Genomic DNA, 57,671 nt, shown 5'->3' with positions numbered 1-57,671 from the left:
GAATGTAAAATCAGCAAGAATCATTACTACAGCCGGGGATGTTTCCCTGAAATTGTATGAAGAAGAATATCAGTCAAGTGGTCTTATTCAGTTACAAAAAGGCATTTTAGAATATTGTGGCGTCTCTTCCATTGAAAATCATTTCATAGGACCTCTTTATGAGCTTGATGTGAATGACCTGAAAAGATGGTTGAACACCATGAAAGAAATAGCTATTGCAGACTCTGTTCTACAGGAAACGATTTCTAATTGAAATACAGCCCTATATTTAAAAGGAGGTCACTAAGACCTCCTTTATTTTTATAATTATTTGATTTTAATTAAGCTCAATAAAAAGTTCTTCGTTCGACCTTCTTACTTTTTTCAGTTTTCCCCACCAGTCAGTGTCTTCATCTTTATATCCCAATACCATCATTACGGAACTCTTTAAGCCCTGTTCCGGCAGATTAAGCAATTCATCTACAGCGTCATTATCAAAACCTTCAATTGGGGTAGCATCAATTTTAAGATCTGCAGCTGCCAGCAAACCGAATCCCAATGCAATATAAGTCTGTTGTGATGAGTTCAGAAAATGATCTGATTTTGTTTTCCTGCTTAGCATATCCAATAAATTCAGACGATAATCATCTGTAGCCGCAGAAGGTAAATTTCTTTCTTTGTTACTGAATTCAAAGAAGGAATCTACTCTTTCCGGAGTATATTCGTCCCATGCCGCAAAAACCAGAATATGAGAAGCCTGAACAATCTGCTGTTGTTGACAGGAAATCGGTTGTAGTTTTTCTCTAAGTTCTTTATTGGTAATCACAAATACTTTAAAAGGCTGTAAACCTGAGCTTGACGGAGCTAAGCGGATGGCATTCAACACTTGTTCTATTTTATCCTTCTCAATAGTCTTTCCGTTGTAACTTTTTGTAGCAGACCGCCAATGTAATGCTTCCTGTAATGACATAATTTTAAATTTTACTTATTGTATTCTGAAAGACGATCATTATTTCCCAGACCCTCTTCCCTATTTCTACAATGCAAAGTTAGCTGGTTTTCAGTTGCAATAAGATACCTGTTACCTTTTAGTAACCAGTTACCCAGAAGTAACCAAGTAGCTTTTTGGGGTATTCTGTCAAATCAAATTTGTAATTTTGAAATATAATTCTCAAAACATGAAAAAAGAAAAGATAGAGCTGGATCCTGAATGTAAAAACCACATCCGTGGCGTAAGAGATACCATCTATTTACTTGATGGAAAATGGAAAACCATTATCATCAGTCATCTGTATTATACGGGAAGAATGCGCTTTATGGATTTGAAAAGACAAGTTGATGGTATTGCTGCCAAAACTCTTTCAAAAGAATTAAAAGTTCTGGAAATGAACAACCTGGTAAAGCGTACTCAAAATAACACAATGCCTGTAACCGTTGATTATGAGCTCACGGAATTTGGGAAAAGTCTGCAAGGTATCATTGATACTATGGGAGAATGGGGAATAAAATATAGAAAAGAGTTGTTACAGAATGAATAATATTTTATGTAAACATTTTTCTTACTCAAAAACCACATAGTTTACCTTATCTACACCTGTATTTCCTGTTTTTGCATGATAGGCATACAAGGTAAGTTCATAATTTCCAGCTGTATTAATCATATCACTTCCTTCAAATAGATTGGTGGAAACCCATGACAGATCAATATTCTTAATAAACTTTCCGTCTTTCTTCAAAATCCCTTTTACTTCAATTTCATCAGAATTCCAGATGCCGCCTTTTTCGATCACACAACCGCACATCATCACAATATTTGCCTGAAACAGAAAAGGTTTGTTTTTAATCGTATTCAATCCGATATATTGATGAGTTCTGGGCTTCAGAATATCAATAATGTATCCAGGGATTTCAAGAATAATTCCTTCTCCTAAGATATTTTTTCCGGGGATCAGCCACATTTCAGTGCTTACAGCAGCCTGCGCTTGTCTGTTACTTAATGGGGAAATCACCTCGATGGTTACAAATGTAGGTTCATCAATGTCTACGGTTGCCAAAAAGCCTCCCGTTTGTTCATCTGCAATTGAATTTCCTCTTACCTTAGGTGTTTTCATGATCAAATCTGTGTTTCCTGTACTTCCGGAAGTATTTCCTTCTGCCAGAATACGTTGATTCAACTTATTTCGAATGATGATATGAGCGCCTCCTAAAGAACTTCCAATAAACTTAGCATCCTTTGCTTTTGCTCTGATCATCACCTTCGTCTCTGTAGCAGAAACCATAAGACTGGAAAACAATAATGCAGTAGCGAGAAAAAGTGTTTTCATGATTATATTGATTTTAAATATTCATTTTTAAAACGATGGTGGAAAGATTCATTTTTCAGCTCCTGATCTATAGCATCGAGGTAAGAAAAAACAGACAAGTCCTCTGTTAATAATTTTAAAATAGCTTTTTCACAACTATCCCAGATCTTTTCCAGCTGAGGAAGCATTTCTATAGCTTTGGGAGAAAGTGAAATCATCTGCTTTCGTTTATCTGTCTTATCTTTTGTGATCATGAGATAGCCTTTCTCTGTCATTTTCTTTACAATAACAACTACAGACGGATGAGAATATCCCAGTGGTTCTGCAATATCTGTAATGGAGATCTCCCCTCTTTTTTGCAGTAACATAAAAACGAGATACCAGTTCGGTTCTACATCTACTCCAAACTCCTTATAGAATTTCCTTACATCGTGTGACATTCTATCGCTGATTCTTTTTAGTCTGCTATCCAATGCTTTGTATCCTAATTCTTTAATAAAGTCAAAATCCATCTTAAAAATATTTAATGTAAATATATAAAAAATACATAGTCAACTATATAGTTAATTATATTATTTAACATTAAGTTTAAAATCATAAAAATCAACAGCTTATAAAATCAAAAAAAAATAGCCCTTACGACTACTCTTTTATTTATTTCTCTTTCTGAATTCTCCGGGCGTAATCCCTCTGTATTTCTTAAAAAGCTTGGAAAGATGGCTTTCATCACTGAACTGGAGTTCATAAGCAATCTCACTAAGCCGAATACTGCTGTATTTCAAATATGTTTCTACCAGCTTCAGCCTATAATCCAATAGGTAATCCTGATAGGAAACTCCTGTTTGCTGCTTAAAATATTCCCCGAAATAATTCCCTGAAATTCCAAAATGATCTGCAATAGACTGAATACCCGTCTTTTCTCTGTCTTTTATATTTTGCTGAATATAAGTGATGATCTTCATGATGGAGAAAGCCTTTCTATTCTCCTGTAAATCTGAAGTTTCGCTTTGAATGATATTACGTGCGATAAGGTTAAGAAGAATGGAAATACAATTTCGAATAATAAGATAATCCTCTGCTCTATTTTTAAATTCTCTGGCAATCTGAAGAATGAGTGTCTCTGCAAAAGCTTCATCATTCTTATTTCTGAAAATACATCCTGCACGAGCGTGGTAATTATTGCTGATATACTGTAGTTTGTACAGATTTTCACAACTTTCAATACGGTCTGCTTCCAAACGTATCTTATCAATAAACTCAATAGGACATTCAATGCTGATCAAAACGGCATCTTCACTTTCAAAACAATAAGACTGCTGCTGCGGAATAATAAAAAGCTTTCTTTCTGTAAACTCAATATTGCGTTCGTCATACAACAATTCACCTTTGCCTTTAACAATATAGACAAATGAAAGAAATGATTTTGTATTGAAAATAATTTTTTCTCCTGCAAGCTCTATTTCCTTCACTTTGATCCCTTCAAGATGCAATCCTTTCATATCAGCACTATATTTTCCTCCAAAAGTACAATTTTAGCAGAATATCCAGAGGTTAATTTTGCATAAAAAAATTATGAACACTTATCCAAAGCGATGGCAGGCGCTCAATTTCTTAATTGCCGGAGCTTTTCTTTCACCATTGGATTATTTTATTGTGAATATGGCACTCCCTTCTATCAAGAATGCTTTCAAAGCAAATGATCATCAGTTGCAAATGGTAGTTGCTATCTATGGGCTTACTTATGCTGCTCTTGTGGTATGTGGCGGAAGACTTGGTGATCTTTACGGACGGAAAAAGATTTTCACATTGGGACTTTACACTTTCTTATTTTCCTCTCTTGCATGTGCTTTCTCTCCTACTGTTACATGGCTTATCATAGCGAGAATGTTTCAGGGAATCGGAGCTTCATTACTTGCCCCTCAGGTTTTGTCATCTATAAAGGTTCTTTTCAATAGTCAGGAACAGCCTAAAGCAGTAAGTCTTTTCAGTTCTGTATTCGGACTTGCTTCTGTGGTCGGACAACTGCTTGGTGGGTTACTTCTCAGTATGCATTGGGGAAATTTTTCCTGGGAAATGGTGTTCCTTGTCAATGTACCTATTACGATTCTTTGCATCACGGGAATTCACTTCACTATGGATAACAATCATAAGGAAAGGAATTCAGGAATTGATCTTAAAGGCTCTTTACTACTAATTATTTCATTATTAATGCTGATATTCCCACTTATTTTCGGACAGAAATACCATTGGGCATTATGGTTATTTGGTATTATCCTGATGGGTGCATTTTTATTGACTATATTTTTAAGATATGAAATGAATCTGTTGAAAAATAATAAACCGATACTCGTGGATCCTACATTATTACAACACAAGCCCTTTGCATTATGTCTTTTAATCCTCTTTTTTTACAATTTTACGGCAGGTTTGTTTATTTGTTATCCTTATTATTTACAACAGTTTTTACATCAAACCTCTATACAGACAGGACTTGCTATTATTCCTTACGGTCTTGCCTTTTTTCTGGGACCGTTGATTGTCTCTAAAGTAAAAATTTCCCCTCATAAGCTGATCTATATTGGTCTTTTACTTTTAATGGGAGGTTTTATTTTTACTGCACTGAACTTTCACTTTCAAGGAAAACCGTCTTTCATAAGTCATCTTACTTTATTCATGGCAGGATTAGGACATGGAACCATTATGCCGGTCATGATGCGTACAGCGATTACTTTTACCACAAAAGAAAAGGCAGGACAGGCATCTGGTCTGGTAAGCATCGGAATGCAGATAGGAAGTGTAACGGGGGGCGTTGTTGTAGGAACCTTATTCTTCAATCTGATCGATACCTTTGGTTTTCCGGAGGCTTTTGCATTCGCTATTGGACTCATCGGAGCCATTCAAATTGTTGGAATATGGGGAAACAGCAAACTGGGAAAATATATTAACGGCTAATCATTACAAACAATAAAAAATACCATAATTTTTAAATCTATGAACAACACAGAAAAAATAACTAAAGAATTAAATGAATTTTGTGAGAATATTGAAAAATGGTTTCGCGGTAACGAAAAGGATCAGGAAGCTTTATTAAAAAAAATTCTTTCAGGATTCTCTCCTGATTTCAAAATGATTAATGGAGATGGAAATACCGCTACTTTATCAATGTTTTCAGAATGGCTTCCCTCTGTATTCGGAAAGTTCCCTGAACGAAGTGTACAAATTGAAAATATTCAGATTCATCACTCTGAGCATCATGGATTGGCAACCTATACTGAAATTCAGACTACAGAAGGTATAACAAACAAGCGAAAGTCTTCAGCAATTTTTGTTTTAAATGCAGAAAAAGCATTGTGGTTCCACCTTGTAGAAGACTGGATATAATACAATAAGGACTGTTTTCGGAACATTGAAATTCTAAAAACAGTCCGTTTATTAATATTTAATTATTTATTCCTAAAGACCTGCATCTTACCAGCCATAAGGGTCAATAATATTCCAAAACAGGCAAAAATTCCATAAGAATATCTAAGATCAAAAGCTTCCGCGATATATCCGATCAGCGGAGGACCAATCAAAAAGCCTAAGAATGAAATACTGGATACAAATGATAAAGCAATACTCGGTGCAACTGTATTTACTTTTCCGATAGTACTGTAAACCGACGGAACACTTAAAGATCCTCCCAGCCCGACAATCATAAATGCAATGACACAAATCCATAGTTGAGGAAAGAAAATACTCAGGAAAAGTCCTGCGCTCATCATCATACCACAACACTGTAAAACCGTTCTTTTTCCATACTTTTCAATAATACGGTTTCCAACGAATCTACCTAAAGTCATCATTAAAATAAAACTCGTATATCCCAATATGACAAGATTTTCAGGAGCTTTCACTATCGTTTGAAAATAGACACCACTCCAGTCAAACATAGCGCCTTCAATCGCCATACTCAAAAACCCAATGATTCCCAATCCCACCAATGTAGGGTTTACCGATTTAAAAATAGATCGCGTATTCGGCTCAGTTTTATGAATAACATTCGTCAGATGATTTCTACTGTATAACCAGATCAGCGTAACAAGGATAAAAATAAATACAAAATGAGGAAATGTTTCCATTTTTAAGTTGATAACAAGCAAACCTACAACCGCACCAATCAATCCAGCGAAACACCAGGCACCATGATAAGATGAAAGCAATGTCCTTTTAGTTATTGATTCTATTTCGATTGCCTGTGTATTGACCGCAATATTGCAAAGATTTCCAAAAACACCGAAGAAGAACAGAACAACGCCCAAAATCCAGTAAGAAGGAGCAAGTCCAATCAATAAAAGAAAAGCAGGATACAGTAAAAAACAATACTTAATAATTCTACTGCTTCCATATTTACTGATCATTTTTCCTGACAAAACCATTGTGGACAACTGCCCAATAGGCATCAGAAGAAGAAGTGTTCCTAACTCTGCTTCATTGATGGAAAGAGCATTTTTAATGATGGGAATACGGCTCGCCCAGGAAGAAAAAACAAGTCCGTGAGCGAAAAAAAGTAAGAAACAAGCGGTAGGCATTTTGGCATTAAATGATTCTTTATCGTGCATGACAACAGTATATGATTAAAATTTCCGCTGCGAAGTTAGGCACACTCTTCCAATAAAAGATATTCCATTTTTGCTATTTTATATTCCATTTTAAACAACGCTTTTAAAAAGAAAAATTAACTGCTTACATTTGTCCAGAAGTTGATGAGGAAATATTATTATCAAACTTTAAACGTACACCAAGAAGCCATCCACCTGTGAAATGATAGATATTAAACCAAAATTTGAAGGATTATATATTGAAAAATATAAAGCTGATGGGATTGCAGAATTTCAGAAAAGAAGCACTAAACTTAATAAATTGTTACTTTGTTTTGTATCAGCCGGCAAACTGAATCTGCACATCAACGGACTTCCTTTTAATATAGATGATCATTCTGTGATCATGCTTCTCCCCGATACAGATCTGGCAAACGTCTCCTGTAGTGACGATCTGGAGCTTTCAGTTTTCTATATTTCTCTGGACTTTATCAGCACCTACAGTTTTCTAACAGTCCTTTTGGCAAGTGACGAAATTAAATTCAACCCAGCAATACAGGTAGAAAATTCTGCCAAAAGGCTTATCTGGTCTACCGTAAAACTTATACAGGATTACAACTCAAGAATTAAGGAAGAAAGCACTCCGGAATCTGTTCAATATCTTCTTTATGCTCTTCTTGAACTTGTTTCAAAACTTTATCTCCCGGTTATTAAGAACAATAGTCTTTTACAAACCAGAAGTCAGGATATTATTGAACGTTTTTTTGAATTACTCAATGAACATGGTCATCTTCAGAGAAGCGTATTATTCTATTCTGACCAGTTACATCTTTCACCGCAATATTTAAGCAGTCTTATCAAAAAAGAAACCGGAAAACCGATCAAGCAATGGATCAGCTATATCGTTATAAAGCATGCCAAGGAACTTCTCAAAACAACCTCGCTTTCTATCAAGGAAGTCAGTAATCAGTTGCAGTTTGTAGATTCATCCCTTTTTTGCCGTTATTTCAGACGTTGTACAGGAATCACTGCCAATACATACAGAGAAAATTATAAAATCAAAAAATAAGCAGAAGACAATAGGTTAAAGATAGAGTCTTAGTGAGTTTTTTGTAATTTAGACCTCAGAAAAAGAAACTATTTATGCCAAGGAAAACACTGTTATTGTCTACTATTTGCTTATTATTTTTACATTGCAAAAAAGAAGAAACACTACAACAAAACATCATTCAAGATACTATAAAACAACAAAATACGAACCTTTCTCATCAAGAAACACAAGATAATTCCCAAATTAAAACAGTAAAATCATTTTTGAAATGGTATAGAGATAACGAAGAAAAACTCTATAATTTCAATACTATAAAAGGTGGAATTCTGGAACAAAATGAAACTCCGGCAAATTATTATGTAGATTTTGACGCGGTAGAAAAAGAAATCAAATTTATGGAAAGCAGTAATTTGTTTTCGCAAAAATTCCTGTCAAATTACAAACAAAATTATGTAAAAGGTGATGAGCATTTCAAAAAAGACCCTGCTAACGACGGACCACCATTCGGCTTTGATTATGATTATTTCTTTAAAACTCAGGAAGATTACCAATCTGATCTGAAAAATATTGAAAATATAACATTTACTGTAAAAAAGATCAATGATCAGCAATATTTCGTAGAATTCCATTTGAAAAACTGTGGTATGACCTACCAATATACTCTGAGCAAAAAAGACCAATGGCAGATTGATTCCATTGAAAACATAAGCTAAATGGCTTAATATTTTAAAATCATTTTTATTCAATCAACTATAAAAAACTAAACCTATGAAGGAGAAATGGATACCATACCCAACCATTCTGGAAGGAACAACCATTGAATTGATTCCTCTTGAAAAAGAACATCTTGAAGAATTATATACAGCCGCTGCAGATAAAGAACTTTGGGCAAATATCCCTTCCGACTGCTCAGATAAAGAACTTTTTTATAAAAACTATGAGTTTGCCTTGTCCGAAAGAGAAAACGGAAATCAATATCCTTTTGTCATAAGAAATAAACAAACGAAAAGACTGATAGGTTCAACAAGGTTTTTTGAGATATATCCTTCTGATAGAAAACTTGAAATCGGATGGACTTGGATTACAAAAGAGTTTTGGGGAACCAGCGTCAATCTTGAATCTAAATTACTACTGCTTACTTATTGCTTTGAAACACTAAAAACCAATCGTGTTCAGCTAAAAACCAAAGACAATAATTTCAGATCAAGAAAAGCAATTGAAAAAATTGGTGGAGTGTTTGAAGGTATTTTACGCAAAGATAAAATTCAACAGGACGGAAGCACGAGAAATGCCGCTTATTACAGCATTCTGGATAATGAGTGGAATACTGCAAAAGTAAAAATTGAAACTCAGATCAAAGAAAAGCAAAATATTCATCACCAGCAATCATAAAAAAATCAGGCGCAGAAGTGAAACAACTTTACGTCTGATCATAACATTCACACATATTTCATGAAAAAGCACTACAGAAACATCATTTTTCCATTTCTGTATAAACCACCTATTTTTTTATAATTTTCTTTGAAACAAAAGTTCCATCTTTCAATTCTCCCTGAAGCAGATATACTCCTTTCGGCAACTTTGAAATATCAATATTTCTGGAATTCTCTGTGGTTAAAACGGTTTTCCCTTCCAAGGTAGTAATCAAAACCTTTTTAAAAGCCTCTTTTGACGATAAAGCGACAATATCCGAGCTAGGATTCGGATACAGTGAAATCGCCGATTTTTGATTACTCAAATCAACTGTTGACAGTACATCTGCATCAAGGTAAGACACCGTTTTGGCAATATTTGTAGTTCCCTGAAGAACAAATGTGTTAATAGCAAAGCTAAATACAGTACCTGCCGACTGACTTACCCATTGATAAGATTCATTCGTATAAGTTGCTGTCATAGGCGTAGGAGTACTGAAGATCGTCTGTGTTGCCGTTCTCATTCTTTTTATCCTCAAAACATTGGGATACGTTCCTTTAGGCGTTATTACAGTTCCATAGCCATCCACGGTATAGCTTACCTGACCTGTTTCATTCGTGTTTCCTATTGCTGTTGAGACACTGTTAAATTCATACGCATCATCAAACTGCTGTAAATAAGTAATCGGAAACTTATATTCAATCAAAGGATTCACATAAGTAACGGTCACATCTCCCAAAGCCGGTCCGGAATAAGAACCTATCATTGTAGCTTCAGTATCCGTCATAATATTAAAATCATGCGTATCCATAGAATTTGGTTTTGTAATCCTGTTCGCTCCGGGAAACCTGAAACAATTCGTTTGTCCCGGGCATGTATTGGTTACAAAATCCATAGCATTAGTTCCTGCATACACAGAGAAATCCCAGGTAACATTTGCCCCGGAAGGACCTGCAGTGATGGAAGTTCCGGTTACATCTTCAGATTTTAATGAAATCGTAGTGTTAATATGATCTACACCAGATCTTGGTATCGAGGGCTGTGCATAAGCCATTATTCCGATCATCAGGAATACAATAAAGTTTAACTTTTTCATACTATTTTGGTTTAAGGTTTGGTTCAGATTCTCAAATTAAAATTAAGAATTCTCCATGAAAGGAAATATTTTTCATCTACCGAATACACGCTTCATTCTACAAACTGCTTTACAATAAAAACCCACTCATCATTCGCTTGTTTTTTGTAATTTTGTCTTTATCAATTTTTATGGCAGAATACATCCTTGAAAACATTAATATCAGCACCCTTTCCGTATATGATCTGTTGAAGCATACTACAGAAAGCTCATTTGTTAGTATCAAGGACTTTCGTGAGATCTATCCGGTTAATATTGAAATCAATACAGGAATATTTACCAAAAACTCTTTGCAGGAATTTCCGATGGTCACCATAAGCCGTATAGGCAGTTCACTACTCTGCTCATGCACCTGTAACCATCCTAAAGACAAACTTTGCTCGCATCAGGCGGAAATCATCCATTGTATTCTTGAGGATAAAAATTACCTGATCTTCTTTGATGATACGTTTCGCAGAAAAACATTAATTCCTAAGGCAAAAGCTTATGGTTTGGAAAACGAACCAGACCTGGATACCTATTTTCAGCTTGAATGGATAAACGAAAAGCTTGAAATCTCATCGAAAATCAAAGAAATGCTGCCTCTGGATGATCTTATGTTTAAAAGAGATCTTCTTCCTCAGTTACCTTCTAAACTGGATAAGCTTGCTGCTCTTGAAACAGGAAAAAAACAGATATTGGTCATCGGAACACACCGCTATTACAATCATCTCGTATTTTCCCTCATGGAAGCGGAAATCACTCAATCCGGTAAGATTAAAAATCCGGTAAACGCTGTAGATGCCATGCAACTGATCTGGAGAGCAGAAAAACCTCAGGAAATAAAATTCTATACAGCCATTACTGCTTTTCAGAACAACTATAATGAAGAATATAATGCTGCAGAACTGGAAGCATTAAAACTTATTGTAAAAAATCCTTTGGGACTGGACGTCTACTATCACGATCGGGATATTGCAGAAACTGTCTCTTCCAAGTCATTACTTCCTATTACACTTAACACTTTAGATGCAGAAGTTCAACTATCTGTATTTAAGAAAGATCCTTTTTATGAAATAACAGGAGAATTACAATTCAATGACACGTCTATTCCTTTTAAAAATGTGATTCTCAGAAATGAATATTTTATATATAACTCAAACACTTTCAACTTCGTAGACCACCCAGACCTGCTTAGAATAATCAAATTCTTTAAGTCAAATAATGAAATCTTATTGGTTCATTCGTCCAAATATGAAGATTTCATGACCAATATTTTAGCTAATATTGAAGATCATATCCATATAAATTACAGCTACATACAACCTGCAACGAAAGCACAACTTAAAGATAAGGATTTTCATATTGAAAATGTGATTTACCTTCGTCAGCAGGAAAATTATATTGGCATCACACCCGTCATGAAATACGGAGAAGTTGAAGTCCCCGTATATTCCAGAAAGCAAATTTTTGATACAGACCAAAACGGAAATGTATTCAAAATAGAAAGAAATGATGCAGCAGAAGCACGCTTCACTTCTCTGGTAATGAAACAACATCAGGACTTTGAAGAACAAATGGACGGATACCAATATTTTTATCTTCACAGAGATAAGTTTCTGGATAATAATTGGTTTCTTGAAGCATTTGAAACATGGAGAAACGAAGGAATTGCCATTCTCGGGTTTAACGAACTGAAAAATAATAAACTAAACTCACACCGCGCTAAAATCAACATTCAGATTACAAGCGGATTGGATTGGTTTAATGCTAAATTAAAAGTAAGTTTCGGACAAAAAGATGCTACTCTTAAACAACTGCATAGAACAATTCGAAATAAGAGTAAGTTCATACAATTGGATGACGGAACCCTTGGAATTTTGCCTGAAGAATGGCTCGATAAGATTGCCACTTACTTCCAGGCTGGAGAAATAGATGAAGAACTATTAAAAATTCCAAAGATCAATTTTACTGAAGTTTCTTCGCTTTTCGAAAAAGAAGTATTAAGCACTGAAGTACAGAATGAAATCTCAACGTATTCTTCAGCCTTTTCAACAGGCAAAAAGATCCCTGAAGTAAATATTCCGGCTGAATTACGTGCAGAATTAAGAGATTATCAACATGAAGGGCTCAATTGGCTGAATTTTCTTGATCGTTATAACTTCGGTGGCTGTCTTGCCGATGATATGGGATTGGGAAAAACACTTCAGATCATTGCTTTTATACTTTCTCAGAGGGAAAAACGTGGGCATACAACCAGCCTTATTGTAGTTCCTACGTCCCTTCTTTTCAACTGGCAGGATGAGATCAGCAGATTTGCTCCTTCCATCAAAGTATTATTGCATTATGGTTCAGATCGTCCGAAATCGGCATCTCACTTTTCAGATTACGAGGTTGTTTTAACCAGTTATGGGATGCTTCTTTCGGATATTAAGTTTCTGAAAACGTTCAATTTCAATTATGTTTTCCTTGATGAATCTCAAACCATTAAAAATCAAAATTCTGAAAGATATAAAGCAGCACGTCTTCTTCAATCCAGAAACAGGTTTGTATTAACAGGAACGCCTATAGAAAACAGCACATTTGACCTCTATAGCCAGCTTTCATTTGCCTGTCCCGGGTTATTAGGAAGCAAACAGTCTTTTAAAGATATTTATGCCATTCCTATTGATAAGTTTGAATACAGCAAACGCGCGCTGGAGCTTCAGCAAAAGATAAAACCATTTATCCTTCGAAGAACCAAAAAGCAGGTTGCCAAAGAACTTCCGGAAAAAACGGAAACTGTTATTTACTGTGAAATGAATTCTGAACAGCGTAAAATATACGACGCTTATGAAAAGGAACTTCGTGAATTCATAGCTGCTAATGATGACGATGATCTTAACAAAAACAGTATGCACGTTCTTACAGGGCTTACAAGACTCAGACAGATCTGCAACTCCCCTGTGCTTATTAAAGAGGGATATTCAGGCGAAAACGCTGTAAAAATTGAAATTCTGATGGAACAGATCCTTGGAAAATCCAAAGATCATAAAATTCTGGTATTCTCACAGTTTGTGGGTATGCTTGATTTGTTGAAACCGGAACTTGAGCGCCACGGAATTCCTTTTGAATATCTCACAGGACAAACTAAAGACAGAGGTGAAAAGGTTGCTAATTTTCAGAACAATGAAAATATCCGTGTGTTTTTAATAAGCTTAAAAGCCGGAGGTGTGGGCCTTAATCTTACGCAGGCAGATTATATTTACCTTATAGATCCATGGTGGAATCCTGCCACAGAAAACCAAGCTATTGACCGTAGCTACCGTATCGGACAAACTAAAAACGTGATTGCAGTCCGCATGATCTGTTCTAATACAGTGGAAGAAAAAATTCTTACATTACAGAAAAAGAAAACCCAACTGGCTCAAAATCTTCTTAAAACGGATGGTGGTAAATTTCAGGGATTATCTAAGCAAGATCTTCTGAATATCCTTGAACCGAATTAATATTCAACATTTTACAAAACAAAACCGACAGATAAAATCTGCCGGTCAAAAAAACAAAAATTGATATGGATATGATTAGATATGTGTTTTACTTTTTGATCACTTTTTCAGTGGTCAGTTTCTTATCTTTTGTAAGAATCTTTATCAGATAAGTTCCAGGAACAAAATTGTTCATATTTACAGTTTCAGAATTCCCCTCCGAAAGCTTTTGTCCTGAGATATTATAGATTTCGTACTTCTCCAGTCCTTCTTTCATTTTGATGGTTACAGCTCCTGTAGTAGGATTTGGATATACCTTTACTTTCACTGAAGAATCTTTAGCCACCTCTGATGTTGAAAGACTTTCCGGCTGAATATTGATTGTATAATCTTCTGCCTGTCCAATAAACCAACCGGAAGGACATGGAAGATTTTCCAAAGTTCCCATCCAGGAATTTGATTCATAAGCTTTTACTATTCTTAAACGGGTATTTCCTAATAAAGAATTGGCAGGAATTGTAATCATTCCGGAAGTAATCCCGGATTGATGTCCTGAAACCGGATCTGAATTATCCAGATATCCCAGATTGAATTTTTCATCAGCATCAAACTGATTATTATGGTTAAAATCAATATAAGCATATGCAGAAACCGTGGTCTGCCCATGAGTTCCTCCCGTTACCGAAATAGGATAAGTATTTCCTCTGTTTGCGTTAAAAACGGTACCTGTAAAGTCTTCAATAGTCTCTGAACTTCCATCAATAGAGCTGTCATTACTTAACCCATTAAAATCTACACGGGTTATTTCACTTACTGTAAGGCTTGTTACATTTTCAGCTCCGCAATAAGGGGATGGGAAACCAACTGTATTTCCAGTGATATTCACGGTATAATCTTCGGTCTGCCCTGTTCTTAAATTATCACATGCTGTATTGATTGAACTTGGCGCATTAGGATCTGAATACGCAGCCAGATTACTGTTTTTAAGAACTCTCATTCTTGTAGTACCTGAAGAAGCATTGGCAGGCACATTAATTGTTCCGTCTATGGTAAAAGCATTCGCCGGAGTTGCCGAATTCAGTTTTCCTATGTAAAAACTCTCTCCAGCATCATCAAAGTTTCCGTTTCTGTTGAAGTCTATGAAAACCACAACATCGCTTGGAAACGAACTGGATGGTCCTTTTACAGAGATCTGGTAACTATTCCCAGCCAATAGATCTGTAGACATCGAAGTAAAATCTTCGTAATCGGGAGTTATCCCGGATTGAAACGGGGATGTATTGTTTATATTTCCAAAAGTGACATTGGTAATCATGTTGCTGTCAGCTCCGTATTGAAAAGTTGGGGTACAATATTGTGCCTCCATCAATGAGCAGAGAATGACAGCAGAAAAGGTAGTTAGTTTTTTCATTGAGTTCTTAATTTGATTGAGGCAAATTTATATTTATTTAGAATCAATAAAAATAAGAAAGCAATGATTTTTGTCAGTTTAATAAAATTTAAATGGAAATACTATTTAGGAAAGTGAAAGAAGCATTTATAAATCAATAAATACCAATACTTTAATTAAATTAATATTCAGTAATAAAAATTTTCATTAAAAACATAATCAAAACTATCATTCAGGAGCTTTCATGAACGAATTTTATGAATAGTCATAACAATAAGTATTTAATATAATACAATCAAAAATCTTATATACAATAACTTAAAGCAAACAATCTAATTAATTACTTTAAATAAAATCAAAAAAAGATAAAGTGAAAATAAAATAATAAACAAAGTATCAATACTCAATTATTCCCTACTCAGCTGATCAAGCTTTTTAAGTAAAGTAGGAATTCTAAAAGGTCCATGCATCTTTTCAACATTAAGACTAGCATGATCTACATTCATTCCTTTGGCTGTAACAAATAATGGCGTTTTACTTTCCCCACGCAGTACATTTCTCCTTTCTGAATCAGGAGAAGTAAATTCATTCTTAGCAATTCCAACTACAGGATACTTTCCTTGCAAGGCTTCATAAAGATATCCTCCTAGACCTATTTTGCCCTCGTTATTAAGAGTGACATAGCCATCCACAATGATAATATCGTCTTCTTTTAATACAATTTTTTGCAATAAACTTAGAATACAAGGTAATTCTCTTTTATAAAAAGCACCACTTTCGTATTCTGAGCTTACAGGGATTTGTTCAGTAAAAGTTTCTATTTCATGAGTAGAAGTCCAGTCTTCAAATGCAATACACACAGTATTCGCATAGTCTTCGTAATAGTAACTATCAAATGCGTAGATCATCTCTGATTAATTTAAATTGCTAAAGTAAAGATAAGGCTGGAGCATGTAAACTCCTAAGATTAATTATATAATGCCACAAATACACTATAAATAACTCGTGCATCCGTGGCATTAAGCATCACTCTAACACTGACTTAAAAGACTGTGTAGATAATTCTGGATTTATTTTCTATCCACTACAATTCTTTCTTCTCTGTTGGCAATATCCCATGCTGTAGTAAAAATCAGCTGGGTTCTTTTTTCCAACAAGTTATAATCAATCTTTTCAGGATCATCTGTTGGCTTGTGATAATCTTCGTGAATTCCATCAAAGAAAAATGCTACAGGAACATTATTTTTAGCAAAATTATAGTGATCTGAACGGTAATATAGTTGCTCAGGATCATTAAGGTCATCGTATTTATAATTCAGTTCAAGATTATTAGTCCTTTTATTTGCAGCTTCATTGATCACTTTAAGCTGAGTGCTTAGCATATCCGAACCAATCACATAAACATATTGTTTCCCTCTGTTTGCCGGATCATCACGTCCAATCATATCAATATTAAGGTCTACAACTGTATTTGCCAATGGAAAAACAGGATTATCTGTATAATATTCAGATCCAAATAGACCATGCTCTTCACCGGTTACATGAAGGAACAAAACAGATCTTTTAGGACCTTTTCCTTTATTTTTCGCTTCCTGGAACGCCTTTGCCATTTCCATTACAGCTACAGTTCCGCTTCCGTCATCATCAGCACCGTTATATACTACTCCACCTCTGGTTCCCACGTGATCATAGTGTGCAGAAACAACAACGATTTCTTCCGGTTTTTCGCTTCCTTCAATAAAAGCAAGAATATTTTCAGAATCCGGAAGATTTCCGCCACCTCTTTTCTTCATAAAATCAGCCGGAACTTTCTGATAATAAGAACCTAATGTTTTCGGATATGAAACTCCTAAGTTTTTATAATAGTTAACAATATATTCCCCTGCTTTTTTCTGCCCTTTACTTCCCGTATCTCTACCTTCCATCTCATCAGAAGCGATTACATATAGATTTTTCTTTAAATCTTCTGCTTTAATCATTTTGTAGGCATGCGTAAAGCCTTTGTCATGTTTAGTAGAAATAGGATGAGAGGCTCCGTCAGAAACCTGAGCTGTACTACAGCTTGTCATCAGAGCTATAGAAAATAACGGAATAAGTAGTTTTTTCATAAAGAATAAATTTCTTAAAAATAACAAATTTTATTGACTCCTGAGATTTAAAATAAAAATCTTACAGAATAGCGATTGCTTATCCATCATGGTTTTAAAATAAATAAAAACTTCATCATCTCCACATTGTATGATCACTGAAAAGTAAACACGAAAACTGAATTTCACTAAAGAAAATAAACAATTCATCAACACTTCAGAATAAATCCATCAAATCGTTATTGATTTTTTATTACATTTGAAAAAAATGCAAAATTGATGAAAAAAATTCATGAATTTACTCACTATTCATTTTTCACAGAGATGTCTGAGCTGGCGGTAAAGAATGGAAGCTTTGATCTCTCTCTGGGACTTCCTGATTTTGAAATTGATGAACGGTTAAAAGCTTTCTTAAAAGAGTCGGCAGATCTTGATACGCATCATTACGAACCTCTTGCCGGTAATCCTTTATTAATCAACAACATCATTAATTTTAATGCAAAACGAAAAAATAGTATTTCTGTAAAGGCAAATGAAGTAACCATTGTTCCCTGTGCTACTTTTGCTTTATATACTGCCCTTAAATCGATTCTAAATCAGGATGATGAAGTGATTGTGATCCACCCTTCATACTATACTTATGCACCTGCCGTGGTCATGAACGGAGGAAAACCTGTTTATTATGATCTGGAAGTTGATTTTACGATCAATTGGGACTTGTTTAAACAATGTATTTCTGATAAAACAAAGGCTATCATTATTAATTCACCACAAAATCCTACCGGAAAAATATGGAAACAGGAGGACTGGAATCAATTGTACGAGCTTATCAAAAACCGTCATATTTACTTAATTTCAGAAGAGATCTATGACACTTATTGCTATGACGGAACGGAACATTACAGCTCGTTTATTCATCCTGAACTGAAAAACAGAACTTTCTGTATTTTTTCTTTTGGCAAAATGTTTCATACCTCAGGATGGAAAGTTAGTTATATGATTGCTTCCGAAGAATTAACAGCTCTATTCAGATGTCATCAGCAATATATTTCCTACAGTGCTAATGCTCCGGCTCAATATGCTCTGGCAAAGTATCTTGAGATATTTGATCCTGGTGTAAATCAAAAAACAATGCAACGGAAAAGAGATATCTTTAATGAATTACTGAAAGACACTCCATTACAAATCGAACAACCGGCAGAAGGAAGTGTTTTCCAGGTGGTAAATTTCAGAAATGTATCTAAATCGATGACGGATATTGAGTTTTCAAAATGGCTGACAATTGATAAGAAAGTGGCTTGTCTTCCGTTGTCTGCATTTTATAATTCCAGACAAAACTCTGATTATATTCGGTTCAGCTTTGCTAAAAAGGATGAATTGATTATTCAGGCATTGGAACATTTGAGAAAGAATTTATAATGAAAACAAGTTCTTTTTTAGGTTGGAAATCGCAAAGTTTTTTAAAACCATAATTACAATATCTTAAATTTCTTAGTGTCTTTATTCTCCCCGACAATATATACAGAAAAAGCACCGCCAATGCGATGCTTTAGTATTATTTATTAAAGAGCCAGAACTCTTACATCAATTCTTCGGTTTTTAGCCTTACATTCATCCGTATCGTTAGCTTCACAAATCGGATGTTGCGAACCGTATCCCTCTGCTTCTACTCTATCTGCGGCTATTCCAAGCTCCAATAATTTAAGTTTTGCAGTTTGTGCTCTTAAATTGGATAATTGTTGATTTCCTTCTTCATTACCACTATTATCGGTATAGCCACCTAGTTTTATTTTAAGATCCGGATAGGCATTTAAAATTTCGGCAAGATTATTCAGCTGCATCTCATAGCCTGCTTTTAGATCACTTGATCCGGTTTCAAAATAAAGATTCTCAATGGTATACCATTTATTGGCATCCAAAATAGATTTATCTTTTTTATCTACAGCATTATAAAGTTGGTATAATTGACTTGTCTCTCCTAATTCTATTGTTTTTCCACCTTTTAACTTTACTTTTCTAAGATTTCCTGTTTCATACACAAAATCTCCGCTTTCGTTAAGATGTCCTTTTATTTCTCCCGGAATAGCTGGAGCTATAAGAGTAGTTGATCCCGAGGAAGTTCCTGTACTGGTAACACCCGTTAAACTCTCTATTTTAGCTTGCCTGTTGGCTTCAATTTTATCTTTATGTAAAACAGCTAATGTCGGAGCAATAACCAATGAAACAATAGACATCAGCTTGATCAGAATATTCATAGAGGGTCCGGATGTGTCTTTAAATGGATCTCCAACTGTATCTCCTGTTACTGAAGCCTTATGAGGTTCTGAACCTTTATAATATGTTTGTCCGTTGATATCTACGCCTTTTTCAAACGATTTTTTGGCATTATCCCAAGCACCCCCTGCATTATTTTGGAACATTCCCATTAATACACCGCATACTGTAGCTCCGGCAAGAAATCCCCCAAGTACTTCCGGACCAAAAATAAATCCGATTAATAATGGTGAAATAATCGCAATAGCTCCCGGCATCATCATTTTTCGGATCGATGCATCTGTAGAAATGGCTACACATTTTTCATATTCCGGCGTGGCTTTACCTTCTAATATACCAGGAATTTCACGGAACTGTCTTCTTACTTCCTCTACCATTGCCATGGCTGCCTGTCCAACTGCTGTAATAGCTAATGAAGAGAATATAAACGGAATCATTCCTCCTACAAATAATCCAGCCAATACATCAGCTCTGTAAATATCGATACCGTCAATTCCTGCAATTCCTACGAAAGCAGCAAATAGAGCAAGCGCCGTTAACGCTGCGGAAGCAATCGCAAATCCTTTTCCTGTAGCAGCTGTGGTATTTCCTACCGCGTCCAGAATATCTGTTTTTTCACGAACTTCTTTTGGTAATTCACTCATTTCGGCAATACCTCCTGCATTATCTGCAATAGGTCCGAAAGCGTCAATAGCAAGCTGCATCGCTGTAGTTGCCATCATTCCGGCTGCGGCAATAGCAACACCGTATAATCCGGCACATAAATAGGATCCATAAATACCTCCAGCCAATACAATGATCGGCAGTAAAGTGGACTCCATCCCAACGGAAAGTCCTCCAATAATATTTGTTGCATGCCCGGTTGAAGACTGTCTCACAATACTTGAAACCGGTCTTTTCCCCATTGCTGTATAATATTCTGTAATAATACTCATTAAAGTACCTACCACCAATCCTACCATGATCGCCCCGAAAACTCCCATTTTGGTAAATTCATGTCCTCTGAGAATCATTTTATCAGGAAGAATGTAAGTTACCAGGAAATAAGAAGCTATTGCTGTAATCACAATACTTCCCCAGTTTCCAAGATTAAGAGCGTTTTGTACGCTGGATGTGGAAGAACCTTCATTATCATTAATCTTTACAAATAAAGTCCCTATCATTGAAAAAATAATTCCAGTTCCAGCAATCAGCATTGGTAAAAGAATAGGTGCAAAACCTCCGAATGAATCATCCGAAATAGTTTCTCTTCCCAAAACCATGGTTGCCAAAACCGTTGCAACATACGACCCGAAAAGATCGGCGCCCATTCCGGCAACGTCACCAACGTTATCACCTACATTATCAGCGATTGTAGCAGGGTTTCTTGGATCATCCTCAGGAATCCCGGCTTCTACTTTCCCTACAAGATCAGCACCTACGTCTGCAGCTTTGGTATAAATTCCGCCTCCTACTCTTGCAAAAAGGGCAATGGATTCAGCTCCCAGAGAAAAACCTGTAAGAATTTCGATAGTTTTTTCCATTTCATGGGAATCTACGGTAGCATCAGGTGCAAAGATCTGTTTAATAATAATAAAAAGTGCTCCTAAGCCTAAAACAGCTAATCCAGCAACCCCCATACCCATCACAGAACCTCCGGTAAAGGAAACTTTAAGTGCTTTTGACAGTGAAGTTCTAGCAGCTTCTGCTGTTCTTACATTCGCTTTAGTTGCTATTTTCATTCCAATAAAACCTGCTGAAGCGGAAAATATAGCTCCCATTACAAAGGCAATTCCTATACTCCAGTGTGAATTGGCATTAGTAGTTCCCATCACAGCCAATAGAATGGCTACCACTACTACAAAGTAGGTTAAGATTTTATACTCAGCTTTTAAAAAAGCCATCGCCCCATCAGCGATATACCCACTGATAGTCTTCATCTTTTCATTCCCGGCATTTTGTTTATTGACCCAACGGCTTTGAAGAAATGTATAAAGCAAAGCTACGACACCAAAAATTGGCACTAACACAAATAGATCCATAGTTTAATATTTTTTTGGTAATAGAAAATTAAATATAATAAATAATTACCATGAAAGCATTAAAAAAACAACAGACTTGCTATTGAAAACCCAAATAATATTAAATATGAAAGACTATTTTCAGGAAATCCGACGGCTTTAAAATCAATAAGAAAGCTTATGGAATGAAGGCTTGAAAGATTTTTTTTAAATTTTAAATCATTAAGATTTATAAAGATAAACTTTACTTGGTGAAAGCACGGTTTATTTTAAATTTATTACAAAAAAAGGATAAACAGTTTCCTATTTATCCTTTTTATATGATTATTCAGAGAATATTATCCTCCGAAATTTTCAGCGTAGTCTGCTTGAGAAGCTTTGATAACTTTTCTTGCGTGTTCTGCTCCGTATACTTCCTGAATTCTACATTTTGCAGGTTCATCCGGTAAGTTTTTATACGTTAAAAAGTAGTGCATCAATCTTTTTACTTCTGCTTCAGGTAGTTCAGAAACATCTCTGAAATGTCCAAACGCGTGGTCATTGATCATTACAGCAATAATTTTATCATCAGCTTCACCACCGTCGATCATTTTGAAACCACCGATTGGAATAGCCTCCATCAATAAGCCTCCAGCATGAATGTTGTGAGAGCTTAAAACACAAATATCAAGTGGATCATGATCTCCCATCGTCACATCATCTGCCCCTGCTTCTATAGCAAGTTTCATTACTTCCTTGTCACAATATGTTTTTGGAACAAATCCATATAAAGCTGGAATAATGTTAGAGAATTTCTGTGGTCTGTCTACTTTTAAATATCCTGTTTCTTTATCTACTTCATATTTAATAGTATCTGAAGGAACAATTTCCACAAATACGTTTACAACATTTGGCGCATCTTCTCCTGCAGAAATTCCGTGCCATGGATGTGCTTTAAAATTTGGAATCATTATTTTATCTCTTATTTTTTAAGTTATTATTAAAATTTCTTTTCTTAAATCTTCTATAGTTTCAGCAATATAATCGTTGCTTTCCATATAATTCATGATGAAGATAGTCTTGAACTCATCAAGCTGTACTTCTCCTTTCAAACCGTCATATGTTTTGTGAAGCAATTCAATAATTGCATTTTTTGAATCTACGATATTCTTCCATGAATTCTTCGTTACATAAAGCTGTTGTGAGGAATTATATTCAAATTCTTCGTTGATCGCTTTCTCTGTAAGGAAAATAAATTCATGAACGGCAAGTCCTCTGTCAAATCTCTGAATAAGATTGGATGGTTTTATTCTGTCAAGAAACAGGGTCATCCTTTCGTAGGAATGTGCTTTATTCTCTGAATTTGATTTCACAGTAAGCAGTTTGATTTCCTGATTTTTAAGGGTAATATACGAGTGTACAAATTGTCTCAGCAAAACCAAAAAAGGAATTGCAATGATTAATGCAAATGCATACGGTAGGTATCCTGAAAAACTCGTCATAATTTTAGGATGCAAAATTACTAATATTTTCTGATATTACAGTTCAAATAGCGCAGGTCTTTGCGTAACTTCATGATAGCAAACGCTGTTTTCATCAAAAAAGTGATATACCAGGCTTTTTCGGGTTCTGTTTTTATCTGTGTGAGGCTCTCCTCCATGAAGAATATTGGCATGCCAGATCAGCATATCTCCTTTTTTTGCTCTGAAAATTTCTTTTTTCAAACCTAGTTCCTGTACTTTATTTTCAAGAAATTCTTCATAAGCCTTATAACTTTTCTTTCCGATTTTAAGAGGTGTACCTTCATTATCATAATCAGAATTAAGGAAATAAGGCAGCTTATGACTTCCTGGAATATAATGTAAAGCTCCGTTATTTTCATCTACATCTTCTAAAGCAATCCATACTCCTAAAAGTCCGCCTAAAGGATAAGTCGTCATATGAATACTGTCTGAATGGGTCTTCTGCTGGCTTCCGTTAATAAAGTTTATACTCTGAAATAACTTCGCGTTACCATCTAATAAAACGGACAAAAAATCCAGTAATTTCTTATCATTTCCAATATTTCGGAGTATTTCTGAATGATGAATAGCAAAGACTAATTTTCCTCCGTAACGAAATTTTAATGTTCCGTCATTGACAAGTTTATCAATCTCCACATTGATTTTGTCAGCAGTATCAGGGCTTATAAAATTTCTTAGGATCATATAGCCATTATCGTCATAATGAAGAGCACTTTTTTTATTTTCTTCTGATAAGCTATTAAAAAAATCTGTTGAAGAAAGTTTATCCTGAGCAATACTTCTTTGCGTCTGTGGAAGATGGGCAAAATCTTTACTCGAGATACTTGAAAAGTAATTTTTGTTGATTCCGTATTTTTTATATAATGGAATATTATGCTTTAATTTGTTCTTTTTGAAAAAGTTATAAAGCATATATGATAATTTATAGCGACGAATTTGCTCTAACATAACGGTTATTATAAGTGTTTATAAAGGTACGGAATAATACTTAATTAGAACCAATCTAAACAATAGTTTTCATGGTTTAAAAAAACTTACCTCTCGCTAAAAGAATTCCCAATTTCCTAAAGAGTTCTTTCTTTGATCTTTCAATAATTCCATAGGGTTTCAGTTCGGGACGGAATCCTCTGAAAAATTCTTCGATATTGGGAATATCTCCTCCTTCGAAATCAAAACTATTGTTTGCAATAGTTTCTTTAATTTTCGTATCAATCAATACTGATGCTCCTGATAATTTCACATATTCTTTATCACTAAAAGTTCCTAAAAGGGCAACTGTATTACAATCTGAATAGGTTGCAATCGCATTTATTATTTTTCCATGATAATAGAATGCATGAAATTTAAGATAATTCTTATGGTAAGAAATTTCAAAAATCTGTAAAAAGCTGGATAAATCAGTCTCTTTCCCTAAGCCAATAATATTGGATTCTATAAATAGCTTGACTTCTTCATAGGAAACTTCTTTAATTTCCGAATGGTCTAAAACCTCCTGATCCAATCGTAATTTTCTTTTTCTCTTCGGAGAATACCTTGCATATACCTTTTCGTAAGATTCAGGATAAATCAAAAAATTTTTCTTTGTTCTAAAGCCTTCGCTTAGTTTATTCCCATCATTAAATGAGTAAATTCTTATCAGGTAATGATCTTCCAGATAGTTTAAAAACTGTATATTAAGCTGTAAATCATCTTTTTTTGAGAAAACACCTAATTGCTGACAAAGTTTAGGATTATGAACAATTTTAACTCCATATTTTCTTACAAAGGGTATAGGCATTACTGCTTCATAGTCTTTATACACTAATATTTCCCACTGATCTCTTGCTGTAATATCTAAAAAGTCTCTGGTTGCAGAGTATTTTCTCTGTTCGGAATTTTCCAGACATTGAGTATATTTTTCAAAATCAATTTCATTGTATTTCAATCTTCTAATCATAATAATCCTGCGTCAGAAAAGCTAAAATATGAGTTTTGTGTAATAATAATATGATCGAGAAGCTGGATGCTTAATACATTCCCCGCTTCTTTTATTTTTTGGGTGATATTAATATCTTCTTTGCTGGGTTTAAGACTTCCTGAAGGGTGATTATGGGCAATAATGATTCCCGTTGAAAAATGTTCCAGAGCGGTTTTAAACAAAACTCTTACATCTACAATGGATTGACTTATCCCTCCTTGCGTCAGCTGTGAAATGTGGATGACTTTATTGCTGTTATTAAGAAAAATTGCCCAGAATTCTTCAGTTCTTAAATCTGACAATTGATTTTTAAGTATAGCATATGCATCGTGGCTATTACCTATTGTTGGTTTTTCAGGAATTTCCTGCCCGGCTCTTCTACGTCCAATTTCCAGTGCCGTAATAATTGAAATTGCTTTAGCCTCACCTATTCCTTTGAATTTCATTAAATCCTTTACGGAAAGAAGACTTAGTTGATGCCAGTTATTATTTACAGAAGCTAAAATTTTTCTTGCTAATTCTACTACGCTTTCTTCCCTGCTTCCACTTCCCATAATAATGGCAAGAAGCTCAGAATCGGAAAGAGCATTCTTTCCTTTCTGCAAGAATTTTTCACGCGGTCTGTCGTCTTCGGCAAGAAATTTTATTGACATTGAATGTATTTAAATGATTAAAACCCGTCTATTTTGGGTGTAATGGTAAAAGTAGCCTTTCCTCCTCCAATCTGTACAGGCATATTTCTTTCCGCAGAAACTAAAGTTTTTGTTTTACTGTCAAAAATATACTTTCCCTCAATATCGGAGTCTTTCATCATACCACCTCCGCTCAGTTTTGAGTTGACTGTAATTTCAATTTTATTATCTTTTATTCCTTTATAAGTATAATTATTGGAAATAGACATCGCCTTTACGATGGGATTCGGGGTAGTATCCTGCCACTTAAAACCGCTTTCTACTGTCTCTTTAGGAAAAACCACTGGGATAATATTATATTGATCTAAATGTAAATCATTGGGAACCTCTTTAGTAAACTTTTGTTTCTCAAGAATTTTACCATATTTATCTATCTTAAATGTAAAAGGATTGTTGAGCATTGGTTTAAATTCCTCCCCCATTCCATCATCTGAATTAGAGCTTTCTCTGGAATCATAGTGAATTTCTTCCCCAAACATTTTTTGATTGTAAGTCATTCTTACAATTTCTCCTGTCATATAATAATTTGAATCTCTATCTACAGAATCTATAGTATATTTAACTTCCGTAGCATCATTCATTCCTCCATTTCCGTTTCCTTCAGTAGAGGTAGAATAAATTAATGTCTGCTCAAAACCTTTTTGAAGATTAAGTGATAAATTTTCTTTTTGAGCATCTTTTTTCCCACATGATACAATCATCATCAGAGAAATAGAAAGGATAGATATTTTTTTCATCGTTATTAGTTTCTAATAAAATGCATATAGAATAATCGGTTGCTGTGATCTATCAATATGCTTTGCTGATTCCTTAAAAGCATTTATTGAAAGCATCGGACAGCCTAAACTCAGACATGCCGGATTTTGGGATTCCACATCGGGAACACAATGTAATGAATGAAGAACAATAGCTCTCTGCATTGCATTGCTATTGGTTGTATCCAAGCCTTTTAAACGATAGGATTTACCGAATTGTCCAATATAGCTTTTCCCAATTGCATATTTTCCCAAAGAAGATTGGTATGAGCCTTCAACATTACTAAATTTTAAAGCATTTGATCCCGAAACTACTGAACCTGAACCGTGAGATACAACAGCTTTATATTGTATTTTTTCATTTTTCAGATCATAAATAAAGTACCGATATTTTCCAGATGGAATCTTAAAATTGATAAAAATAGCCACATTCTGATTGTATCCTTTATCTTTAATATAGTTTTTAATTTCTGTAATTCTTGTAGAAGGTATATTCTCAACACTTCCTTGCTGAGACTCCGCTTTTGAACAGGAAATTAAAAGTATAAAAAGGAAAATAAAGTGTTTCATCATCTGCTTAATTGCTGCTATTCTACAATCATTCCGTCTTTCATAACAAGTTTACGGTCTGTAATTTCAGCAAGATTAGGATTATGCGTTACAATTACAAATGTTTGGTTGTACTTATCTCTCAAGTCAAAAAATAATCTGTGAAGGTCATCCGCATTTTTTGAATCCAGGTTTCCTGTAGGCTCATCAGCAAAGATAATTTTTGGAGAATTGATTAAAGCTCTTGCTACAGCTACCCTTTGCGCTTCTCCGCCGGAAAGTTGATTCGGCTTATGATTCAGTCTCTGCTCGATTTTCAAATCTTCAAATAAAGCATATGCTTTTTCAATAGCTTCTCTTTCATTGGCGCCGGCAATTCTTGTAGGAAGTAATACATTTTCCAAAGCAGTAAACTCAGGAAGAAGTTGATGAAACTGAAATACAAACCCAATATTTTGATTTCTAAATTTGGATAACTGTTTATCATTCATATTAATAAATGATTCTCCGGCAATTTCAATTTCAGTATCATATTTTCCAGATTGGGTAGGATGGTCCAAAGTTCCTAAAATCTGCAGCAATGTTGATTTACCTGCTCCTGATTCTCCTACAATAGAAACTACCTCTCCTACTTTGATGTGAATATCAACTCCTTTCAGTACTTCTAAATTCCCATAAGATTTATGGATATTTCTTGCTTTAATCATGATTCAAAAATAGTAACATATTGTCGATTTTACAACAAATTGTAATAACATTATTTGTATTAAAACAAAAAACCTCCCAATTTGGGAGGTTTTATTATTTTCATTCTAGAAATTACAGTAACAATGTTAATGGATTTTCCAGATATGTTCTTAAGGTTTGTAAGAACTGAGCACCTGTAGCACCATCTACTACTCTGTGGTCACAAGCTAATGAAAGTTTCATTGTGTTTCCTACTACGATTTGGCCATTCTTAACGATTGGTTTCTCAATAATAGCTCCTACTGAAAGGATTGCAGAGTTTGGTTGGTTGATGATACTTGTAAATGTTTCAATTCCGAACATTCCAAGGTTAGAAATAGAGAATGTAGATCCTTCCATTTCGTTAGCCTTAAGACCTTTGTTCTTAGCTCTTGAAGCCATATCTTTTACAGCTGCAGAAATCTGAGTGTAAGACATTTGGTCTGTATTTTTCAATACAGGAACTACTAATCCGTCAGGAATAGCTACTGCCACACCAACGTTGATATTTCCTCTGTGAATGATCTTATCTCCAGCCCAGCTTGAATTTACCTGCGGGTGCTTTCTTAAAGCAATTGCTGTTGCTTTAATGATCATATCGTTGAATGAAATTTTTGTATCTGGAATAGAATTGATCTCTTTTCTAGCTTCAATTGCTTTATCCATATTGATTTCAACCATCAGATAGTAGTGAGGAGCAGAGAATTTACTTTCAGAAAGACGTTTCGCGATAACGTTTCTTACTTGTGAATTTGGAGTCTCTGTATCTTCTCCTTGTACGAAGCTTACAGTAACTTGAGCAGCAGCATTTGCAGCCGGAGCTGAAACAGCTGGTTTCGCCTGAGATGGCTGATAGTTTTCAATATCTTTTTTAACGATTCTTCCGTTTTCACCAGAACCTTGAACAGCATTAATGTCAACTCCTTTATCCTGAGCCATTTTCTTAGCTAATGGAGAGATTGCCACTCTGTCAGAAGATGAAGTATTTGCAACCGGAGCAGCTTTTTCTTCAGCTTTAGCTTCTGTTTTTTGTTCAGCTGGTTTTTCAGTTGACTGAACAGCAGCTTTCGGAGCTCCTACCGCTGAAACGTCAGTTCCTGCAGGACCAATGATTGCTAATACTGAATCAACCGGAGCAGCACCACCTTCTTCTACACCTTGCTTCAATAGTATACCATTGAATTCAGATTCGAAGTCTTGTACCGCTTTATCTGTTTCGATCTCAGCAAGAAGATCACCTTCTTTTACTGTATCGCCTACATTCTTGTGCCATTTCGCCACTTTACCTTCTGTCATTGTATCAGAAAGTCTTGGCATTGTGATTACTTCTACTCCTGCCGGAACTTCTGCTGAAGCAGTTTCCACAGTTTCTGTTTTAGGCTGTTCTTCTGATTTTTTTTCTTCAGAACCTGCACTGGGAGCAGCAGCTCCACCTGTTAATCCTGAAATATCTTCTCCTTCATTACCGATAATTGCTAAAACTGAATCCACAGCAGCAGCAGCACCTTCTTCTACACCTACGTATAAAAGGGTACCTTCTACTTCAGATTCGAAATCCTGAACAGCTTTGTCAGTTTCAATTTCAGCTAAAATATCTCCTTCCTTTACTTTATCTCCTACTTTTTTATGCCATTTCGCCACCTTACCTTCCGTCATAGTATCGGAAAGGCGGGGCATCGTAATTACTTCTGCCATAATCTATATTGATTTGAGATTTGAGATTCGAGATTTGAGAATTCGGAAATTTCAAATTTCAAATTTCAAATTAATTTTATTTATTAATTTTCTAATTTGTCTAAGAATGGATAATTCTCCTGAGCATATACATACTCATAGATTTTCTCTGCATCTGGATATGGAGAGTTTTCCATAAATTCGATACACTCTTCAACAAAATCTCTGGATTTGTTATCCATAGCTTCCAATTCCTGTTCAGTAGCCCATCCGTTTTCAAGGATTCTGTGTTTTACCAACTCGATTGGATCATCATTTTTGTGAACAGCTACTTCTTCTTTAGATCTGTAAGGCTCAGCATCAGACATAGAGTGTCCTCTGTAACGATAAGTTCTTGCTTCGATGAACGTTGGTCCATCCCCTCTTCTAGCTCTTTCAATAGCTTCGTAAGCAGCTTCAGCTACTTTTACAGGGTCCATTGCATCTACAGCAAGACAAGGCATTTCATATCCTAATCCTAATTTATAGATATCTTCGTGGTTTGCAGTTCTTTTTACAGAAGTTCCCATTGCATATTGGTTGTTTTCTACAACAAATACTACAGGAAGTTTCCAGTTCATTGCCATGTTGAAAGTTTCGTGTAATGAACCTTGTCTTGCAGCTCCGTCTCCGAAGAAACAGATGTTTACAGCTTTTCTGTCAAAATATTTATCTGCAAAAGCAATACCTGCTCCCAAAGGAATTTGTCCTCCAACAATACCATGACCTCCGTAGAAACGGTGCTCTTTGCTGAAAATGTGCATAGATCCACCCATACCTCCAGAAGTTCCGGTAGCTTTACCGCAAAGTTCTGCCATGATTCTCTTAGGATCTACTCCCATCGCCATTGGATGGATGTGACATCTGTAAGCAGTAATCATACTATCCTTTGTAAGATCCATTGCATGTGTAAACCCGGCAGGGATAGCTTCCTGTCCGTTATACAAATGTAAAAATCCTCTGATCTTTTGTTTTAGGTAAAGAGAACGGCATTTGTCTTCAAACCTTCTCCACATTGTCATATCTTCATACCACTTCAGGTATACCTCTTTAGAAAATTCTTTCATGTGTTAGCTCTTGCTTTTTTATGATGAAATAGTTGAGCAAAATTATGAAAAAAACTTTGTTTTTATTCTATACATAGATAACTTTTCGTTTTTTCTGTAAAATCTATTTGCAAGCGGAATGGATTATTCTTAATTTTCGACCCTTAGAAATACTCATACCGCAGTATTCCATTTGCTATTTTCTTATTACAATTTCTAAGCAACCAGCCTATATCTAAGGCTTTATCTATATAAAAAATGAAATGGCACATTAAAAAAAATATCACATTTTATTCTATGATTTTTTTAATCTTTAATTATTGTTAACATATCTTTTGGGCATTTCTACAACCTCTTTTCGTGTGAAAATTCCGCAAATCTTTAATTTTCGTGTTCTATATTTCCATAAAAAACCTCAATAACATTCTCATTTGAATCTTAATCTCAGATCTTTCTTTATTGCAATAAAAGCCCAACCCTTATTTATTATTATCACATATTGAGCATCTGCAGGTGTTCATTTGTTTTTTGAGCTTATAATCTTATATTTGACATTTAAACTTTTTATATGGAAGAAAAACAGACTTCACTTCTCCACAAAGTCTCCAAGGTTATCTCTGACTTCTTCAATCCCTTGGTGTCATTGATTATCTTTTTTGTGTACATGAGTATCAAACAGTATACTACTAAAGAATCTTTCCTTTATTTTCTTCCTTTATTATTAATGATTATTGTCCCTATCATTATTTGGCTGGTATGGAATGTAAAAACAGGAAGGTATACCAATATGGATGTTTCCAACAGGGTTCAGAGAAAAACTTTATATATTTTCATTGCTGCCTGTGTCATCACTTACCTTATCTTTAATTATATCAGAAACGGATATCTTGATCTGGTTATGCTGTTTATTTTAATATTACTTTTTGCGCTACAGATCAGCAATTTTTTTATTAAAAGCTCTATGCATACTGCCTTTAATATATTTGTAGCAGCATTGTTTTTCACACTGGACTGGAAAATGGGAATTGTCTGGCTGGGAATTGCTATTTTAGTGGGAGTTACCAGAGTTATCTTAAAAAGACATACCGTAAAAGAAGTATTTATGGGTGCAGGAATAGCTTTTATGGTATCTTTTATCTATCTTTATTGCAATATACAATTTCAACATTAGAAGAATACATGAAAATTAATCATCTTACTGCCGCAGAAGAAAACTTTATGAAGCTGTTTTGGAAAATGGAATCTTTCTATCTGAAGGACGTTATGGAGCAGCATCCGGAACCGAAACCACATCAAAATACTGTTTCCACATACTTGAAAATATTGGTTGAAAAGGGATATTTATCTACTGTAAAAGAAGGGAGAATCTTCAAGTACACAGTACTTGTTCCGTTTGAAGAATATAAAAGGTTCTTATTAAAAGAACTTTCACACAACTTTTTTAATGATTCTGGAAAGGAAATTCTTGAGTTTTTATTTAAAGAAAATTTAATCTCACAGGACGATCTTAAAGGCTATTTTGATCTTAAGATTGAAATCAAACCTACAAAAGTAAAAGTGGTAGAGCCGAAGTTTGAAGTTGCTGAAGAGATATTAAATCCGAAGAAAGAGAAAAAGGTAAAAATCAGCAAAGAAAAAGAGAAAAAGAAGAAGAAAAAGAAACCATAAAAAAAGCGGCTTAAAGCCGCTTTATATTTTTTACCAACGATTTCCGCCGCCGTTACCACCACGGTTACCACCGCCGTAGCCACCGCCACCATTTCCACGGTTGTTACCACCGTAACCTCCGCCTCTGTTGTTATCGAAGCTTCTTCTTGGCTTCTCTTCTCTTGGTTTAGCTTCAGATACGTTTAATGTTTTTCCGTTGAATTCCTTCTGGTTAAGAGCTTCAATAGCTTGCTTACCCTCTTCATCACCCATTTCTACAAAACCGAAACCTCTTGATCTTCCAGTTTCTCTGTCTGTAACGATTTTAGCTGATGATACGTCACCAAATTCTGCAAATAGATCGTGCAACTCATACTCTTTAGTTGCGTAATTGATGTTTGAAACAAAAATGTTCATTTTGAATAAATTAAAAAATTAATAAAAATTTGGTATATAAAAGAAAAACAACATAAATTAATGAACAAATATTGATTCCAAATATAAACGTATGCAAGATACAATTAAAAATGTCAAATCAAAGCTTTTTTTTAGATGTTTCTCACATTAGTTTGAATTTGCCATTACAACAACCTGAATAAACCAGTTCAACCAACTGAAAAACAATATTTTAAACCACAAAAAAGTCGAAAAGTTAAAATTAGTTAACATAATAAATTTATATTAACAATATATCTAAAATTACCCAAAAACCGTCAATCAGAAGATATTTGAAAGTAGTAAGAATAGTATTACATTTAAATTTTGTCCTCAAAACCGTCATTCACTATGAAACAACACACCACCAATTATATTAATACACTTATTCAAACCGCAGAAGACTGTCCCGTTTCCCAGGCACAAATCCCGCCTGAAAAGAAAGAGAAAACTCTCGCCAATCTTCAATACGAACAAATCAGTAAGAATCCTTACAAATACTCTTCCGATGACATTATTTTCGAATGCTATGCTTTTAAAAATGATATTTCGGAAAGTGAAAAACAAGAGAAAAGAAATATATTTTTTTCCAAAGGACAAGCCTGCCTTAGATCCTCACCTCTTGCAAAAAGATATGGCTTCGGCATCCATCATAATAAAGAAGGTAAAGTTGCAATATATCCTGTAGAAAGTGAAGAATACCAAAAGTTATCCAACGATCCTTCCGTTACAAAAACAAAAGCAATGCGCTCCAAAAGAAAATGATTGAGAAAATGAATAGTTTTATTTTGATCAATAAATAGTATTCTTTTGTCATGAACGGCTTTAAACACTAAATTTGTACTGCAAATTATTAAGAACATGAACTATCATACAAGAAAATGGGTAAAACCCGAAGACCTAAATCCTAATCACTCTCTTTTTGGAGGAAGATTGTTACAATGGATTGATGAAGAGGCTGCATTATATGCCATTATTCAACTGGAAAATACAAAAGTGGTCACAAAATTCATTTCAGAAATCAATTTTGTAAGCTCGGCAAAACAAGGAGACATTATAGAGATAGGAATTGAGGCAATCCATTTTGGATCATCTTCTATTACACTAAGATGTGATGTACGAAACAAAATGACGCATCAAACTATTATTACGGTTGATAAAATAGTAATGGTAAACCTGGACAGTGACGGAAACCCTGCACCACACGGCAAAACACAAATAGAGTTTGTAAAAGACAGGCTAAACAGTGAATTATGAAGATCTTCATAAAGAATATGGTCTGTAGCAGATGCATTGCTGCTGTGGAAACGATCTTCGATAATGCCAATGTAAAAACAAGTTCCGTCATTCTCGGAGAAGTTGAGACAGAATCAGCAGTTCCCGTAATGATCATGCAGTCTATTGAAGAAAAACTCCTGCAAACCGGTTTTGAAAGAATCATGGATTCTGCTCATCAGCTTGTAGAAAAAATTAAAAAGCTGATCATTGTAAAAGTGAGTGAACTTGATATTGATGAAGATTTCATTCTTTCTGAGTTTTTAAGTTCAAAGCTTCATAAAGACTACAGTTCCCTTTCAAAAACTTTTTCACAGAACGAGAATATTACTCTGGAACAGTTTTTCATTCTTCAAAAAATAGAAAAGGTAAAAGAGCTTCTATTATATAATGAATTCAATCTTACTGAAATTGCTGGAAAACTGGGCTATAAAAGTGTACAACATCTTTCTACCCAATTCCGTAACGTAACAGGATTTACGCCTACTGAGTTCAAAAAATTAAAAGTTCACCACAGAAAACCTTTGGACAATCTTTAATTGAGTTTGAGGGTATTAGAATTGAGGATTTGACAGATTAATAAATAATCCATTATACCGCAGCTCTAATACTCTCAAGCCTTCACTCTTCTACTCCAAAAACTCCCCCACCTAAATTCTATAACTATTATCCTTAAATTTATAACAGCCTTAGATTTTCATTTTGGAAATTTGTACTATAAATTTAAGAATCATGGAACAACAGTATAAAATACTCGGAATGACGTGTTCCGGTTGCCAGAAAAAGATATCCAACCAACTGAACAGCATTGAAGGAGTTACAGCTGATGTAAATCTGGAAAACAATACCGCAACGATCACTTCTCATCACGAAGTTACACTTGCCACATTAAATGATGCATTAGCAGAAATAGGAAAATACAGACTTGAAGACCCTAATAATCCTGAAAAAGCTTTTATTAAACCCCAGGATCGTGTATCCCCATCTTCTGTATATTATTGTCCAATGGAATGTGAAGGAGAAAAAGTATATTTCAAGCAAGGGGAAAGATGTCCGGTTTGTAATATGTATTTGGTTCCTATTGAAGAAAAACTAGCTAAAGACCCCAATCATAAGCCTGCTTATTCAGCAACCAATCTTCCCACTAATTTCAAAGACAATATTGGAAAACATTATTGTCCAATGTTCTGCGAGGGAGACAAAACTTATGATGAAAAAGGAAATTGTCCTGTCTGCCATATGCATTTGGAAGAAATCACAGAAGATCTTGCTAAAAACTCAGAATCACACCATCATTCTCATTCCCACGTACACAACCATCATCATGAAGCCCCTAAAGTTACAGATGAAATGGCTGGCAGATATTATTGCCCGATGTATTGCGAAGGAGACAAAACATACGATTCAAATGTAGGATGCCCAGTTTGCGGAATGGATCTTGTAAAATATCCCGAAAAGAAAACAGCAAAATATACATGTCCAATGCATCCGGAAATTATCAGTGATGAGCCCGGAAGCTGTTCAATCTGCGGAATGGATCTCGTAAGGATGCCTGATAGCGGAGACGATGAAGAAGATGAAACCTATAACATCCTAAAAAAGAAATTTATCACTTCGTTAGTATTCACCGTTCCTGTTTTCATACTTTCCATGGGCGGAATGTTTATTAACTTTCCTTTCTCCCATAAAATCCAAGGGTTTATTGAACTTGCGCTTACTCTTCCGGTCATGTTTTATTCCGGATGGTTTCTATTAAAAAGAGGTTGGGTTTCATTCAAAACCTGGAATCTGAATATGTTCAGCCTTATTGCCCTTGGAGTAGCTGCAGCATTTATATTCAGTATTGTTGCATTGATTTTCCCTGACATCATCCCGCATGAAATCCGTGGACATAATCATGAAATCCCGTTATATTTTGAGGCAGTCTGTGTAATTCTGACACTTGTTATTTTAGGACAGTTAATGGAAGCTGCAGCTCACAAAAAAACAGGAAATGCCATCAAAGAACTTATGAATCTCTCTCCTGATGAAGCCAATCTTATGATCAATGGAGAAGAAAAAAAGGTTTTGCTTTCTCAGGTGAAAATTGGAGATTTATTAAAAGTAAAACCAGGTGAAAAAATTCCTGTTGACGGAAAAATTATAGAAGGAAATTCTATAGTTGACGAAAGCATGATCACAGGAGAACCTATTCCTGTTGAAAAAAACATAGACGATAAAGTTTCTTCTGGAACCATCAATGGAAATCAGGTATTCATTATGAAAGCTGAAAAAGTAGGTGATGAAACCTTACTTTCTCAAATCATTAAAATGGTAAACGAAGCAAGCCGAAGCAGAGCTCCTATTCAAAAGCTTACAGATAAAGTTTCCAAGGTATTTGTTCCTGTAGTAATCCTTATCGCCGCTCTTACCTTTGTTTCATGGCAATTTTTTGGTCCTGAAGGAAAAAGAAGCTTATTTGCTTTCGTAAATGCTGTCGCAGTTTTAATCGTAGCATGTCCGTGTGCTCTTGGGTTAGCCACTCCAATGTCATTAATGGTAGGAATTGGAAAAGGAGCCAAAAACGGTATTTTGATCAAAAACGCAGAAGCCCTTGAACAAATGAACAAAGTGAATGTTTTAATCACAGATAAAACAGGAACTTTAACGGAAGGAAAACCCTCTGTAGAATATATAGAAACAGTAAACAACGAGGATAAAAATCAAATTTTAAAGCTTGCATTTTCATTGAATCAAAACTCAGAGCATCCGCTTTCCAATGCTGTGATCAAAAAGGCAAAAGATCAGAATATTTCCGCTGAAAAAGTCGATCAATTTGAAAATATCTCAGGAAAAGGTGTAAAAGGAAATATCAATGGAAAAATAACATATCTGGGAAATGAAGGTATCTTAACCACTCATCTGATCCAGATTCCGGATGCATTAAAACAGAAAGCCATAGAAGTACAATCTAAAGCACATACCATTTCTTATATTGCACAGGATCAAAACGTACTGGGATTCATAAGTTTTACAGATAAAATCAAATCAAGTTCCAAAAAAGCTGTTGAAAGATTAATGAGTGAAGGCGTTGATATTATTATGATGACCGGAGATAACGAACATACAGCGAAAGCCGTTGCAGGCGAACTAGGAATCAAGCATTTTAAAGCCAACTGTCTTCCTGAAGACAAACTTAATGAGGTTAAAAAACTACAGCAACAAGGTAAAATTGTAGCCATGACCGGTGACGGAATTAACGATTCCCCTGCCCTTGCCCAATCAGACATAGGAATAGCCATGGGAACCGGTACAGATGTTGCCATTGAAAGCGCAGAAATCACTTTATTAAAAGGAGATATTCTAGGCGTAGCAAAAGCCAAACTTTTAAGTGAAAAACTTCTTAAAAATATTAAGGAAAACTTATTCTTTGCATTCATCTACAACGTATTAGGAATTCCTGTTGCTGCAGGATTACTCTATCCTTTCTTTGGAATTCTATTATCACCAATGATTGCAGCTGCAGCCATGAGCGTCAGTTCATTATCTGTCATACTAAATTCATTGAGGTTAAACTCAGTAGATCTGGATATAAAATAGTATTAAAACAATAAATACAAGAAGACCCTTTTCATTATTTTGGAAAGGGTTTTCTTTTTTCTTACAGTTAATTTTTACCTTAAAAATTCAATTGAGTTTTTTGTAACGAAGATTTCTCTATTGAAAAGAATAATTAATACTTATTAAAAATTCATAATTAAAATTAATTCTCCAATACTTGAAGAATATTAAAAACCCAACATAAATAGAAAATAACTATTGTTTTAATATTTATAAATGTTAAGATTTAACAATAACCAAAACATTACCTTTCAATCAAATATTTAACGAAAACTCCCTTTAAAATAAACTTCTTAAAATAACCTTAAAAAGACAATTAACAGCAATTAATGGCATATAATTTGTTAACATTTACAAGTTATTTTTAACGATTTTTAACATTTTAAATTCCATTATCTTTATGAGAAAAATTTTTGCGGGAAAGTCAAAAAATACGACTTTTCTCGGGATGGTTGTATTGATGAGTGCAACTTCAGTTTTATTGAACAGCTGTAATTTCAAGAATGAAGTGAATGACCAGGTCAATTCACAGGAACATCCTGCCGCAGAAAACGTCGTCACAACAGACGACGAAAGCGTAGATCCGGATAAAAGAGTGATCTATTTAACCTTCGATGATGGTCCCAACCAGGGCACTGAAAACCTTTTAAAAATCCTTGATAAAAGGAATGTTTGCGCCACTGCATTTCTTGTGGGAAAACATGCTTATGGGAGCAACAGACAAAAAAAAGATTTTGAACTTTTAAAACAAAGTCCACTGATTGAACTTGCGAATCACAGTTTCACGCATGCTCATAATAAATATACAGATTTCTATAAAAACGCGACTTCTGTTGTAAGGGATTTTGATATCGCAAAAGACAGCCTTAAGCTTAGTGATATGATCGCAAGAACTCCGGGAAGAAATATCTGGAGACTTAACAATATTAATGTAACTGATATTAAAAGTTCTACTGCAGCAGCAGACGGTCTGAAAAAAGCAGGCTATAAAGTAATCGGCTGGGATCTTGAATGGAGACCTTCCCAAAAAATGACTTTAAAAGGAAGCCATGAAGCGATGCTGAAAAAAGTAGACAGCATTTTCCTGAATGATCTTGAGAAAACGTCAAGACATCTTGTGTTTTTAACTCACGACCAATATCTTAGAGATACAGATTCTATTAATGAGCTGGATCTTTTTATTGAAAAACTACAAAAAAGCAACAAGTTTGTTTTCAGAAAGATTTCTCAGTATCCGAAGATCAATGAAGTTCTGAATTAATATTTTCTGTAAAAAGCAATCATGACTGGGAACTGTCGTGGAATTTTCGGAAATTTGCATTTATGAGTATTAAGGAAAATTATAAAGCTATAAAGGATCAGCTTTCCTCAGGTGTACAACTGGTTGCCGTTTCAAAAACGCATCCGGTTGCTTCTATTCAGGAGGTTTATGATCTTGGACAAAGAGTTTTTGGAGAAAATAAGGTTCAGGAACTGATGGAGAAATCCCCACTCCTACCGGATGATATTCAATGGCATTTGATTGGGCACTTACAAACCAATAAGGTAAAGTATATTGCACCATTTATAGACACTATACAAAGTGTAGATTCCGGAAAACTTTTAGCTGAAATTAATAAAGAAGCAGACAAGAACAACAGAAGAATCAAGGTTTTGCTTCAGGTAAAAATTGCTGCAGAAGACACAAAGTTCGGACTTGAAATTACAGAAGCGAAAGATCTGTTCGAACAATACATTAATGGCAATTTCCCACATATTGAAATTACAGGTTTGATGGGGATGGCAACTTTTACAGATGACGAGCAACAAGTCAGAAAAGAGTTTTTAACCCTAAAAGGTCTTTTTGATGAATTAAATCAATTAAAAACATTAAAAACCTTATCAATGGGAATGAGTGATGATTTCCCTGTGGCTATTGAGTGTGGAGCTAACTCAGTGAGGGTCGGATCTGCAATTTTCGGGAGAAGAGACTACTCTCAATAGAATTTTTAGGTACGGTTTTTGCTAATAATTGAAACAAAAAATTTAAATTTGCGACTATGCAAAAAATCCTTATAGTAGAAGACGAAAAAGCAATCTCGGGAGTACTTCACAGTATTCTGTCTGATGAACTTACAGATTATGAATTTGTTATCGCCGAAGACGGCCTTGAAGGTTACAAACAGGTAGAAAAAGAAGATTTCGCACTGGTGATTTCTGATATTAAGATGCCTAAACTTTCAGGAACTGAGCTTTTAAAACAAAGTCTTGTCTTAAAGCCTGAAACAACTTTCATCATGATCTCAGGTCACGCAGACATTGATTCTGCCGTTTCCTGCTTGAAAGAGGGTGCATACGACTTTATCTCCAAGCCAATTGACATCAACAGACTGATCACCAGTGTGAAAAATGCTTTGGTTAAAGAAACTCTGAAGAAAGAAAACAAAAATCTTCAGACTGAAAATAAGACGCTAAAGAAAAAAGTAAACAAAAAATACCAAATGATCGGTGAATCTGCAGGCTTACAAAAGATTCAGGATATGATCGAAAAGGTAGCTGTTTCTGATGCAAGAGTTTTGATTACAGGACCCAATGGTGCCGGAAAAGAATTGGTAGCGCATGCCATTCACAACCAAAGTGATCGTGCAAGAGGTCCGATGGTAGAAGTAAACTGTGCTGCTATTCCGTCTGAACTTATTGAATCTGAGCTTTTCGGACACGTAAAAGGATCTTTCACAGGGGCAATCAAGGATAAGCAGGGAAAATTTGAACAGGCTAATGGAGGAACTATTTTCCTTGACGAGATTGGTGATATGAGTCTTATCGCTCAGGCTAAAGTATTAAGAGCTCTTCAGGAAAGCAAAGTTTCTCCTGTAGGAAGTGATAAAGAAATAAAAGTTGATGTGAGAGTAATCGCAGCAACGAACAAAAATATGCAGAAAGAGATTGAGGAAGGGAAATTCAGAGAAGACCTTTACCACAGACTTTCTGTAATTGAAATCTATGTTCCACCATTGGATGAAAGAAAAGATGATATTAAATTACTAGTTGAGCATTTCTCCGGTATGATTGCTGATGAGCATGGTACTGCTATGAAAAAGTTTGATGATAAGGCTATTGATGCTTTAAAAGCTCTTTCATGGACTGGAAATATCAGAGAACTAAGGAATGTTGTTGAGAGATTAATTATTCTTGGTGGAAATACTGTTTCTGCAGATGACGTTGCAAGTTTTGTAAGGAAATAATAAACCTATTATTTACAATATATAAGATTTGCAGTAACTACACTGCAAATCTTTTTTTTTGACCTATTTTGAATTATAAACTATATGAATCTTAAAATATTATGAACTTTTTAAACAAAAACTACACAAAAGAATGCCTGACTTTGGCTCTGCCTGTGATGCTCACCCAGGTAGGGCAAGTTTCAGTAAATTTATTTGACAATATTATTGTTGGAAAACTTTTAGGTGCTGACGCGTTAGCATCTGTCTCATTGGGGAATGCTGTATTCTTCTCCATTTTCGTACTTGCACTTGGATTTTCATTTGCAATACCTCCATTGGTTTCAGAGGCACATTCAAAACAGGATCATGATACTATCAATTCCGTATTCAGCCATGGTTTTGTGATCAATATGCTGGTAGGGGTGATTCTTATGGTAGTCTTATTTCTAGGGATGCCACTACTCTATCATTCCGGACAACCTGATAAGATTATTCCTGATACGGTAGACTTTTTAAGTATAATGGTGGTCAGTATGATTCCAATTATGGCTTTCCAGACACTCCGTGAAGTTTCAGAAGGATTATCTTACACGATCGGGGTTACCAAGGCTACTATTATTGCGAATGTCATCAATATCGTTTTAAACTATGTTTTCATAAAAGGACTTTGGGGAATTCCGCCAATGGGCGTAAAAGGGTCTGCATTAGCAACTCTGATTTCCAGAATTTTCATGGTGGTTTTCCTTTATTTTGTATTGCTTAAGGAAGAAAGAACAAGACGTTATATCAAGGATTTCTCATTGAAAGTTCAAAACTTTTCAAAAGCAATGTTTGATAAAATGGTAAAATTAGGATTACCTACAGCTTTACAAATGTTCTTTGAGGTAACTGCTTTTGCCGGAGCTGCATTTATCTGCGGATTGATTTCTGCACATGATATTGCCTCTCACCAGATCGCATTGAGTATGGCTTCCTTCACCTTCAACCTTTGCGTTGGGTTCAGTGTAGCTTCTACAGTAATGATCGGAAGAAAACTGGGTGAACAAAACTTTGTTGAATTGAGAAAAGTCGGGATCAATAATTTGAAGATAGCCTTTATATTTATGTGTATCTGTGGATTGATCTTTATTCTTGGAAGAAATATACTTCCTACATTCTTCACGAAAAAAGAAGAAGTGGAAGTCATTGCTCTTGCTTCAAAACTGATGATTATTGCTGCTTTATTCCAGCTTTCTGATGGAATCCAGGTAACAGCTTTAGGAATGCTGAGAGGTTTACAGGATGTGAAAATACCATCTATTTATACCTTTATTGCGTATTGGGTTATAACCATTCCTTTAGGATATTTCTTCTGTGTAACATTGGAAATGGGAGCTTTCGGAATGTGGATTGCCCTTGGCTTAGGACTTACGGTATCTGCCGTTTTCCTAGTCAAACGATTCTTAAATATGTCTGCGAAACGAATTAAGCAGAATATAGAAATAAAAGCATAGTATTGATCTCTACGTTTATTGTCATCCCTCACCGATATAACAAAAGCAGTCTGATTTAGACTGCTTTTTTATTTTAATCAATTCTCTTTCCTAATATTATTAAACTTCTTTCAATTCCATCTAAAACAGCAACATTCGGGAGGTTTCCCCAGTCCTCAAAACCAAAATGTCTGAATAGTTTCAAACTCGGTTCATTATGGAGGAAAATAAGAGCTACAAGATTCTTTACGCCAAATCTTCCGGCATTATCAATACAATACTGAAGAATAACTTTCCCATACCCTTTTCCTCTACAAATTTCATCCAGATAAATGCTTACTTCTACAGTCCCATTATAAGCAGGTCTTTCATGGAATGAACTAAAACTCACCCATCCAATAATTTGATTTTCGTGATCTTCAACAATCCAAAGTGGTCTTGTTTGTGAGTTATGCTCATGAAACCACTTCTCCTTGCTTCCTACAGAAACTTCTTCCACATCTGCCGTCACCATTCTTGAAGCGATGGTTGAGTTATAAATGGCTACAATTTTATTTAAATCGGATAATACAGCATTTCTGAATTTTAAATTTCCCATGGATATTATATTCAATATTTATTAGACAAAAATAATAAATTTTCAAAACACCCCTATTTATTTTATACAAATTATATTATTTTTAAAATAAAAACCAAATACACCCCAATAAAAAATACCAAAAATCAATAAAATAATTTAAATACATTCATTCATGCTGGAATACGCAAAGGCTAAATTTTATTTTAGGAGTGAGTATTTTTAAGGCGCAAATATTTTATCTCTGATAAAACGTTTTATAATTCTTTTCGCTTTAGCGTTTTCCAACAACATTTATTGTAGATCCTTCAGGATTCTATTTAAACTTCTTACTGCAATTCCGAGATAAGCAGCCATATCTTCTTTTGAAATCTGAATATTCTGTTTAGACTGCATTTTAAGCAACTGCGTAAGTGTATGTTCTACCGTATACAACTGTTGATAGGAAGCCCTGCTTGAAGTATTGATAATACGTTCTGCAAAGGAGTTTAACAATAAGTTATTGAGGATAAGATCCTGGCGAATCAATTCATTAAAATATGACAGGCTTATGGTGTATACAACAACTTCCGTTAATGCTTCAATTCCACAAAGGCAAGGGATATTTTTAATCAGTTCCACTTCACCTAGAATTTCACCACTACCTAGAAATTCAACAATATATTCTTTTCCGTTTTCTTCTTCAAAGTAACATTTTGTAATTCCTTCTTTTATCAACATCACTTTAGATAAAGAATGATCCTGAATCAATAGTTTCTGCTCTTTAGAAAATGATTCCAGAATAATATTTTCTCCACTCTGCTTCTCATAAAGCTCTTCAAGATAGCTTAAAAATGATTGATTGGTCCTTAACATATGTATTCGGGACAATTGTCCTTTTCTGTTTTATTTATTATGTTGAAATTTGAATCAGAAATTTACAAAACTAAAATGAATAATCATATTACTACTATTGCCTTTGATGCGGATGATACACTTTGGATTAACGAGCCATATTTTCAGGAAGCCGAAAAAGAATTCTGCAAGCTTCTTGAAGACTACCTTCCACAGCATTCCGTGTCTCAGGAATTGTTTAAAACAGAAATGCAGAACCTTCATTTATATGGTTATGGTGTAAAAGGATTCATGCTTTGTATGATTGAAACCATAAGCAGAGTTACCAACAATACTGCGTCTTTACAACTGGTGAATAAGGCTATTGAATTAGGACAGGAACTTCTTCAGAAGCCTATTGAATTACTGGATGGAGTTACTGAAACACTAGAAAGCTTAAAAGGAAAATACAGGCTGGTTGTGGCTACAAAAGGTGACTTGCTGGATCAGGAACGTAAGCTGAAGAATTCTGGTTTGCAGGAGTATTTCCATCATATTGAAATCATGAGCGACAAAAAGGAAAATGATTACAAAAAGCTATTGAAACATCTTGATTGCCAGCCGGAAAATTTCCTGATGCTTGGAAACTCTATTAAATCAGATATTTTACCCGTATTAGAAATCGGAGGATCAGCCGCTCATATTCCCTACCATGTTACCTGGAGCCATGAACAGCATGATGTAAATCTGGAGCATGAAAATTTTATGGAACTGAAAAGTATTGATGAGATTTTAAAATTTCTTTAATCATTCAAGTTGGATCAAATCTCAACACTAATTATATAAAAAAGGCTGCCTCAAATGTGAGACAGCCTTTCAAATTTATTTCTTTAAACATTTTTCAAGGAACTGATCCTGCTCCCATAAAACGTGGAAAATATTCTCTTTAGCCTGATATCCGTGTGATTCTTTTGGAAGAAGAACCATTCTTACAGGTGCACCAAGGTTTTTCAAAGCCTGGAAATATCTCTCAGTCTGTAGGGTGAAAGTTCCCGGATTGTTATCTGCATCACCATGAATCAGAAGCAATGGAGTTTTCATTTTGTCCGCATTCATAAACGGAGACATTGTATTATAGATCTCCGGCACGTCCCAATAGTTTCTTTGCTCGGTCTGGAATCCAAATGGCGTCAAAGTTCTGTTATAAGCACCACTTCTGGCAATACCACACGCAAAAAGGTTGGAGTGTGTCAAAAGATTAGCGGTCATAAATGCTCCGTAAGAGTGCCCTCCTACAGCCACTTTCTTTTTATTGATATATCCTAACTGATCTACTGCATTGATCGCTGCATCTGCATTGGCAACCAATTGAGTAATGAACGTATCATTCGGCTCTGTTTTACCTTCACCAATAATAGGGAATGCGGCATGATCTAATACAGCATATCCTTTAGTTGTCCAGTATACAAAAGATCCATAAGACGGGAAAGTAAAGTCGTTATCATTCTGTGTATTCTGTCCCGCTGTATTTTTATCTTTATATTCTCTAGGGTAAGCCCAGATAAGAAGCGGAAGCTTTTCACTCTTTGCTTTTCTGTCATACCCGGCAGGTAAATAAAGTGTTCCGGAAAGAGTAACACCATCATTTCTTTTATAAGTAATTACTTCTTTATAAACATCTTTGATACTTTCGAAAGGATTGGCAAAATGAGTTACCGCTTCAGCTTTATTAGATTTTATATTCTTTTTATAGAAGTTCGGATATTGGCTTGAAGATTCTTGTGTTGTCAAAACCTCTCCTTTTGCAGGATTTAAAATATCTACGATACTTTCTTTAGCCCCTTTAAGATTGGAAGTATACAGTCTTTTTTTCTTTAAAGATTTAATATCCATTTCATCAATAAACGGATGCTGACCATCTTTTGTAAATCCATCTCCTATCAGATAGGCTTTCCCTCCCTTTAAGTCGATAACGGATTTTCCGTATTGGTTTTTCACTTTATTAAAATTTCCTGGATCGCTATAAACATCCTGAGAATTTCTGTCATCAATTACCTTTGACTCTCCGTTATTAAGGTCAATCAGGAATGATTTTGTATTTCTTGTGTCATACCATTCTTCGGAAACTATAGCATAGTGATCATTAGACCAATTTACATCATCAAATCTTTGTTTTGTTTTGAAGAAAGATTTTGGTGCAGCAGTAAACGGTGCATCCCAAGTGAAAATTTCATCTCTGTATTCTGCAGGCTTATACTGATCTCCACCATCAAGAGCTTCTGTGTATACCAAGGTGGATGGTGCATCACTTCTCCAGCTCATATCTCTTTTTCCTGTTCTTACTGAAGAGAAACCTTTAGGCATAATCTCCGTTAAAGGAACTTCATTTACAACCTTTACAGCATTTCCTTTTGTATCATAAACCGTTGTTGTTATAGGAAAACGGTTTAATGGAACGATATATGAAAATGGTTTTTTGATCACAGAAGCCATTAGATAATTTCCATCCGGAGAGAAGCTTAAACCCGCATACATATCCTGATTCATTACTTTTTTAAGATCTCCATTTAAATCTACATTATAAACTTCAGACGTAATTAAAGTTTCGAAATTCTTTTCATCCTGTGGATTCTTTAAAAGATCCTGATAAGTTCGGTTCTGAGAAACTTTTCCATCTGCCGTAGAGACAATAGGTCCTGTCGGAAGATCTTTGCTGGAATCTATTAATGCTGGTCTGTTTTTTGGAAGAGTCCTGATCAATAGACTCTGTGAATCATTATACCAGATATATGGAGTTCCCATGTTAGCATTCAGGAAATCTTCTGTAATTTTTTTTGCCGTAGCTGTTTGCATATCTACAATCCACAGCTCTACACCTTTATGGGTAGTATTGGTAAAGGCAAGTTTCTTTTCATCTGGTGAAAACTGAAGCTGTGCAATTTTAGCATTTGAAGGTAAATTTTTAACCTGAACTTCATTCTTATCAGAAATCTTTCTTACTTTAAGATTATTAAAATAAATGGTCGTACTGGCTATATTGGTTACCGGATTAATCCTTAATCCTCCAAGTTTCATTTCTTGCTGGTTAAGATCATCCAATGTTTTATAGGTTGGTCGGTATGTGAAAACCACCCAATCTTTTTTACTGTTCATCAAAACAGATGGTGGTCTTTCATAATCTGCCAATTTCAGGATTTCCGCAGAAGGTTTTTGATAATTAATATTTTCCTGTGCATCATAAAAATTGAGAAAAGCCAAAAGGCAAATTGTCAGTTTTATCTTCATATAAATTCATTTTCTACGAAAGTAGTGAATTTTAAAAGATTTATAAAATTAAAAAAATAAGACACTTTTTAGTGTCATATTATGTTTTTTTATTACTTTTATCTTACAAATTAAAAATAATATGAAAAATTTAAGAAAATTATCAAAAAACAACATGAAAACGATTAACGGAGGAAGTGCTCCGCTGTGTGAATCAGGATACATGGCTTGCAGAGTAGGAAAAGACCAAAACGGCTCTCCAATCTGGGAATGTTTACCTCATTGTAATTATTAATAACAGAAAACGACACCATTGAGGTGTCGTTCCATTTTTTTATCTGTTTATATTTTACCAGTCTGAAGCTCTTTTCCTTCTCTCAATCATATGATCTACAGAAATCTTACCAGCCCCCATCACCATGAGAAGAAGATATACGGCAAGATAGATAAGACTCATTTCTCTTTTTTCAAAAGGATCTGCGCCATGAACTACAAATCCGGCAATGACCATTGTAAAGATCAGAAAACCTAAGGAAACCCTTGTAAAAAGCCCTAATATCAGTAAGATTGAACAAACAAATTCAGCAAGTACCGTAAGAATAAGAGTAATCTGAGGTCCCATTCCTAAAAAATCGAAAAACTCGATTTTTCCGCCAGCCAATAACATCTGAAGCTTTGGATAACCATGAGATAGCATTGCAAAACCTACAAATACTCTCACTGCTAATAAAATAATATCTTTAGGTATTGAGCTTGAATTTGAATTATTATAGTTCATCTACTAAAAAATTTAGACTAAGGTAATAAAAATCTTTTAATACAACGGGATTCCAGCCTTTTTAGTTTATCTGTACCCGAAATTTTTCAGGTCTCTGTCATTCTTTCTCCAATCCTTTTTCACCTTTACAAATAAATTAAGGTGAATCTTCTTTGAAAAGAACTTCTCAAGATCTAATCTTGCATCTGTTCCTACCTTTTTGATAGCCTCTCCTTTATGTCCGATAATAATCCCCTTCTGAGTATCTCTTTCTACATAAATAATAGAATCGATGAAAATAATTCCTTCTTTTTCTTTAAACTGCTCGGTCACCACTTCTACAGAATATGGAATTTCCTTATCATAATTTAAAAGGATTTTCTCACGGATTGCCTCATTTACAAAGAATCTTTCAGGTTTATCTGTAAATTGATCCTTATCATAATAAGGTGGGTTTTCAGGTAGTAACGATTTTATTTTAGGTAAAATAATCTCTGTATTGAAGGCATTCAGAGCAGAAATAGGAAGGATTTCCGCTTTTGGAATCCTATTATGCCACGTTTCTACTAATGCTTCAAGACCTGCCTGATCTGTCTGATCTACTTTATTTAGTAACAACAATACAGGAACAGGGATTTTATTTAATTTATCAATTAGGAATTCTGATGGCTCAGCTTTATCCGTTACATCTACAATAAACAGGAAAACATCAGCATCCTGTAGAGAATCCTTTACAAAATCCATCATTTTTTCCTGCAATCCGTACTTTGGGTCTAATACTCCCGGAGTATCAGAAAATACGATCTGAAGGTCTTCTTCATTATAAATACCAAAAATTCTGTGACGGGTTGTCTGAGCTTTCTGCGTTACAATCGCCAACTTCTCACCCATCAATTGGTTAAGAAGTGTTGATTTTCCGGCATTGGGCTTTCCAACTATATTTACAAATCCAGCTTTGTGCATAAAAATAATATTACGAACTGCAAAGTTAGTAAAACAAAATTGGTCTTTACAGTTAATCTCAATATTTAAAAGAAAAAAGAGAGTTATTTTGTCTTTATAAAACATTTCAGAGGAAGTTTTAACAGGTTTCGTCATTAAATTTTTACACTCATATACTTGAAGCACAATATCAAAAAAGTTTTAACATCTTAGTTCTCTTCAGTGCCTTACTCAAAAAACTACAAATAATTTTGTATTGCATTACTTAAAACTAATATTTTTGAATCTTAGAATTCATCTTTTATGAATATAGACCAGATTCTTGACCACATTTACATTCTTCCAGAAGCCTCTAAAAATAGCTTAAAAGCGCATATTACAGAGGTTTCTCATCCTAAAGGCTATTGTCTTATGGAAGCAGAGAAAGTTGTTCCTTATGTTTATTTTATCCGTAAGGGAATTGCACGTGCCTATTCTTCTACTTCAGATAATGACATTACATTCTGGTTCGGAAGCGAAGGGCAATGTGTACTTTCTATGAAAAGTTACGTGGAGGATAAACCGGGCTATGAAAGCATAGAACTCCTTGAAGATTGCGAATTGTACAGACTGGAAACCGTAAATCTCAAAAAGCTCTTTAATGAAGACATCCATATTGCCAATTGGGGAAGGAAGCTTGCTGAAGCGGAGATGATAAAGTCTGAGGAGCTTATTATTTCAAGACAATTCAAAACCTCTCTGGAACGATATAAAGACATTATACAATTTCAGCCGGATTTACTTAAAAGAGTTCAGCTGGGGCATATTGCCTCTTACCTTGGAATTACTCAGGTGAGCTTGAGCAGAATACGTGCTGAAATAAAATAATGGAGGATGAAAGTACTTTTATCCCTAATACTAAACTTCAATATCTATATCATGTTTATATTGATGATAGCTTCTTGAAAGAAAAGTAAATAGACAACAGCTTCCAGTCTAAAATATTCATTGATAAAACAACAAAAAACATTGTTCGGACTGCTACCACTTCCCTCTTCCAGCCTCCAGCTTCCTTACTAAAATATCATTTTTTAACAATTGTAAAATTTTTTCTCTTTCAAAATGCTGAAATTTGCAGTAGAAAAATTTAAAAATGAATTGGATCATATTAGTTATCGCAGGATTATTTGAGGTTGCCTTCGCATCATGCTTAGGAAAGGCAAAAGAAACGTCAGGAACTGAAATGTACTTATGGTATACAGGTTTCCTGATCACCATGACTATCAGTATGCTTCTTCTGATAAAAGCAACACAAACATTACCCATTGGTACTGCTTATGCTGTGTGGACAGGAATCGGAGCTGTAGGAACTGCTTTAATGGGAATTATCTTTTTTAAAGATCCTGTAAGCTTCTGGAGAGTATTCTTTATTGTAACTCTTATTGGATCTGTTGTAGGACTAAAAGCGGTGTCTTCATCACACTAACAAGCGCATAAACATCTATCTATATTTAGAAAATGAAACCGCCTTCGTAATGAAGACGGTTTTGTTTTTTATATTTTAAGCTCTATTGGCTTATTATTTCTTAAAAACTAAAGGTAAGATTTCGTTACTTCTTAACCCATACTTTTTGATATCTTCTTCTGAAAACTTCTGTGAATAGAAATTCACGTCAGTTTCAAAACCTGCTTTTTTCAAACGGTCAAAATAATCCATTCCGTACCAACGAACATGGTCGTATTGTCCGAAATGTTTCTGACGCTCTTTTGGATCTTTGATGGTAAAGTCTTCGTAGGTTTTTTCTAATGAATTTTTCATCGGAACCTGAAGAATCCCCCATCCGCCGGGCTTCATTACTCGAAACAGCTCACTCATTGCTTTTGCATCATCTTCAATATGTTCCAAAACATGGTTACAAAAGACAATATCAAAGCTTTCATCTTCAAAAGGTAAATCAAGAATATCAGCTTTAACATCAACAATGGGAGAATAAAGATCTGCCGAAATATAATTCAGGTTGCTCATTCTCTTGAATTTCCTTAAAAATTCCTGTTCAGGAGCAATATGCAGTACTTTATAATTTTTAATAAAAAAATCAGTTTCATTTTGAAGATACAGCCACATCTGACGGTGTCTTTCCAGACTTAAAGTTCCTGGAGAAAGGGCATTTTCCCTTTGTTTTCCATACCCATAAGGCAGGAATTTCCTGTATGATCTTCCATCAATCGGGTCAAAGAACTGATCTCCTTTAAAAAACTGATAAATAAGGGGTCTCGCCCAGATACTCATCTTGATAAGCATTGGACGTGGAATTTTATTCAGTAAAAGCTTTGTTAACTTCTTCATTAAAAGTCCAGTTGGAAAGCTTTTTCTTCATCACTTACGATTCCTAGAGCTTCGTAAACATAGTCAAATGTTGAAAGCAATACCGGTTTTCCATTGATTACGGCTACATCATGTTCAAAGTGAGCAGATGGAAGGTTATCCAGCGTAGTTACCGTCCAACCATCGTTATGGAATTTTACTTTTTCAGTACCAAGGTTGATCATCGGCTCAATAGCAATTGCTAAACCGTCTTTGATCACTTTTCCGCTTCCTTGTCTTCCGTAGTTTGGTACTTGTGGATCTTCGTGCATCTGTCTTCCCAAACCATGTCCTACAAGCTCTCTTACTACTCCATATCCTTCTTTTTCACAATGCGCTTGGATAGCATGGGAAATATCTCCGATTCTTTTTCCTCTGATACATTGCTCGATACCTTTGTAAAGAGATTCTTTAGCAACCTTTAATAATTTTTTCACCTCAGGTTTTACTTCTCCGATCTCGAAAGTATAGGCATGATCTCCTACAAATCCGTTAAGAATAACACCACAGTCAACAGAAAGAACGTCTCCTTCTTTTACTACTTCATTATTCGGGAAACCATGAACTACTTGCTCATTTGGAGAAATACATAAAGAGTTTGGAAAACCTCCATATCCTAAGAATGCAGGCTCAGCCCCATGATCTTTAATGAAATCATGCGCTAATTTATCCAGATATATAGTAGTAATTCCCGGTTTTATTTCTTTTGCCAACATTCCCAATGTTTTAGAAACCAATCGGGCACTCTCCTTCATCAGACGCAGTTCGTCTATTGTTTTTAATTGAATCATTGTATTAATTTACCAATGTATTAATGTATCAGTGTAACAATATAGATTGATAAATTGGTACACTGTTAAATTGTTATATTTTTATTCTACCAGAAAAGTCCTTTTTTCTTTTCTTTTTTCAGTTTTGAATAAGGCAGAACTTCTTTTCCTTCTACACGGAATTCTATTCTTTCCTGAATGATATTATAGATTTCACCCCATCCTGGGAATCCGCCTATATTTCTGTCATCGATGAACCAGTCTGCATCCAGTTTTCTTGATTGAGTTTGAGAATCAAAAACTTCTCCCTCAAAACTTGAGTTTACAGCATAAAATTCAATGCCGTTCTTTTTACAGAATTCTACAGCTTCATCTAACGTTTTTCCGTGTCTGTATGTCCAAAGAATAAGCCTGTAACCTTCTGCCTGTAACCTCTTCAAGGTCTCGAAAGCGAAGATCTTTGGCTTACCTATTCCCGGATAAGCATCATCCACAACAGTTCCGTCAAAGTCAACAGCAATCTTTTTATTATTTAACATTTTGTTCTTTTTTTAGCTTTGCAAAGATAAGAAATAAAAAAGAGTGCCAAAAAGAAAGGCACTCAATACTTTTATAATTTAAAATAATAATATGGGCTACTAGCTCTTAACCCAGTTAAACTGGAACTGAAGATCCGGAGTAGAAACTCTGTCTGTAATCTTCTGTAGTCTTGCAGGAAGCTTCATCAGATATTCCTGAGCTTTTTCTGCTTTTTCTGTAAGACCTTTTACGTGCTCAATCTTCCATTCATCCAACAGATCTTTCATAATATTGATATAATCCTGACCTGTGTACACCATACATCTTTGCGCTGCATCTGAAAAATGTCCCCAAAGTTCTCCTGCTTTCTGACCTGACTGTCTCATCAGGTGAGCCGGCATTACGATCTTCTTACGCATCATATCTTCGAATGCAAGAATCATTTCTGATGGGTCTATTTCAAGGATTTTAGCTACGAAATGCTTATAAGCTTTTGCGTGTCTTGCCTCATCAGCTGCAATTACACCACACATTTTAGCTAATTTTCCGTTTCCTGATTGTTTTGCCAATGTTCCTACTCTTCTGTGAGAGATATTGGTAGCCGTTTCCTGGAAACTTGTATAGATAAAGTTTCTGTAAGGATCCATACTTGTTCCAAGATCAAAACCGTCATTGATCAGATATTGAGTCGTGATTTCCACTTCTCTCATATTTACTCTACCACACAGATAAAGATATTTGTTTAATAAATCTCCGTGTCTGTTTTCTTCTGCTGTCCAGGCTCTCACCCAGTTTGCCCAACCTACTTTTTCCTCCTGGTTGATTCCGTCAACTCCCATTAACCAAGACTCATATGAAGGAAGTGCTTCTTCCGTGATACAGTCTCCGATCAATGTTACAAACAGATCATAAGGCATTTCACGGGCAAAAGTCTGAATTTCTTCTAAATCATGTTTAAATTCTTCGCTTGAAGGATCTGGTAGATAATCTGAAGGCTGCCAAATTTTTTCAATTGGCGTTAAAAATTTATCAAGAAAAGAACCTACTTCCTTTTCCAATATTCCCATTACTTCTTTCCTAACAAGCTTTTGATACATTTTTATATTCAGTTTTTAATTAGCAAAGATATGATTTATTTATTATTTAACGCATAATAAAGTATGCAACTCATACCTTATCTGACATAAATCATAAAAAAATGCCGATATATAACTATAACGGCATTTTTTTAACAATATTATTGAATTTTAGTTAACTAAAATATCTCCTGTCATTGCATTTGGTATTTCAACGCCCATTACACTAAGGATGGTAGGGGCTACATCGCCCAGTTTTCCTGGTTTTAAGTTCCATGTATGGTCTTTATCCATTACGATGAAAGGAACTAAATTTGTTGAATGCTGCGTATTGGGTGTTCCATCAGGATTCAGCATGACATCAGAGTTTCCGTGGTCAGCAAGAATGAATACGGCATATCCGTTTTCATAGGCTGCTGAAGCTATTTTTTCAATACATGCATCTACAGTTTCTGCTGCTTTTACAGCGGCTTCAAACACTCCTGTGTGTCCTACCATATCTGTATTGGCAAAGTTCAGACAAACAAAATCAGCTGTTCCCTGCTCTAATTCTGGTACAATGGCATTGGTGATATCGTATGCTGACATTTCAGGCTTTAAATCATAAGTAGGAACATCTTTTGGACTTGGGCATAAAAGCCTTTTCTCTCCATTGAATTCTTCCTCTCTACCTCCTGAAAAGAAGAAAGTAACATGGGGATATTTTTCTGTTTCAGCGATTCTGATCTGAGTTTTACCATTCTTTTCAAGAACTTCCCCCATTGTTTCTGTTAAAACATTTTCGTCAAAAACAACCTGAACATTCTGGAATGTCTTGTCATAATTGGTTAATGTAATATAGTTAAGGTTCAGTTTCTTCATAGAATACTCAGGAAAATCTTTCTGAGAAAGAACTTCTGTAATTTCTCTACCTCTGTCTGTACGGAAATTGAAACAGATCACCACATCATTGTCAATGATTTTTGCTACTGGTACAACATTCCCTGTAGCCGTGGTATTCACTAAAATGATTGGTTTAAGGAATTCATCCGTTACATTATTATCATATGAATCTTTAATGGCAGCTAAAGCATCTGTGGTTTCAAGCCCTACTCCTTCTACAAGGGCATCATAAGCTAGTTTTACACGTTCCCATCTTTTATCTCTGTCCATTGCGTAATATCTACCTACAACAGTCGCAAGTTTTCCGGTAGTCGCTTCCATATGATTCTGAAGCTCCTCAATGAAACCTAATCCTGAATGTGGATCACAGTCTCTTCCGTCTGTAAACGCGTGTACAAAAACGTTTTCGTCTAGACCGAATTCTTTAGCAGCGGTTAATAAACCTTTTAAGTGATTGATATGTGAGTGAACTCCTCCATTGGAAACCAATCCAATGAAGTGTATTTTTTTATTTTCTCTTTTAGCGTATTCAAAAGCGTCCTGAATTACTCTTTCCTGTCCCAGAGTTCCGTTTTCAACTGCCATATTCAGCTTTACCAGGTTTTGGTAAACTACTCTTCCAGCTCCAAGGTTCATGTGTCCTACTTCAGAGTTCCCCATCTGCCCTGCCGGAAGACCTACAGCTAAACCGCTTGCTTCAAGGGTAGTGTGTGGAAATTTTTGATAACAGCTATCTATAAATGGTGTATTGGCTTTGTCTATTGCAGAAACGTCAGGGTTTGTTCCCAGTCCCCATCCGTCAAGGATTGCTAATATTGCTTTTTTTGACATTTTGTAAAACTTTAGTATACAAATTTATCGAATTTCCGATGAATAGACGAATTTGAAGTTCTGATTTTTATGTATTCAGAATAAAATGAAAAAATCTGCGTCATCTGCAAGATCTGTAAGTTATATTCCTCCCATAGATCTTGCTGATTTCGCAGACTTATAAATTATTTAAAAGACTATTCTATCCTTTAAAAAAGTCGTCAAATTTCATATTATTTTTCTTTGTGTATTCTTTTATATAGGTATCTAAGAAACCACTTTCTTTTAAGAATAATAAAGGATCGGTAATATTTAAAATATCGTGGATGGCTTTATGTTTATCTGTTTGTTTATTGAAGTAGGCTTCTGTAATTTTATATCCCATCCAATATCCTAAGTCATTGGGGCGGTCATCTTTTTTACTGGTCCCGTAAAGCCAGTCTACAGAGTCAGCCGTTTTCAATGCGGTTACGAATTCTCTGTATAATTTATCAGAATGAGCTGCACCATATTGGTAGTATGGTGTACTTGTATTTGTAGTATCTCCTGAAATCAATTCACTGATAAAATCGGCACTTCCTTCTTTCAAAACATACTTTATCAGAATATCTTTTCCTACATTTTCTTGCTGGAAATGAATCAGTTCATGGGCAATAAGGGGTACAATCCCATCAAGATTTGCCAGTTTTTCTGTTCCGATAATAATACCGTCTTTAGAAATGGTTCCACCTGAATTAAATCTTCCGTATACAAAATATACAGGCGGAAATTTAGCTTCAGGATACCAATATTTTAAAGCTGTGTAACTTGCTCTTGTTCTTTTTTCTTTTTGATTGATTCCAGCCAATACATTACGGCTTTTAAGGTAATCTTCTTTTCTTCTTTTTACTACTGAATATAATGAATCGGCATTGATGATTCTGTTTTTCATAAACCCCTGAACTCCTGCAGTTCCATCTTTCACATAATCTGCAAAAGGGTTTTGCTTTGAAGTTTCCATTTTATCGAATGCTTTCCAGAAGCTGTCTGAGTCTTTTGTTTCAAAGACTGCATCAAGCGGATCTCCTGAAAAACCTGTTTGAGCATTTGTAATTCCGAAAGCCATAAATAAGGCTGGTAGAATAATTTTGGTTTTCATATCAGTTTTAAAAATTAGCGAGCTAAAATATGAAAAACAGGGATATAATTTAAGTTTTAAAAAAATATTTTTAACCAAAGAAAAGAAAAGTCTGTTATACAATAAGTAAATGAAAGGGTTACATAATTTTGAAAGTATTTCTTCTATAATTACATAATTCTTTTTTAATTTTGCGGTATGGACTTACGTGATCAATTGAAGAATCTTTTTCCTGAACATGAAGAGCAGGATTTTGAAATGCCTGAAGAAGAATTCAAGCAAAAAGAGCCACTGGTATGCAAATTTGAGAAGAAAGGAAGAAATGGTAAACCTGTAACCATTGTTGAAGGTTGGGAAGGCAGCGAGGAAGATCTTAAAAAAATCTCAAAGAAAATAAAAACCACCTTAGGGATAGGCGGTTCTGAGAAGGATGGAACGATTATCATTCAGGGGGATAACCGTGATAAAATAATGACTATCCTTAAAGATATGGGTTATAAAACCAAACGTGTTGGCGGATAGGACTAGAAATAGACCCGGGTTTCCGGCAACAAGGTTTTTAATTTTTCAATTTTAGATTTTTCTATAGGATTTCCTGTAAGAATCAAAGTTTTCAGATTTTTTAACTGACTGATTTCTACAGGAATATCTTTCAGGTTATTATTAGCAAGATTCATGCTGACTACATTTTTCAATCCTTTTATTCCGGATGAAATTTCTGTAATATTGTTATCACTTACATTAAGGAATTCAAGCTGCTGAGCTTTGAAAAGGTTTTCAGGGAGCTTTGCAATGGCATTCTGTTGTAATTCAAGATATTTTAAATTCTTAGGAAAAGAAAGCTCTCCCATGTCATTGATCTGATTATTGGAAAGGTTTAGAAATTTCAGATTTTTGATCTTATCTATTCGGTCTGCAATGAAACTGATCTGGTTACCCTGCAAATTGATTTCTTCTAGTGCAGGAATTTCCATTAATGCTTCTGGAAAGGTATTCAGGTTATTAGCATCAAAAAGGGCTACCTTTAAGTTTTGAAGTTTTGAAAAATTTGGATTAATGCTTGTCAAACTATTCAGATTCATGGAAAAAGAGGTTAGTTTGGTAAGCTTACTTATTTCATCAGGTATGTATTTAATACTGTTTTCGTTTACATTTAAATACTCAAGTTCTTTCAATTCAAATAACTCACGATCCATTTTCTCGAGTTTATTTGCCATAATATTTAAGAAGAACAAAGAATCCAGCTTTACAATCTTAGGAGGCAGGTTAAATAATCCTTTTTCTCTGAAACTCATACTGTAAACGGCTTTTTTACTGTTCAAAGCATCTTCAATATTTGTAAATGTAGGATATTTAACGGGATCGATCTGAGCGTTAACCTCAGCCAGCGCAACCATGGAAATAAGCAGGAAAAGTTTTTTCATATGAAAATGTTTAACATAAAAGGTCATATACAATTGTAACCTCTTAATTAGTCATTCCTTAAAAAGCTAATTTTTCATTTTGAAAATTATACTTGCCTAAGAAGATTTTGAGAACAACTTCGAGCCAAAAAAGAATTTGTTGT

57 protein-coding genes (1 of these 57 running past the window's edge) are annotated in these 57,671 nt (G+C 34.9%); 24 read left to right on the top strand and 33 right to left on the bottom strand.

Annotation, left to right across the window (positions count from 1 at the left end; all coding sequences use genetic code 11):
• Nucleotides 1-253, top strand: partial view of an NAD(P)H-dependent oxidoreductase gene (locus tag BW983_RS18655; protein WP_076553385.1) — the end only. Its footprint begins 350 nt before the window's first position; 253 of the gene's 603 nt are visible here — the last part of the coding sequence; the start codon falls outside the window, past its left edge; the stop codon is at nt 251-253.
• Nucleotides 254-316: 63 nt separating this feature from the next.
• Here the strand turns inward: BW983_RS18655 and BW983_RS18650 are convergent, their stop codons facing one another.
• Nucleotides 317-949 (bottom strand): NAD(P)H-dependent oxidoreductase, encoded by a 633-nt coding sequence (locus BW983_RS18650; RefSeq protein ID WP_076553384.1) that lies wholly within the window; start codon nt 947-949, stop codon nt 317-319.
• A gap of 208 nt (nt 950-1,157) precedes the next feature.
• On the opposite strand from BW983_RS18650, the gene BW983_RS18645 reads away from it, so the two are divergent.
• Nucleotides 1,158-1,517: a winged helix-turn-helix transcriptional regulator gene (locus BW983_RS18645; RefSeq protein WP_076553383.1), complete on the top strand. Its 360-nt coding sequence runs from the start codon at nt 1,158-1,160 to the stop codon at nt 1,515-1,517.
• A 21-nt stretch (nt 1,518-1,538) separates the two neighbouring features.
• Here the strand turns inward: BW983_RS18645 and BW983_RS18640 are convergent, their stop codons facing one another.
• From BW983_RS18640 to BW983_RS18630, 3 genes are all read right to left on the bottom strand, one after another.
• Complete coding sequence (locus BW983_RS18640) at nt 1,539-2,303, bottom strand: hypothetical protein (protein WP_076553382.1); 765 nt, start codon at nt 2,301-2,303, stop codon at nt 1,539-1,541.
• Between the two features lie 2 nt (nt 2,304-2,305).
• Nucleotides 2,306-2,794 (bottom strand): MarR family winged helix-turn-helix transcriptional regulator, encoded by a 489-nt coding sequence (locus BW983_RS18635; RefSeq protein ID WP_076553381.1) that lies wholly within the window; start codon nt 2,792-2,794, stop codon nt 2,306-2,308.
• 138 nt (nt 2,795-2,932) lie between these two features.
• Nucleotides 2,933-3,781, bottom strand: a complete 849-nt coding sequence (locus tag BW983_RS18630; protein WP_076553380.1) for an AraC family transcriptional regulator — start codon at nt 3,779-3,781, stop codon at nt 2,933-2,935.
• 73 nt (nt 3,782-3,854) lie between these two features.
• Between BW983_RS18630 and BW983_RS18625 the strand changes: the two genes are divergently transcribed.
• Both BW983_RS18625 and BW983_RS18620 read left to right on the top strand, forming a co-directional pair.
• The gene (locus tag BW983_RS18625; RefSeq protein WP_076553379.1) at nt 3,855-5,234 is read left to right on the top strand and encodes an MFS transporter; all 1,380 of its coding nucleotides are present in this window, start codon (nt 3,855-3,857) and stop codon (nt 5,232-5,234) included.
• A 39-nt stretch (nt 5,235-5,273) separates the two neighbouring features.
• Complete coding sequence (locus BW983_RS18620) at nt 5,274-5,663, top strand: hypothetical protein (RefSeq protein ID WP_076553378.1); 390 nt, start codon at nt 5,274-5,276, stop codon at nt 5,661-5,663.
• A gap of 62 nt (nt 5,664-5,725) precedes the next feature.
• On the opposite strand, the gene BW983_RS18615 is transcribed toward BW983_RS18620, so the two are convergent.
• Nucleotides 5,726-6,883, bottom strand: coding sequence for an MFS transporter (locus BW983_RS18615; protein WP_076553377.1), 1,158 nt, complete (start codon nt 6,881-6,883; stop codon nt 5,726-5,728).
• A 202-nt stretch (nt 6,884-7,085) separates the two neighbouring features.
• Between BW983_RS18615 and BW983_RS18610 the strand changes: the two genes are divergently transcribed.
• From BW983_RS18610 to BW983_RS18600, 3 genes are all read left to right on the top strand, one after another.
• A complete protein-coding gene (locus tag BW983_RS18610) occupies nt 7,086-7,931 on the top strand; it encodes a helix-turn-helix domain-containing protein (RefSeq protein WP_228409036.1) in 846 nt (281 codons plus the stop codon).
• Nucleotides 7,932-8,176: 245 nt separating this feature from the next.
• Nucleotides 8,177-8,626, top strand: a complete 450-nt coding sequence (locus BW983_RS18605; RefSeq protein WP_139329314.1) for a hypothetical protein — start codon at nt 8,177-8,179, stop codon at nt 8,624-8,626.
• Between the two features lie 55 nt (nt 8,627-8,681).
• Nucleotides 8,682-9,305: a GNAT family N-acetyltransferase gene (locus tag BW983_RS18600; RefSeq protein WP_076553375.1), complete on the top strand. Its 624-nt coding sequence runs from the start codon at nt 8,682-8,684 to the stop codon at nt 9,303-9,305.
• A 109-nt stretch (nt 9,306-9,414) separates the two neighbouring features.
• On the opposite strand, the gene BW983_RS18595 is transcribed toward BW983_RS18600, so the two are convergent.
• A complete protein-coding gene (locus BW983_RS18595) occupies nt 9,415-10,422 on the bottom strand; it encodes a T9SS type A sorting domain-containing protein (RefSeq protein ID WP_076553374.1) in 1,008 nt (335 codons plus the stop codon).
• 170 nt (nt 10,423-10,592) lie between these two features.
• On the opposite strand from BW983_RS18595, the gene BW983_RS18590 reads away from it, so the two are divergent.
• Nucleotides 10,593-13,928, top strand: coding sequence for a DEAD/DEAH box helicase (locus BW983_RS18590; protein ID WP_076553373.1), 3,336 nt, complete (start codon nt 10,593-10,595; stop codon nt 13,926-13,928).
• An 88-nt stretch (nt 13,929-14,016) separates the two neighbouring features.
• Here the strand turns inward: BW983_RS18590 and BW983_RS18585 are convergent, their stop codons facing one another.
• The 3 genes from BW983_RS18585 to BW983_RS18575 form a co-directional block, all read right to left on the bottom strand.
• Nucleotides 14,017-15,318 carry a T9SS type A sorting domain-containing protein gene (locus tag BW983_RS18585; protein ID WP_076553372.1) on the bottom strand — a complete coding sequence of 434 codons (1,302 nt, stop codon included), beginning with the start codon at nt 15,316-15,318 and terminating at the stop codon, nt 14,017-14,019.
• 386 nt (nt 15,319-15,704) lie between these two features.
• Nucleotides 15,705-16,205, bottom strand: coding sequence for an endonuclease V (locus BW983_RS18580; RefSeq protein WP_076553371.1), 501 nt, complete (start codon nt 16,203-16,205; stop codon nt 15,705-15,707).
• Between the two features lie 162 nt (nt 16,206-16,367).
• Complete coding sequence (locus BW983_RS18575; protein ID WP_076553370.1) at nt 16,368-17,405, bottom strand: M28 family metallopeptidase; 1,038 nt, start codon at nt 17,403-17,405, stop codon at nt 16,368-16,370.
• 258 nt (nt 17,406-17,663) lie between these two features.
• On the opposite strand from BW983_RS18575, the gene BW983_RS18570 reads away from it, so the two are divergent.
• Nucleotides 17,664-18,803, top strand: a complete 1,140-nt coding sequence (locus BW983_RS18570) for an aminotransferase class I/II-fold pyridoxal phosphate-dependent enzyme (protein ID WP_076553369.1) — start codon at nt 17,664-17,666, stop codon at nt 18,801-18,803.
• A gap of 143 nt (nt 18,804-18,946) precedes the next feature.
• Here the strand turns inward: BW983_RS18570 and BW983_RS18565 are convergent, their stop codons facing one another.
• From BW983_RS18565 to pdhA, 11 genes are all read right to left on the bottom strand, one after another.
• Complete coding sequence (locus tag BW983_RS18565) at nt 18,947-21,679, bottom strand: sodium-translocating pyrophosphatase (protein WP_076553368.1); 2,733 nt, start codon at nt 21,677-21,679, stop codon at nt 18,947-18,949.
• A 317-nt stretch (nt 21,680-21,996) separates the two neighbouring features.
• A complete protein-coding gene (locus tag BW983_RS18560; RefSeq protein WP_076553367.1) occupies nt 21,997-22,608 on the bottom strand; it encodes an inorganic pyrophosphatase in 612 nt (203 codons plus the stop codon).
• Between the two features lie 18 nt (nt 22,609-22,626).
• Nucleotides 22,627-23,139 (bottom strand): DUF7935 family protein, encoded by a 513-nt coding sequence (locus BW983_RS18555; protein WP_076553366.1) that lies wholly within the window; start codon nt 23,137-23,139, stop codon nt 22,627-22,629.
• A gap of 36 nt (nt 23,140-23,175) precedes the next feature.
• Entirely contained in the window at nt 23,176-24,072 is an 897-nt protein-coding gene (locus BW983_RS18550) for a phytanoyl-CoA dioxygenase family protein (RefSeq protein WP_228409035.1), read from the bottom strand.
• A gap of 112 nt (nt 24,073-24,184) precedes the next feature.
• Nucleotides 24,185-25,096, bottom strand: coding sequence for a hypothetical protein (locus BW983_RS18545; RefSeq protein ID WP_084184587.1), 912 nt, complete (start codon nt 25,094-25,096; stop codon nt 24,185-24,187).
• Nucleotides 25,093-25,770, bottom strand: coding sequence for a RadC family protein (radC, locus tag BW983_RS18540; RefSeq protein ID WP_076553363.1), 678 nt, complete (start codon nt 25,768-25,770; stop codon nt 25,093-25,095). Before radC ends, BW983_RS18545 begins: the two co-directional genes overlap by 4 nt.
• Before the next feature lie 17 nt (nt 25,771-25,787).
• Nucleotides 25,788-26,546 (bottom strand): DUF6263 family protein, encoded by a 759-nt coding sequence (locus tag BW983_RS18535; protein ID WP_076553362.1) that lies wholly within the window; start codon nt 26,544-26,546, stop codon nt 25,788-25,790.
• A gap of 12 nt (nt 26,547-26,558) precedes the next feature.
• Nucleotides 26,559-27,137, bottom strand: coding sequence for a murein L,D-transpeptidase catalytic domain-containing protein (locus BW983_RS18530; protein WP_076553361.1), 579 nt, complete (start codon nt 27,135-27,137; stop codon nt 26,559-26,561).
• Between the two features lie 14 nt (nt 27,138-27,151).
• Complete coding sequence (locus tag BW983_RS18525) at nt 27,152-27,820, bottom strand: ABC transporter ATP-binding protein (protein WP_076553360.1); 669 nt, start codon at nt 27,818-27,820, stop codon at nt 27,152-27,154.
• A gap of 112 nt (nt 27,821-27,932) precedes the next feature.
• Nucleotides 27,933-29,534 (bottom strand): pyruvate dehydrogenase complex dihydrolipoamide acetyltransferase, encoded by a 1,602-nt coding sequence (locus BW983_RS18520; protein WP_076553359.1) that lies wholly within the window; start codon nt 29,532-29,534, stop codon nt 27,933-27,935.
• 83 nt (nt 29,535-29,617) lie between these two features.
• A complete protein-coding gene (pdhA, locus tag BW983_RS18515) occupies nt 29,618-30,619 on the bottom strand; it encodes a pyruvate dehydrogenase (acetyl-transferring) E1 component subunit alpha (protein ID WP_076553358.1) in 1,002 nt (333 codons plus the stop codon).
• Nucleotides 30,620-31,166: 547 nt separating this feature from the next.
• Between pdhA and BW983_RS18510 the strand changes: the two genes are divergently transcribed.
• Together BW983_RS18510 and BW983_RS18505 are read left to right on the top strand one after the other, a co-directional pair.
• Nucleotides 31,167-31,769 carry a phosphatase PAP2 family protein gene (locus BW983_RS18510; protein WP_076553357.1) on the top strand — a complete coding sequence of 201 codons (603 nt, stop codon included), beginning with the start codon at nt 31,167-31,169 and terminating at the stop codon, nt 31,767-31,769.
• An 8-nt stretch (nt 31,770-31,777) separates the two neighbouring features.
• Nucleotides 31,778-32,266, top strand: a complete 489-nt coding sequence (locus BW983_RS18505) for a BlaI/MecI/CopY family transcriptional regulator (protein WP_076553485.1) — start codon at nt 31,778-31,780, stop codon at nt 32,264-32,266.
• Between the two features lie 30 nt (nt 32,267-32,296).
• Here the strand turns inward: BW983_RS18505 and BW983_RS18500 are convergent, their stop codons facing one another.
• Complete coding sequence (locus tag BW983_RS18500; protein WP_076553356.1) at nt 32,297-32,662, bottom strand: RNA recognition motif domain-containing protein; 366 nt, start codon at nt 32,660-32,662, stop codon at nt 32,297-32,299.
• A 369-nt stretch (nt 32,663-33,031) separates the two neighbouring features.
• Between BW983_RS18500 and BW983_RS18495 the strand changes: the two genes are divergently transcribed.
• The 8 genes from BW983_RS18495 (at nt 33,032) to BW983_RS18460 (ending at nt 42,254) form a co-directional block, all read left to right on the top strand.
• A complete protein-coding gene (locus tag BW983_RS18495) occupies nt 33,032-33,445 on the top strand; it encodes a DUF6157 family protein (RefSeq protein ID WP_076553355.1) in 414 nt (137 codons plus the stop codon).
• A gap of 96 nt (nt 33,446-33,541) precedes the next feature.
• Nucleotides 33,542-33,937 carry an acyl-CoA thioesterase gene (locus BW983_RS18490; RefSeq protein WP_076553354.1) on the top strand — a complete coding sequence of 132 codons (396 nt, stop codon included), beginning with the start codon at nt 33,542-33,544 and terminating at the stop codon, nt 33,935-33,937.
• On the top strand, nt 33,934-34,494 hold the full coding sequence (locus BW983_RS18485) for a helix-turn-helix domain-containing protein (protein WP_076553353.1): 561 nt from the start codon (nt 33,934-33,936) through the stop codon (nt 34,492-34,494). Before BW983_RS18490 ends, BW983_RS18485 begins: the two co-directional genes overlap by 4 nt.
• Before the next feature lie 193 nt (nt 34,495-34,687).
• On the top strand, nt 34,688-37,534 hold the full coding sequence (locus BW983_RS18480; protein ID WP_076553352.1) for a heavy metal translocating P-type ATPase: 2,847 nt from the start codon (nt 34,688-34,690) through the stop codon (nt 37,532-37,534).
• Between the two features lie 421 nt (nt 37,535-37,955).
• Entirely contained in the window at nt 37,956-38,816 is an 861-nt protein-coding gene (locus tag BW983_RS18475) for a polysaccharide deacetylase family protein (RefSeq protein WP_076553351.1), read from the top strand.
• A gap of 62 nt (nt 38,817-38,878) precedes the next feature.
• Nucleotides 38,879-39,538 (top strand): YggS family pyridoxal phosphate-dependent enzyme, encoded by a 660-nt coding sequence (locus BW983_RS18470; protein ID WP_076553350.1) that lies wholly within the window; start codon nt 38,879-38,881, stop codon nt 39,536-39,538.
• A gap of 56 nt (nt 39,539-39,594) precedes the next feature.
• Nucleotides 39,595-40,779 (top strand): sigma-54-dependent transcriptional regulator, encoded by a 1,185-nt coding sequence (locus BW983_RS18465; protein ID WP_076553349.1) that lies wholly within the window; start codon nt 39,595-39,597, stop codon nt 40,777-40,779.
• Nucleotides 40,780-40,880: 101 nt separating this feature from the next.
• Complete coding sequence (locus tag BW983_RS18460; RefSeq protein ID WP_076553348.1) at nt 40,881-42,254, top strand: MATE family efflux transporter; 1,374 nt, start codon at nt 40,881-40,883, stop codon at nt 42,252-42,254.
• Nucleotides 42,255-42,327: 73 nt separating this feature from the next.
• Here the strand turns inward: BW983_RS18460 and BW983_RS18455 are convergent, their stop codons facing one another.
• Entirely contained in the window at nt 42,328-42,831 is a 504-nt protein-coding gene (locus BW983_RS18455) for a GNAT family N-acetyltransferase (protein WP_076553347.1), read from the bottom strand.
• A gap of 273 nt (nt 42,832-43,104) precedes the next feature.
• Nucleotides 43,105-43,665 (bottom strand): Crp/Fnr family transcriptional regulator, encoded by a 561-nt coding sequence (locus tag BW983_RS18450; RefSeq protein ID WP_076553346.1) that lies wholly within the window; start codon nt 43,663-43,665, stop codon nt 43,105-43,107.
• 75 nt (nt 43,666-43,740) lie between these two features.
• On the opposite strand from BW983_RS18450, the gene BW983_RS18445 reads away from it, so the two are divergent.
• Nucleotides 43,741-44,430 carry an HAD family hydrolase gene (locus tag BW983_RS18445; protein ID WP_076553484.1) on the top strand — a complete coding sequence of 230 codons (690 nt, stop codon included), beginning with the start codon at nt 43,741-43,743 and terminating at the stop codon, nt 44,428-44,430.
• A 75-nt stretch (nt 44,431-44,505) separates the two neighbouring features.
• On the opposite strand, the gene BW983_RS18440 is transcribed toward BW983_RS18445, so the two are convergent.
• Nucleotides 44,506-46,908: an alpha/beta hydrolase family protein gene (locus tag BW983_RS18440; protein ID WP_185116874.1), complete on the bottom strand. Its 2,403-nt coding sequence runs from the start codon at nt 46,906-46,908 to the stop codon at nt 44,506-44,508.
• A gap of 121 nt (nt 46,909-47,029) precedes the next feature.
• Here BW983_RS18440 and BW983_RS24165 point away from each other — a divergent pair, with 121 nt between their 5' ends.
• Nucleotides 47,030-47,182: a bacteriocin-like protein gene (locus BW983_RS24165; RefSeq protein WP_167370009.1), complete on the top strand. Its 153-nt coding sequence runs from the start codon at nt 47,030-47,032 to the stop codon at nt 47,180-47,182.
• Between the two features lie 54 nt (nt 47,183-47,236).
• On the opposite strand, the gene BW983_RS18435 is transcribed toward BW983_RS24165, so the two are convergent.
• Both BW983_RS18435 and era read right to left on the bottom strand, forming a co-directional pair.
• The gene (locus BW983_RS18435) at nt 47,237-47,665 is read right to left on the bottom strand and encodes a DoxX family protein (RefSeq protein WP_076553345.1); all 429 of its coding nucleotides are present in this window, start codon (nt 47,663-47,665) and stop codon (nt 47,237-47,239) included.
• A gap of 66 nt (nt 47,666-47,731) precedes the next feature.
• Nucleotides 47,732-48,607, bottom strand: a complete 876-nt coding sequence (gene era / locus BW983_RS18430) for a GTPase Era (protein WP_076553482.1) — start codon at nt 48,605-48,607, stop codon at nt 47,732-47,734.
• A 282-nt stretch (nt 48,608-48,889) separates the two neighbouring features.
• Here era and BW983_RS18425 point away from each other — a divergent pair, with 282 nt between their 5' ends.
• Together BW983_RS18425 and BW983_RS18420 are read left to right on the top strand one after the other, a co-directional pair.
• Nucleotides 48,890-49,453 (top strand): Crp/Fnr family transcriptional regulator, encoded by a 564-nt coding sequence (locus BW983_RS18425; protein WP_076553344.1) that lies wholly within the window; start codon nt 48,890-48,892, stop codon nt 49,451-49,453.
• Between the two features lie 265 nt (nt 49,454-49,718).
• A complete protein-coding gene (locus BW983_RS18420) occupies nt 49,719-50,051 on the top strand; it encodes a DMT family transporter (protein WP_045496196.1) in 333 nt (110 codons plus the stop codon).
• Between the two features lie 93 nt (nt 50,052-50,144).
• Here the strand turns inward: BW983_RS18420 and BW983_RS18415 are convergent, their stop codons facing one another.
• The 6 genes from BW983_RS18415 to BW983_RS18390 all read right to left on the bottom strand — a co-directional run bounded on the left by BW983_RS18415 (nt 50,145) and on the right by BW983_RS18390 (nt 56,125).
• Entirely contained in the window at nt 50,145-50,912 is a 768-nt protein-coding gene (locus BW983_RS18415) for a class I SAM-dependent methyltransferase (RefSeq protein ID WP_076553343.1), read from the bottom strand.
• The gene (map, locus tag BW983_RS18410) at nt 50,912-51,721 is read right to left on the bottom strand and encodes a type I methionyl aminopeptidase (protein ID WP_065394659.1); all 810 of its coding nucleotides are present in this window, start codon (nt 51,719-51,721) and stop codon (nt 50,912-50,914) included. Before map ends, BW983_RS18415 begins: the two co-directional genes overlap by 1 nt.
• An 86-nt stretch (nt 51,722-51,807) precedes the next feature.
• Nucleotides 51,808-52,239, bottom strand: a complete 432-nt coding sequence (locus tag BW983_RS18405; RefSeq protein WP_076553342.1) for a BT0820 family HAD-type phosphatase — start codon at nt 52,237-52,239, stop codon at nt 51,808-51,810.
• A 99-nt stretch (nt 52,240-52,338) separates the two neighbouring features.
• A complete protein-coding gene (locus BW983_RS18400) occupies nt 52,339-53,316 on the bottom strand; it encodes an acyl-ACP desaturase (protein ID WP_076553341.1) in 978 nt (325 codons plus the stop codon).
• Between the two features lie 150 nt (nt 53,317-53,466).
• Nucleotides 53,467-55,008, bottom strand: coding sequence for a 2,3-bisphosphoglycerate-independent phosphoglycerate mutase (gene gpmI / locus BW983_RS18395; RefSeq protein ID WP_076553340.1), 1,542 nt, complete (start codon nt 55,006-55,008; stop codon nt 53,467-53,469).
• A 181-nt stretch (nt 55,009-55,189) separates the two neighbouring features.
• A complete protein-coding gene (locus tag BW983_RS18390) occupies nt 55,190-56,125 on the bottom strand; it encodes a DUF2268 domain-containing putative Zn-dependent protease (protein ID WP_076553339.1) in 936 nt (311 codons plus the stop codon).
• 177 nt (nt 56,126-56,302) lie between these two features.
• On the opposite strand from BW983_RS18390, the gene BW983_RS18385 reads away from it, so the two are divergent.
• The gene (locus BW983_RS18385; RefSeq protein WP_047483177.1) at nt 56,303-56,626 is read left to right on the top strand and encodes a translation initiation factor; all 324 of its coding nucleotides are present in this window, start codon (nt 56,303-56,305) and stop codon (nt 56,624-56,626) included.
• Between the two features lie 2 nt (nt 56,627-56,628).
• Here the strand turns inward: BW983_RS18385 and BW983_RS18380 are convergent, their stop codons facing one another.
• Entirely contained in the window at nt 56,629-57,528 is a 900-nt protein-coding gene (locus BW983_RS18380) for a leucine-rich repeat domain-containing protein (RefSeq protein WP_076553481.1), read from the bottom strand.
• Nucleotides 57,529-57,671 lie beyond the last annotated feature (143 nt).

The sequence above is a fragment of the Chryseobacterium ureilyticum genome (assembly GCF_900156735.1).
Classification (GTDB): Bacteria; Bacteroidota; Bacteroidia; order Flavobacteriales; family Weeksellaceae; genus Chryseobacterium; species Chryseobacterium ureilyticum.
This window is presented reverse-complemented; position numbering and strand designations above follow the sequence as displayed.

Coding starts and splice junctions, on each gene's coding strand:
- BW983_RS18650 (WP_076553384.1), bottom strand. CDS start 949: ATGTCATTACAGGAAGCATTACATTGGCGGTCTGCTACAAAAAGTTAC.
- BW983_RS18645 (WP_076553383.1), top strand. CDS start 1,158: ATGAAAAAAGAAAAGATAGAGCTGGATCCTGAATGTAAAAACCACATC.
- BW983_RS18640 (WP_076553382.1), bottom strand. CDS start 2,303: ATGAAAACACTTTTTCTCGCTACTGCATTATTGTTTTCCAGTCTTATG.
- BW983_RS18635 (WP_076553381.1), bottom strand. CDS start 2,794: ATGGATTTTGACTTTATTAAAGAATTAGGATACAAAGCATTGGATAGC.
- BW983_RS18630 (WP_076553380.1), bottom strand. CDS start 3,781: ATGAAAGGATTGCATCTTGAAGGGATCAAAGTGAAGGAAATAGAGCTT.
- BW983_RS18625 (WP_076553379.1), top strand. CDS start 3,855: ATGAACACTTATCCAAAGCGATGGCAGGCGCTCAATTTCTTAATTGCC.
- BW983_RS18620 (WP_076553378.1), top strand. CDS start 5,274: ATGAACAACACAGAAAAAATAACTAAAGAATTAAATGAATTTTGTGAG.
- BW983_RS18615 (WP_076553377.1), bottom strand. CDS start 6,883: ATGCACGATAAAGAATCATTTAATGCCAAAATGCCTACCGCTTGTTTC.
- BW983_RS18610 (WP_228409036.1), top strand. CDS start 7,086: ATGATAGATATTAAACCAAAATTTGAAGGATTATATATTGAAAAATAT.
- BW983_RS18600 (WP_076553375.1), top strand. CDS start 8,682: ATGAAGGAGAAATGGATACCATACCCAACCATTCTGGAAGGAACAACC.
- BW983_RS18595 (WP_076553374.1), bottom strand. CDS start 10,422: ATGAAAAAGTTAAACTTTATTGTATTCCTGATGATCGGAATAATGGCT.
- BW983_RS18590 (WP_076553373.1), top strand. CDS start 10,593: ATGGCAGAATACATCCTTGAAAACATTAATATCAGCACCCTTTCCGTA.
- BW983_RS18585 (WP_076553372.1), bottom strand. CDS start 15,318: ATGAAAAAACTAACTACCTTTTCTGCTGTCATTCTCTGCTCATTGATG.
- BW983_RS18580 (WP_076553371.1), bottom strand. CDS start 16,205: ATGATCTACGCATTTGATAGTTACTATTACGAAGACTATGCGAATACT.
- BW983_RS18575 (WP_076553370.1), bottom strand. CDS start 17,405: ATGAAAAAACTACTTATTCCGTTATTTTCTATAGCTCTGATGACAAGC.
- BW983_RS18570 (WP_076553369.1), top strand. CDS start 17,664: ATGAAAAAAATTCATGAATTTACTCACTATTCATTTTTCACAGAGATG.
- BW983_RS18565 (WP_076553368.1), bottom strand. CDS start 21,679: ATGGATCTATTTGTGTTAGTGCCAATTTTTGGTGTCGTAGCTTTGCTT.
- BW983_RS18560 (WP_076553367.1), bottom strand. CDS start 22,608: ATGATTCCAAATTTTAAAGCACATCCATGGCACGGAATTTCTGCAGGA.
- BW983_RS18555 (WP_076553366.1), bottom strand. CDS start 23,139: ATGACGAGTTTTTCAGGATACCTACCGTATGCATTTGCATTAATCATT.
- BW983_RS18550 (WP_228409035.1), bottom strand. CDS start 24,072: ATGCTTTATAACTTTTTCAAAAAGAACAAATTAAAGCATAATATTCCA.
- BW983_RS18545 (WP_084184587.1), bottom strand. CDS start 25,096: ATGATTAGAAGATTGAAATACAATGAAATTGATTTTGAAAAATATACT.
- radC (WP_076553363.1), bottom strand. CDS start 25,770: ATGTCAATAAAATTTCTTGCCGAAGACGACAGACCGCGTGAAAAATTC.
- BW983_RS18535 (WP_076553362.1), bottom strand. CDS start 26,546: ATGAAAAAAATATCTATCCTTTCTATTTCTCTGATGATGATTGTATCA.
- BW983_RS18530 (WP_076553361.1), bottom strand. CDS start 27,137: ATGATGAAACACTTTATTTTCCTTTTTATACTTTTAATTTCCTGTTCA.
- BW983_RS18525 (WP_076553360.1), bottom strand. CDS start 27,820: ATGATTAAAGCAAGAAATATCCATAAATCTTATGGGAATTTAGAAGTA.
- BW983_RS18520 (WP_076553359.1), bottom strand. CDS start 29,534: ATGGCAGAAGTAATTACGATGCCCCGCCTTTCCGATACTATGACGGAA.
- pdhA (WP_076553358.1), bottom strand. CDS start 30,619: ATGAAAGAATTTTCTAAAGAGGTATACCTGAAGTGGTATGAAGATATG.
- BW983_RS18510 (WP_076553357.1), top strand. CDS start 31,167: ATGGAAGAAAAACAGACTTCACTTCTCCACAAAGTCTCCAAGGTTATC.
- BW983_RS18505 (WP_076553485.1), top strand. CDS start 31,778: ATGAAAATTAATCATCTTACTGCCGCAGAAGAAAACTTTATGAAGCTG.
- BW983_RS18500 (WP_076553356.1), bottom strand. CDS start 32,662: ATGAACATTTTTGTTTCAAACATCAATTACGCAACTAAAGAGTATGAG.
- BW983_RS18495 (WP_076553355.1), top strand. CDS start 33,032: ATGAAACAACACACCACCAATTATATTAATACACTTATTCAAACCGCA.
- BW983_RS18490 (WP_076553354.1), top strand. CDS start 33,542: ATGAACTATCATACAAGAAAATGGGTAAAACCCGAAGACCTAAATCCT.
- BW983_RS18485 (WP_076553353.1), top strand. CDS start 33,934: ATGAAGATCTTCATAAAGAATATGGTCTGTAGCAGATGCATTGCTGCT.
- BW983_RS18480 (WP_076553352.1), top strand. CDS start 34,688: ATGGAACAACAGTATAAAATACTCGGAATGACGTGTTCCGGTTGCCAG.
- BW983_RS18475 (WP_076553351.1), top strand. CDS start 37,956: ATGAGAAAAATTTTTGCGGGAAAGTCAAAAAATACGACTTTTCTCGGG.
- BW983_RS18470 (WP_076553350.1), top strand. CDS start 38,879: ATGAGTATTAAGGAAAATTATAAAGCTATAAAGGATCAGCTTTCCTCA.
- BW983_RS18465 (WP_076553349.1), top strand. CDS start 39,595: ATGCAAAAAATCCTTATAGTAGAAGACGAAAAAGCAATCTCGGGAGTA.
- BW983_RS18460 (WP_076553348.1), top strand. CDS start 40,881: ATGAACTTTTTAAACAAAAACTACACAAAAGAATGCCTGACTTTGGCT.
- BW983_RS18455 (WP_076553347.1), bottom strand. CDS start 42,831: ATGGGAAATTTAAAATTCAGAAATGCTGTATTATCCGATTTAAATAAA.
- BW983_RS18450 (WP_076553346.1), bottom strand. CDS start 43,665: ATGTTAAGGACCAATCAATCATTTTTAAGCTATCTTGAAGAGCTTTAT.
- BW983_RS18445 (WP_076553484.1), top strand. CDS start 43,741: ATGAATAATCATATTACTACTATTGCCTTTGATGCGGATGATACACTT.
- BW983_RS18440 (WP_185116874.1), bottom strand. CDS start 46,908: ATGAAGATAAAACTGACAATTTGCCTTTTGGCTTTTCTCAATTTTTAT.
- BW983_RS24165 (WP_167370009.1), top strand. CDS start 47,030: ATGAAAAATTTAAGAAAATTATCAAAAAACAACATGAAAACGATTAAC.
- BW983_RS18435 (WP_076553345.1), bottom strand. CDS start 47,665: ATGAACTATAATAATTCAAATTCAAGCTCAATACCTAAAGATATTATT.
- era (WP_076553482.1), bottom strand. CDS start 48,607: ATGCACAAAGCTGGATTTGTAAATATAGTTGGAAAGCCCAATGCCGGA.
- BW983_RS18425 (WP_076553344.1), top strand. CDS start 48,890: ATGAATATAGACCAGATTCTTGACCACATTTACATTCTTCCAGAAGCC.
- BW983_RS18420 (WP_045496196.1), top strand. CDS start 49,719: ATGAATTGGATCATATTAGTTATCGCAGGATTATTTGAGGTTGCCTTC.
- BW983_RS18415 (WP_076553343.1), bottom strand. CDS start 50,912: ATGAAGAAGTTAACAAAGCTTTTACTGAATAAAATTCCACGTCCAATG.
- map (WP_065394659.1), bottom strand. CDS start 51,721: ATGATTCAATTAAAAACAATAGACGAACTGCGTCTGATGAAGGAGAGT.
- BW983_RS18405 (WP_076553342.1), bottom strand. CDS start 52,239: ATGTTAAATAATAAAAAGATTGCTGTTGACTTTGACGGAACTGTTGTG.
- BW983_RS18400 (WP_076553341.1), bottom strand. CDS start 53,316: ATGTATCAAAAGCTTGTTAGGAAAGAAGTAATGGGAATATTGGAAAAG.
- gpmI (WP_076553340.1), bottom strand. CDS start 55,008: ATGTCAAAAAAAGCAATATTAGCAATCCTTGACGGATGGGGACTGGGA.
- BW983_RS18390 (WP_076553339.1), bottom strand. CDS start 56,125: ATGAAAACCAAAATTATTCTACCAGCCTTATTTATGGCTTTCGGAATT.
- BW983_RS18385 (WP_047483177.1), top strand. CDS start 56,303: ATGGACTTACGTGATCAATTGAAGAATCTTTTTCCTGAACATGAAGAG.
- BW983_RS18380 (WP_076553481.1), bottom strand. CDS start 57,528: ATGAAAAAACTTTTCCTGCTTATTTCCATGGTTGCGCTGGCTGAGGTT.